This is a genomic window from Streptomyces sp. NPDC001970 (assembly GCF_053594115.1).
Genome location: NZ_JBSFDW010000009.1, coordinates 1 through 56,441, shown reverse-complemented (window position 1 = coordinate 56,441; position 56,441 = coordinate 1). Strand labels below are relative to the sequence as shown.

General features: G+C 70.5%; 49 protein-coding genes and 1 tRNA gene (1 of these 50 running past the window's edge). 25 read left to right on the top strand and 25 right to left on the bottom strand.

All coding sequences use genetic code 11. The features are described from left to right. A protein-coding gene (locus tag ACWCP0_RS13870) for a class E sortase (protein WP_451079039.1) crosses the window boundary here: on the top strand, positions 1-993 show its 3' portion. The gene continues 207 nt to the left of window position 1, outside the view; only the last 993 of its 1,200 coding nucleotides appear in the window; the start codon falls outside the window, past its left edge; the stop codon is at positions 991-993. 54 nt (positions 994-1,047) lie between these two features. Continuing rightward, positions 1,048-1,722, top strand: a complete 675-nt coding sequence (locus tag ACWCP0_RS13865; RefSeq protein ID WP_451079038.1) for a class E sortase — start codon at positions 1,048-1,050, stop codon at positions 1,720-1,722. A gap of 109 nt (positions 1,723-1,831) precedes the next feature. Here ACWCP0_RS13865 and ACWCP0_RS13860 read toward each other — a convergent pair whose 3' ends face one another. From ACWCP0_RS13860 to ACWCP0_RS13830, 7 genes are all read right to left on the bottom strand, one after another. Further along, positions 1,832-2,869: a restriction endonuclease gene (locus ACWCP0_RS13860; protein WP_451079037.1), complete on the bottom strand. Its 1,038-nt coding sequence runs from the start codon at positions 2,867-2,869 to the stop codon at positions 1,832-1,834. A 216-nt stretch (positions 2,870-3,085) separates the two neighbouring features. Next, positions 3,086-5,080: a Stk1 family PASTA domain-containing Ser/Thr kinase gene (pknB, locus tag ACWCP0_RS13855; protein WP_451079036.1), complete on the bottom strand. Its 1,995-nt coding sequence runs from the start codon at positions 5,078-5,080 to the stop codon at positions 3,086-3,088. A 181-nt stretch (positions 5,081-5,261) separates the two neighbouring features. Further along, complete coding sequence (locus ACWCP0_RS13850; protein ID WP_451079035.1) at positions 5,262-6,725, bottom strand: peptidoglycan D,D-transpeptidase FtsI family protein; 1,464 nt, start codon at positions 6,723-6,725, stop codon at positions 5,262-5,264. Further along, positions 6,722-8,131 (bottom strand): FtsW/RodA/SpoVE family cell cycle protein, encoded by a 1,410-nt coding sequence (locus tag ACWCP0_RS13845; protein ID WP_451079034.1) that lies wholly within the window; start codon positions 8,129-8,131, stop codon positions 6,722-6,724. The genes ACWCP0_RS13850 and ACWCP0_RS13845 overlap by 4 nt, the downstream gene beginning before the upstream one ends. 38 nt (positions 8,132-8,169) lie before the next feature. Next, entirely contained in the window at positions 8,170-9,666 is a 1,497-nt protein-coding gene (locus ACWCP0_RS13840) for a Stp1/IreP family PP2C-type Ser/Thr phosphatase (RefSeq protein ID WP_451079033.1), read from the bottom strand. A 156-nt stretch (positions 9,667-9,822) separates the two neighbouring features. After that, complete coding sequence (locus ACWCP0_RS13835; RefSeq protein ID WP_451079032.1) at positions 9,823-10,335, bottom strand: FHA domain-containing protein FhaB/FipA; 513 nt, start codon at positions 10,333-10,335, stop codon at positions 9,823-9,825. 10 nt (positions 10,336-10,345) lie between these two features. Then, positions 10,346-11,203 (bottom strand): FhaA domain-containing protein, encoded by an 858-nt coding sequence (locus ACWCP0_RS13830; RefSeq protein ID WP_451079031.1) that lies wholly within the window; start codon positions 11,201-11,203, stop codon positions 10,346-10,348. 322 nt (positions 11,204-11,525) lie between these two features. Between ACWCP0_RS13830 and ACWCP0_RS13825 the strand changes: the two genes are divergently transcribed. The 3 genes from ACWCP0_RS13825 (at position 11,526) to ACWCP0_RS13815 (ending at position 14,412) form a co-directional block, all read left to right on the top strand. Continuing rightward, positions 11,526-11,609, top strand: a tRNA-Leu gene (locus ACWCP0_RS13825). A gap of 303 nt (positions 11,610-11,912) precedes the next feature. Beyond that, a complete protein-coding gene (locus ACWCP0_RS13820; protein ID WP_451079176.1) occupies positions 11,913-13,598 on the top strand; it encodes a sensor histidine kinase in 1,686 nt (561 codons plus the stop codon). Between the two features lie 163 nt (positions 13,599-13,761). After that, positions 13,762-14,412, top strand: coding sequence for a response regulator transcription factor (locus ACWCP0_RS13815; protein WP_451079030.1), 651 nt, complete (start codon positions 13,762-13,764; stop codon positions 14,410-14,412). 205 nt (positions 14,413-14,617) lie between these two features. Here the strand turns inward: ACWCP0_RS13815 and ACWCP0_RS13810 are convergent, their stop codons facing one another. Next, complete coding sequence (locus ACWCP0_RS13810) at positions 14,618-15,232, bottom strand: FMN-dependent NADH-azoreductase (RefSeq protein ID WP_451079029.1); 615 nt, start codon at positions 15,230-15,232, stop codon at positions 14,618-14,620. Positions 15,233-15,377: 145 nt separating this feature from the next. On the opposite strand from ACWCP0_RS13810, the gene ACWCP0_RS13805 reads away from it, so the two are divergent. From ACWCP0_RS13805 to ACWCP0_RS13790, 4 genes are all read left to right on the top strand, one after another. Next, positions 15,378-15,737: a winged helix-turn-helix transcriptional regulator gene (locus tag ACWCP0_RS13805; RefSeq protein WP_451079028.1), complete on the top strand. Its 360-nt coding sequence runs from the start codon at positions 15,378-15,380 to the stop codon at positions 15,735-15,737. Positions 15,738-15,951: 214 nt separating this feature from the next. Next, a complete protein-coding gene (locus tag ACWCP0_RS13800; RefSeq protein WP_451079027.1) occupies positions 15,952-17,397 on the top strand; it encodes a DUF2252 domain-containing protein in 1,446 nt (481 codons plus the stop codon). Positions 17,398-17,452: 55 nt separating this feature from the next. Continuing rightward, complete coding sequence (locus ACWCP0_RS13795) at positions 17,453-18,427, top strand: hypothetical protein (RefSeq protein WP_451079026.1); 975 nt, start codon at positions 17,453-17,455, stop codon at positions 18,425-18,427. 63 nt (positions 18,428-18,490) lie between these two features. Further along, positions 18,491-18,835, top strand: a complete 345-nt coding sequence (locus tag ACWCP0_RS13790; RefSeq protein ID WP_451079025.1) for a rhodanese-like domain-containing protein — start codon at positions 18,491-18,493, stop codon at positions 18,833-18,835. 9 nt (positions 18,836-18,844) lie between these two features. Here the strand turns inward: ACWCP0_RS13790 and ACWCP0_RS13785 are convergent, their stop codons facing one another. From ACWCP0_RS13785 to paaA, 6 genes are all read right to left on the bottom strand, one after another. After that, on the bottom strand, positions 18,845-19,981 hold the full coding sequence (locus ACWCP0_RS13785) for an acyl-CoA dehydrogenase family protein (RefSeq protein WP_451079024.1): 1,137 nt from the start codon (positions 19,979-19,981) through the stop codon (positions 18,845-18,847). Between the two features lie 160 nt (positions 19,982-20,141). Next, positions 20,142-21,194 carry a 2Fe-2S iron-sulfur cluster-binding protein gene (locus ACWCP0_RS13780; RefSeq protein WP_451079023.1) on the bottom strand — a complete coding sequence of 351 codons (1,053 nt, stop codon included), beginning with the start codon at positions 21,192-21,194 and terminating at the stop codon, positions 20,142-20,144. Beyond that, positions 21,195-21,689 carry a 1,2-phenylacetyl-CoA epoxidase subunit PaaD gene (gene paaD / locus ACWCP0_RS13775; RefSeq protein WP_451079022.1) on the bottom strand — a complete coding sequence of 165 codons (495 nt, stop codon included), beginning with the start codon at positions 21,687-21,689 and terminating at the stop codon, positions 21,195-21,197. It lies immediately after the preceding gene. Further along, positions 21,683-22,384 carry a 1,2-phenylacetyl-CoA epoxidase subunit PaaC gene (paaC, locus tag ACWCP0_RS13770; RefSeq protein ID WP_451079021.1) on the bottom strand — a complete coding sequence of 234 codons (702 nt, stop codon included), beginning with the start codon at positions 22,382-22,384 and terminating at the stop codon, positions 21,683-21,685. The genes paaD and paaC overlap by 7 nt, the downstream gene beginning before the upstream one ends. Continuing rightward, positions 22,381-22,671, bottom strand: a complete 291-nt coding sequence (paaB, locus tag ACWCP0_RS13765) for a 1,2-phenylacetyl-CoA epoxidase subunit PaaB (RefSeq protein ID WP_351230298.1) — start codon at positions 22,669-22,671, stop codon at positions 22,381-22,383. The genes paaC and paaB overlap by 4 nt, the downstream gene beginning before the upstream one ends. Continuing rightward, positions 22,668-23,675, bottom strand: coding sequence for a 1,2-phenylacetyl-CoA epoxidase subunit PaaA (gene paaA, locus ACWCP0_RS13760; protein WP_451079020.1), 1,008 nt, complete (start codon positions 23,673-23,675; stop codon positions 22,668-22,670). Before paaA ends, paaB begins: the two co-directional genes overlap by 4 nt. 120 nt (positions 23,676-23,795) lie before the next feature. Between paaA and ACWCP0_RS13755 the strand changes: the two genes are divergently transcribed. From ACWCP0_RS13755 to ACWCP0_RS13745, 3 genes are all read left to right on the top strand, one after another. Then, a complete protein-coding gene (locus ACWCP0_RS13755; protein ID WP_451079019.1) occupies positions 23,796-24,530 on the top strand; it encodes a DUF5819 family protein in 735 nt (244 codons plus the stop codon). Between the two features lie 170 nt (positions 24,531-24,700). Continuing rightward, on the top strand, positions 24,701-25,903 hold the full coding sequence (locus ACWCP0_RS13750; RefSeq protein ID WP_451079175.1) for an HTTM domain-containing protein: 1,203 nt from the start codon (positions 24,701-24,703) through the stop codon (positions 25,901-25,903). Further along, a complete protein-coding gene (locus tag ACWCP0_RS13745) occupies positions 25,900-26,562 on the top strand; it encodes a TrmH family RNA methyltransferase (protein ID WP_451079018.1) in 663 nt (220 codons plus the stop codon). Before ACWCP0_RS13750 ends, ACWCP0_RS13745 begins: the two co-directional genes overlap by 4 nt. 122 nt (positions 26,563-26,684) lie before the next feature. Here the strand turns inward: ACWCP0_RS13745 and paaN are convergent, their stop codons facing one another. Further along, a complete protein-coding gene (gene paaN / locus ACWCP0_RS13740; RefSeq protein ID WP_451079017.1) occupies positions 26,685-28,346 on the bottom strand; it encodes a phenylacetic acid degradation protein PaaN in 1,662 nt (553 codons plus the stop codon). 125 nt (positions 28,347-28,471) lie between these two features. Here paaN and ACWCP0_RS13735 point away from each other — a divergent pair, with 125 nt between their 5' ends. Both ACWCP0_RS13735 and ACWCP0_RS13730 read left to right on the top strand, forming a co-directional pair. Further along, on the top strand, positions 28,472-30,004 hold the full coding sequence (locus ACWCP0_RS13735) for a 3-hydroxyacyl-CoA dehydrogenase (RefSeq protein WP_451079016.1): 1,533 nt from the start codon (positions 28,472-28,474) through the stop codon (positions 30,002-30,004). Between the two features lie 5 nt (positions 30,005-30,009). Further along, a complete protein-coding gene (locus ACWCP0_RS13730) occupies positions 30,010-30,603 on the top strand; it encodes a TetR/AcrR family transcriptional regulator (protein ID WP_351230310.1) in 594 nt (197 codons plus the stop codon). A gap of 70 nt (positions 30,604-30,673) precedes the next feature. Here ACWCP0_RS13730 and ACWCP0_RS13725 read toward each other — a convergent pair whose 3' ends face one another. Then, positions 30,674-31,189 carry an Lrp/AsnC family transcriptional regulator gene (locus ACWCP0_RS13725; RefSeq protein WP_451079174.1) on the bottom strand — a complete coding sequence of 172 codons (516 nt, stop codon included), beginning with the start codon at positions 31,187-31,189 and terminating at the stop codon, positions 30,674-30,676. A 213-nt stretch (positions 31,190-31,402) separates the two neighbouring features. Between ACWCP0_RS13725 and pdhA (ACWCP0_RS13720) the strand changes: the two genes are divergently transcribed. From pdhA (ACWCP0_RS13720) to ACWCP0_RS13690, 7 genes are all read left to right on the top strand, one after another. Beyond that, positions 31,403-32,563 carry a pyruvate dehydrogenase (acetyl-transferring) E1 component subunit alpha gene (gene pdhA, locus ACWCP0_RS13720; RefSeq protein WP_451079173.1) on the top strand — a complete coding sequence of 387 codons (1,161 nt, stop codon included), beginning with the start codon at positions 31,403-31,405 and terminating at the stop codon, positions 32,561-32,563. Next, positions 32,560-33,573, top strand: coding sequence for an alpha-ketoacid dehydrogenase subunit beta (locus tag ACWCP0_RS13715; protein ID WP_451079015.1), 1,014 nt, complete (start codon positions 32,560-32,562; stop codon positions 33,571-33,573). Before pdhA (ACWCP0_RS13720) ends, ACWCP0_RS13715 begins: the two co-directional genes overlap by 4 nt. Then, entirely contained in the window at positions 33,573-35,141 is a 1,569-nt protein-coding gene (locus ACWCP0_RS13710) for a 2-oxo acid dehydrogenase subunit E2 (RefSeq protein ID WP_451079014.1), read from the top strand. Before ACWCP0_RS13715 ends, ACWCP0_RS13710 begins: the two co-directional genes overlap by 1 nt. 113 nt (positions 35,142-35,254) lie before the next feature. Continuing rightward, a complete protein-coding gene (locus tag ACWCP0_RS13705; protein WP_451079013.1) occupies positions 35,255-36,112 on the top strand; it encodes an NTP transferase domain-containing protein in 858 nt (285 codons plus the stop codon). Continuing rightward, positions 36,112-37,551, top strand: coding sequence for a molybdopterin molybdotransferase MoeA (locus ACWCP0_RS13700; protein WP_451079012.1), 1,440 nt, complete (start codon positions 36,112-36,114; stop codon positions 37,549-37,551). Before ACWCP0_RS13705 ends, ACWCP0_RS13700 begins: the two co-directional genes overlap by 1 nt. 20 nt (positions 37,552-37,571) lie before the next feature. Continuing rightward, entirely contained in the window at positions 37,572-38,627 is a 1,056-nt protein-coding gene (locus tag ACWCP0_RS13695) for a potassium channel family protein (RefSeq protein ID WP_451079172.1), read from the top strand. Positions 38,628-38,658: 31 nt separating this feature from the next. Beyond that, positions 38,659-39,690, top strand: a complete 1,032-nt coding sequence (locus tag ACWCP0_RS13690) for an NAD(P)H-quinone oxidoreductase (protein ID WP_451079011.1) — start codon at positions 38,659-38,661, stop codon at positions 39,688-39,690. A gap of 216 nt (positions 39,691-39,906) precedes the next feature. On the opposite strand, the gene ACWCP0_RS13685 is transcribed toward ACWCP0_RS13690, so the two are convergent. The 6 genes from ACWCP0_RS13685 to ACWCP0_RS13660 all read right to left on the bottom strand — a co-directional run bounded on the left by ACWCP0_RS13685 (position 39,907) and on the right by ACWCP0_RS13660 (position 48,023). Next, on the bottom strand, positions 39,907-40,446 hold the full coding sequence (locus ACWCP0_RS13685; RefSeq protein ID WP_451079010.1) for a bacterial proteasome activator family protein: 540 nt from the start codon (positions 40,444-40,446) through the stop codon (positions 39,907-39,909). A gap of 109 nt (positions 40,447-40,555) precedes the next feature. Beyond that, entirely contained in the window at positions 40,556-43,426 is a 2,871-nt protein-coding gene (locus ACWCP0_RS13680) for an FtsX-like permease family protein (RefSeq protein WP_451079009.1), read from the bottom strand. Next, positions 43,423-44,184: an ABC transporter ATP-binding protein gene (locus tag ACWCP0_RS13675; protein ID WP_451079008.1), complete on the bottom strand. Its 762-nt coding sequence runs from the start codon at positions 44,182-44,184 to the stop codon at positions 43,423-43,425. The genes ACWCP0_RS13680 and ACWCP0_RS13675 overlap by 4 nt, the downstream gene beginning before the upstream one ends. 88 nt (positions 44,185-44,272) lie before the next feature. Next, positions 44,273-44,965, bottom strand: a complete 693-nt coding sequence (locus tag ACWCP0_RS13670) for a helix-turn-helix transcriptional regulator (RefSeq protein ID WP_451079007.1) — start codon at positions 44,963-44,965, stop codon at positions 44,273-44,275. Positions 44,966-45,074: 109 nt separating this feature from the next. Next, on the bottom strand, positions 45,075-46,157 hold the full coding sequence (locus ACWCP0_RS13665; protein ID WP_451079006.1) for a hypothetical protein: 1,083 nt from the start codon (positions 46,155-46,157) through the stop codon (positions 45,075-45,077). Positions 46,158-46,400: 243 nt separating this feature from the next. Beyond that, on the bottom strand, positions 46,401-48,023 hold the full coding sequence (locus ACWCP0_RS13660) for a protein kinase domain-containing protein (protein ID WP_451079005.1): 1,623 nt from the start codon (positions 48,021-48,023) through the stop codon (positions 46,401-46,403). Positions 48,024-48,332: 309 nt separating this feature from the next. Here ACWCP0_RS13660 and ACWCP0_RS13655 point away from each other — a divergent pair, with 309 nt between their 5' ends. Continuing rightward, the gene (locus ACWCP0_RS13655) at positions 48,333-49,982 is read left to right on the top strand and encodes a protein kinase domain-containing protein (protein ID WP_451079004.1); all 1,650 of its coding nucleotides are present in this window, start codon (positions 48,333-48,335) and stop codon (positions 49,980-49,982) included. A gap of 8 nt (positions 49,983-49,990) precedes the next feature. On the opposite strand, the gene ACWCP0_RS13650 is transcribed toward ACWCP0_RS13655, so the two are convergent. The 3 genes from ACWCP0_RS13650 to ACWCP0_RS13640 form a co-directional block, all read right to left on the bottom strand. Next, positions 49,991-51,007 (bottom strand): phosphotransferase, encoded by a 1,017-nt coding sequence (locus ACWCP0_RS13650; protein ID WP_451079003.1) that lies wholly within the window; start codon positions 51,005-51,007, stop codon positions 49,991-49,993. Between the two features lie 15 nt (positions 51,008-51,022). After that, entirely contained in the window at positions 51,023-51,475 is a 453-nt protein-coding gene (locus ACWCP0_RS13645; protein ID WP_451079002.1) for a pyridoxamine 5'-phosphate oxidase family protein, read from the bottom strand. 207 nt (positions 51,476-51,682) lie between these two features. Further along, complete coding sequence (locus ACWCP0_RS13640) at positions 51,683-52,345, bottom strand: response regulator (RefSeq protein WP_451079001.1); 663 nt, start codon at positions 52,343-52,345, stop codon at positions 51,683-51,685. A gap of 325 nt (positions 52,346-52,670) precedes the next feature. Here ACWCP0_RS13640 and pdhA (ACWCP0_RS13635) point away from each other — a divergent pair, with 325 nt between their 5' ends. From pdhA (ACWCP0_RS13635) to ACWCP0_RS13625, 3 genes are read left to right on the top strand one after another with little or no spacing between them, the layout of a single operon-like run. Further along, entirely contained in the window at positions 52,671-53,834 is a 1,164-nt protein-coding gene (gene pdhA / locus ACWCP0_RS13635; protein ID WP_451079000.1) for a pyruvate dehydrogenase (acetyl-transferring) E1 component subunit alpha, read from the top strand. A 3-nt stretch (positions 53,835-53,837) separates the two neighbouring features. Continuing rightward, positions 53,838-54,818, top strand: coding sequence for an alpha-ketoacid dehydrogenase subunit beta (locus ACWCP0_RS13630; RefSeq protein ID WP_451078999.1), 981 nt, complete (start codon positions 53,838-53,840; stop codon positions 54,816-54,818). A 10-nt stretch (positions 54,819-54,828) separates the two neighbouring features. Next, complete coding sequence (locus tag ACWCP0_RS13625; protein WP_451078998.1) at positions 54,829-56,262, top strand: dihydrolipoamide acetyltransferase family protein; 1,434 nt, start codon at positions 54,829-54,831, stop codon at positions 56,260-56,262. The last annotated feature ends 179 nt before the right edge of the window (positions 56,263-56,441 follow it).

Sequence of the window (56,441 nt, the reverse complement as noted above, 5' to 3'; positions counted from 1 at the left end):
GGGCGCGCGTACGCACATCCGTCCTCGTCCTCGACCTCGACCTCGTACGAGCCGCCCTCGCCGCCGGCGCCCGGGCCTGCGCCCATGTCTGCGCCTGACGACGAGACCGTCGCGCTTCGGAGCGCCGACACCCGCCAGGCCGACCCGGGCGCGCCCGAGCGGCCCACCGGAGGCCGTGCGGAGCGCCGCAAGGCGGCCAAGGCCCGCGGCCGGCGGCGCCGAGGGGCGACGGCACCGGTGGCGGCAGCGTCGTCGGCGAAGGCCGCTGAGGGCGGCGCACCGCTCTCCCGTGTCGAGGCGCGCCGGGCGGCCCGCGCACAGAAGGACAGCCCGGCCGTCGTCGCCAGCCGGGCCTTCGGCGAGCTCTTCATCAGCATCGGTGTGCTGATGCTGCTCTTCGTCACCTATCAGCTGTGGTGGACGAACGTCCGCGCCGGACAGGAGAGGAACGAGGTCGCCAACAAGATCCAGGACGACTGGGCGAACGGCCGGGCTCCTGGCGCCTTCGAGCCGGGCCAGGGCTTCGCCATCATGCACATCCCCAAGCTCGATGTCGTCGTCCCCGTCGCCGAGGGCATCGACAAGCACCAGGTGCTCGACCGCGGAATGGTGGGCCACTACGCCGACGGGAAGCTCAAGACCGCCATGCCGTCGGAGGAGCAGGGCAACTTCGCGGTCGCCGGCCACCGCAACACCCACGGCGAACCGTTCCGCTACATCAACCGCCTCACGCCCGGCGACCCCATCGTGGTGGAGACGCAGGACGCGTACTACACGTACGAGATGGCCAACATCCTCCCCCAGACCTCGCCGTCCAACGTCGGAGTGATCGGCCCCGTACCGCCCGGCTCGGGCTTCACCAAGCCCGGTCGGTACATCACACTGACAACTTGCACCCCGGAGTTCACGAGTACGTACCGAATGATCGTGTGGGGCAAAATGGTCGAGGAACGGCCGCGCAGCAAGGGCAAGCCGGACGCGCTCGTCGACTGACGGAGCTCGTACTTCAGACGAAAGTAAACAGGGACAGGGACAGGGACAGGTGCAGTGGCACGTGCGCGCAGCCGGATTGCCGGCGTCATCAGTGTCTTCGGCGAGCTGCTGATCACCGCAGGGGTGCTGCTGGCCCTCTTCGTCGTCTACTCGCTGTGGTGGACGAACGTCCTCGCGGACCGCGAGGCGGCCAAGGACGGCGACCTGGTCCGTGACCGCTGGGCGGGCGGACCGGGCGCGCTGGACACCAAGGACGGCATCGGCTTCCTCCACGTACCCGCCATGAAGAACGGCGAGGTCCTGGTCAAGAAGGGCACCGACCCGAAGACCCTCAACGACGGCGTCGCGGGTTACTACACCGACCCCATCAAGTCGGCTCTCCCGTCCGACAAGCAGGGCAACTTCACGCTGGCTGCGCACCGCGACGGCCACGGTGCCAAGTTCCACGACATCCACAAGCTGAGGGAAGGCGACTCGATCGTCTTCGAGACGAAGGACACCTGGTACGTCTACAAGGTCTTCAAGGACCTCAAGGAGACGTCCAAGTACAACGTGGATGTGCTGCAGCCGGTCCCGAAGGGGTCGGGCAGGGCCAAGCCCGGCCGCTACATCACGCTGACGACCTGCACGCCCGTCTACACGTCCGACTACCGGTACATCGTGTGGGGCGAGCTCGAGCGTACGGAGAAGGTCGACAGCGACCGTACGCCACCGGAGGAGCTGCGCTGACTCCGACTGAGCTCCTTGAAGGAGCTCAGTCGCCCTAGAATGGCCGAGGCCCGAAGCCGCAACCTCAACGTGCGGCTTCGGGCCTCTCCGTTAATGGGGGTGCGGTGGGCTACCGCAGGATCGGGAGCGGCACCCCGGTGCTCCACTTTTCGAGGTGGGCGCGGTCGACGAGGGTGATGCCGTAGGTCTCGGCGATGGCGCGCGCGTCGGGTGCGAAGGAGGTCGTGGCGACGAAGAGAGCCACGTCGGCCCCATGCTGGACGAAGGATGCGCCGAGGAACTTCTGCAGCTCGCCGCTCCACACCGGACGGTAGGGCGCGAAGCTCTTGCACTGCACGACGACACTGCGGCCGTCCGCGGTCAGCGCGGTGACATCGACGCCTCGGTCGCCCGGGCCGCCGTGAACCACGACGTCCGTGCAGCCGTCGCGGCGGAGCAGGACGGCGACGTGGTGCTCGAACTCCCGCCAGTTCATGGCGTCGATGGAGGCCATGACTCCGGTGTACGGGCGCGGGCCCTGGGCGTGTTCCACGTGCCTGAGCCGGCGGTGGTGGTCGCAGAGCTTCCGCTCGATCTTCTCTACGTCGTCACGGAGGGAAATCAGCTCCTTCCGATGCTCGCCGGAGGTCTCGATGAGGGCGTTGAACATAGGGACGACGGTCTTGCCGAGGATGTGGGTGATGCGGCGGTCGATGCGGGCGTCGAGGGACTCGGGATCCCTGTGGGCAAAGTTATCCACAGGCTGAGTGCGTGCCACGTGCTCTGTGTCGAGCAAGTAAGTACGCACCTGACGTGCGACTTCGCTGTCGCGGAGCAGCATGGCGACGTTGAGCACTGTCCGTCGGGAGTAGAGAGCCAGCGCTCTCGAACGCGACTGAATGCCACTGACCTCCTTGAAGGAGGTCAGTTCTGTACCTGACAGAACTCGATACCCGCTGGCCTCCAGTTCGTCTCTGTGGTCCACAACCACAGACTCGATGGCTTTGACCCCGACCTGGAAGTACGCCGCCACCATTGCCGTCGTCACATGCATGCCGTCCGGCAGCAGCGACAGCACCTTGACCCTGTCCAGCACTTCCGTTCGCTCCACGATGCCCGCTCGCAGCGACCTCGACTCCAGCAGTACCGCATCGTTGATCACGTTCATGTCCTCTCGGGTCGCCCGGTGCTGGCACGGGTGAGGTGAGGGCTCATCCCCCACTTTCCCCCACCCGATCAACGAATCAGGACATATGAAGACACGATCGATATTCGCTGCTGTGTACGTGTCGGAGTGCTGCACGGAGAAGATCGACAACGCAGGAGCCCCCGGCGTCCGTGTGGACGCCGGGGGCTCCTGTGGTGGTCGCGGAGACGTCAGCCGTCAGCCGCCGCCACCGATGAATCCGTTCCCGCCGTCGTTGCCGCCCCTGCCGTCGATGGTCTGCACGTTGACCGCCTGGCCCAGGGTGGCCGGCTGATTCGGCTGCGGGTCCTGGAAGATGACCCGGGCGTTGTCGTCGTTCGGACCGTTGATGTTGCCGATCTGCAAGTTCCGCGAGGCGAGCTCCTGCTTGGCCTGGCCGAGGGTCTTCCCGCGCAGGTCGGGCACCTGTGTCTGTGGCGTCTGCTGCGGGCCCTTGGAGACCGTCAGCGTGACCGTGGTGTTCTTCGGCCGCTTGGAGTTGGGCTGCGGGTCCTGGGCGACGACCTGGCCCGCGGGCTTGTCGGAGTCGACGTCCGCCCGGGCGACGACGAATCCGAGTGTCTCCAGCTGGGCTTTGGCGGCGTCGAACTGCGAGTCCACCACGGGCGGAACGGTTTCCATCTCCTGCTTGGCGATCTGCAGGGTGACCTCGGCCCCCTTCTCCGCCTTGCTGCCGCCCTTGGGGTCCTGCTCGATCACCGTGTCGGGGGTCTCCTCGGACTCGACCGCCTTGGTCTTGACGACGAAGCCCGCCTTCTCCAGCGCCCTGGTGGCGTTCTCTTCCTTCAGGTCCGTGACGTCCGGCACCTCGATGAGTGGCGCGCCCTCCGAGACGATGACATTGATGGTCTCGCCCTCGTTCATCTTGGCGCCCTCGGTGGCTTCCGGGGTCTGGCTGCAGACGTTGCCCTTGGGCTCGTCGCAGCGGTCTTTCCCGGCCTGGACGACGTTGACCTTGGCGTTGACCCCGAGCCGCTTGGCTTCGTCGAACGGCTGTCCGACGAGGTTCGGGACGTCGATCTTGCCGCTTCCGCCGCCGTCCCCGCCGAACACCGACTTGCCGATGAGGATCGCGCCGACGAGCACCAGGATGCCCGCGAGCACGAGGAGGATCGTCGAGGTGTTGGACTTCTTCTGGCGTCGCCGGTCCGGGCGGTCGTCGTAGCCGTATCCGCCGTCGTCCGGGTTCATGGGCGGCAGCATCGACGTCTGGCCGGCCGGGTCGGCCTGGCGCAGTGCCGTCGTCTGCTGGTCGTCGCCGTGGCCGTGGTGCTGGGCACCGTATCCGCCGCCGTAGCCGACCGAGCCCATGGCCGCGGTCGCCGCGACCGGCTGGCCGTCGAGGCAGGCCTCGATGTCGGCGCGCATCTCGTCGGCGGACTGGTAGCGGTAGTCGGGGTCCTTGACCAGTGCCTTGAGGACGATGGCGTCCATCGAGGGCGTGATCTCGGGGTCGAAGACGCTGGGAGGCTGAGGCTCTTCCCGTACGTGCTGGTAGGCAACCGCGACCGGGGAGTCCCCGACGAACGGCGGCCGAACCGTCAGCAGCTCGTAGAGCAGGCAACCGGTGGAGTAGAGGTCGGACCGGGCGTCGACCTGTTCGCCCTTGGCCTGCTCCGGGGAGAGGTACTGGGCGGTGCCGATCACGGCAGCGGTCTGGGTCATGGTCATGCCCGCGTCGCCCATGGCGCGCGCGATGCCGAAGTCCATGACCTTGACCTGGCCGGTGCGCGTCAGCATGACGTTCGCCGGCTTGATGTCGCGGTGGACGATGCCGTTGCGGTGCGAGTACTCGAGTGCCTGGAGGATGCCGATGGTCATCTCCAGCGTGCGCTCGGGCAGCAGCTTGCGCCCGGAGTGCAGCAGCTCTCTGAGCGTGGAGCCATCGACGTACTCCATCACGATGTACGGGATGGAGACACCCTCTACGTAGTCCTCGCCCGTGTCGTACACCGCGACGATCGCGGGATGATTCAGCGAGGCGGCCGACTGGGCCTCACGGCGGAACCGGGCCTGGAAGGACGGGTCGCGGGCGAGGTCGGCCCGCAGCGTCTTCACGGCAACGGTGCGGCCGAGCCGGGTGTCGTGGGCGAGGTACACCTCGGCCATGCCACCGCGGCCGAGCACCGAGCCCAGCTCGTACCGGCCGCCGAGGCGACGCGGCTCTTCCATAACTGTTCCAGCCCTCTCCGTCAGTCCCGACCGCACCCGTGTGTGTGGTCCGGCGGTGTGCTGTTCGCGCATACGCTACCGGCCACACCGGGCCTGTTCCGCCCTTGGCCGGGACCTGATATGCGACCGGTATCGCATTGTGCGGTTATGCGGCAGGAAGACACCAGGACAGTGACGTGCGTCACTCCTTGCTGTCGAGCACCGCCTGCATCACCTTCTTGGCGATGGGCGCGGCGAGTCCGCCACCGCTGATGTCGTCACGAGCCGTGCCCGCGGAGTCCTCGACGACGACGGCGACGGCGACGGGCGAGCCGTTGTCGGTCTTGGCGTACGCGATGAACCAGGCGTACGGGCGCTTGCTGTTGCCGACGCCGTGCTGGGCGGTGCCGGTCTTGCCGCCGACCGTCGCGTCCTCGATCTGCGCCGAGGTGCCGGTGCCGGTGTCGACGACCTTCTCCATCATCTGCTGGAGGAGCTGCGCGTTCTTCTCCGAGAGCGGGCGGCTCATCTCCTCGGGCTCGGTCCTGCTGAGCTCGTCCAGGTTGGGCGCCTCGAGGCGGTCGATCATGTACGGCTTCATCAGCTTGCCGTCGTTGGCGATCGCGGCGGTGACCATGGCCATCTGGAGCGGGGTGGCCGCGGTGTTGAACTGGCCGATGGAGGAGAGGGCGTTGCCGCCGCGGTCCATGTTCTTGTCGTAGACGGAGCCGGAGGCGCGGACCGGCGTGTCGATCTCGGGGTTGTTGAAGCCGAACTTCTCCGCGGTCTCGACCATCTTGTCCCGCGTGACCTCGTCGCCGAGCTTGGCGAAGACCGAGTTGCAGGAGACTTCCATGGCCCGGTTCAGGCTGGCGTTCTCGCATCCGCCGGCGTGGTTGACCATGTTCTTCGTGGACAGCGGGATCTTGTACGGCTCGGGAGTGTCGGTCGGCGCGTCGATGTCCGTGACGACGCCGTGCTCGAGGGCCGCTGCGGCCGTGACGACCTTGAAGGTGGAGCCGGGCGGGTAGGTCTCGCGCAGCGCGCGATTCAGTTTCGGCTTGTCCTTGTCCTTCTCCAGCGCCACCCAGGCCTTCTCGTCCTTGGTGGAGTATCCGGCGAAGGTGGACGGGTCGTACGACGGCGTGGAGGCGAGCGCGAGGATCCTGCCGGTGCGCGGGTCGATGGCGGCGACCGCGCCCTTCTTGTCGCCGAGGCCCTCGAACGCGGCCTTCTGGGCCTTGCCGTTGAGGGTGGTGACGACGTTGCCGCCCTTCTTCTTGTCGCCGGTGAACAACGCCATCGTGCGGTCGAAGAAGAGCCGGTCGTCGTTGCCGCTGAGGATGCCGTCCTCGAGCTTCTCGATCTGGTTGGCGTCGTAGGCCTGCGACGCGTACCCGGTGACGGGGGCCCACATGGGGCCGTCGACGTAGGTGCGCTTGTACTTGAAGTCGGTGTCGTCCGTCAGGACGGAGCCGGTGATGGGCTTGCCGTCGACGATGATGTTGCCGCGCTCGTAGGCGTAGCGCTCGATCTGGACACGGCGGTTGTACTTGTGGGTGTTCAGCTCGTCGGCGCGGACGTACTGGAGCCAGTTGTCGCGGATGAGCAGGGCGAGGACCAGGAGTCCGCAGAAGATCGCGATTCGGCGCAGGGGCTTGTTCACGGTCGGACCACCTGGGTCATCTCGGCGTCGGGATTCGGTGCGGGTGCGGGTGCGGGGCGTCGCGCGGTGTCGCTGATCCGGATCAGGATGCCGATCAGGGCCCAGTTGGCGATCACGGACGAGCCACCGGCCGCGAGGAAGGGCATGGTCATGCCGGTCAGCGGGATGAGGCCCATGACGCCGCCGGCGACGACGAAGACCTGGAGGGCGAAGGCGCCGGAGAGGCCGATGGCGAAGAGCTTGCCGAAGGGGTCGCGGGCTGCGAGGGCGGTGCGGACACCGCGCTCGATGATCAGGCCGTAGAGCAGCAGGAACGCCATCACTCCGGCAAGTCCGAGCTCCTCGCCGACGGTGGCGAAGATGAAGTCGGAGTTGGCGGCGAACTGGATGAGGTCGGAGTTGCCCTGGCCGAGGCCGGTGCCGAGGGTGCCACCCGCACCGAAGGACATCAGCACCTGCGCCATCTGCTGGCAGGCGGCCGAGCCCTCGTAACAGGCTCCGAAGGGATCCATCCAGGCGGTGACACGGGCCTGGACGTGACCGGCGAAGGACGCGACGGCGACGGCGCCGACCGCCGACATCAGCAGACCGATCACGATCCAGCTGGTCCGCTCGGTGGCGACGTACAGCATGATCACGAACATGCCGAAGAAGAGGAGTGACGTTCCGAGGTCGTTCTCGAAGACCAGGACGAGCAGGCTCATCGCCCAGATCGTGAGGATGGGACCGAGGTCGCGGCCGCGCGGCAGATAGAGCCCCATGAAGCGGCGGCTGGCGAGCGCCAGTGCGTCGCGCTTCACCATCAGATAGCCGGAGAAGAAGACCGCGATGACGATCTTGGCGAACTCACCGGGCTGGATGGAGAAGCCGCCGACGCGGATCCAGATCTTGGCACCGAAGACATTGGCCCCGAGGCCGGGGACGAGCGGCAGGAGCAGCAGGACCAGCGACGCCGCCATCGAGATGTACGTGAAGCGCTGGAGGACGCGGTGGTCCTTCAGGACGAGCAGTACGCCGACGAAGAGCGCGATGCCGAGCGCCGAGTACATCAGCTGGTTCGTGGCCTGCGGCGCGAAGTCGTCGCGCGCCAGCAGTCGCGGTGACTGGTCCAGCCGCCAGATCAGGACCAGGCCCAGCCCGTTGAGCAGCGTCGCGAGCGGCAGCAGCAGCGGGTCGGCGTACATCGCGAACTTCCGCACCACGAGATGGGCGATGCCTGCCATGAGGCCGAGCCCGAGCCCGTAGCCGAGCATGCCGGGCGGCACCTCGCCGTCGAGCGCGAGGCCGACGTTGAGGTACGCGAACACCGGGATGACGACGGCGAAGACGAGCAGCGCCAGCTCGGTGTTGCGGCGGCTCGGCAGTTCGATCGCGCCGATGGTGGTCGTGTTGGTGACAACGCTCATGGTGGAGAAAGGCCCCCTACGGGTTTACCGCTTACCGCTTACTGCTTGCCGCAGTTCGAGGCCAGCTTCTGTTCCTCCTCCGAGAGGGTGGGGCCCGGAGAGGGAGTTGCTGCGGTCGGCTTGGTCTTGGCGGACTGGGTGGTGGGCTGGGTGCCGGTGGTACCGCCGGCCTGGCCCTCACCGGTCGGCGCCCCGGCTGCGCGGTCGGCGGCGCGGCGCTGCTCGTCCTTCTTGCAGGCGGAGGCCTGGGTGGCGAGCTCCTTGATCTTGTCGCGTGCGTCGCCGAGGCTGCCCTCGGTGATCGTCTCCTCGACCTGCTTCTGCTGGTAGGGCGGCAGGTACTTGAGTTCGATCTCGGGGTGGTCCTTCTCGACCTTCGAGAGCGAGACCCAGGCCAGGTCCTGGCTGATGCCCCGGTAGAGCGCGATGTGCTTGTCGTTGGCGCCGACGTAGTACTGGGTCTGGGTCCAGCGCCAGGCGCCGTACAGGCCGCCGCCGACGACGGCGAGTGCGAGCACGGTGAAGAAGGATCTCTTCAGCCACTTGCGGCCGGAGCGCGGCTTGATGAAGTCGTCGTCGGTGTACGCCCCGAAGCCGCCCTGGGGCGGCATTCCGCCGTAGCCCATGTCGTCGCCGCTCCCGGGCGGGCCGAAGCCGCCGCCGGGGGCCGGCGGGGCGGGGCGGCCGAGGCCGGAGGCGCGTCCCGCGGGGGTCTGCATGGCCCCGCCGTCGTTGTGCTGGGCCTGGTTCTCGGCGACCGCGCCGACGATGACGGGGGTGTCGCTGAGCTGTCCGGCGAGGGTGTCGCCGCCGTCGACGTCGAGGACGTCCGCGACGATCACCGTGATGTTGTCGGGGCCGCCGCCGCGCAGTGCGAGCTGGATCAGCTCCTGCACGGTCTCCTGCGGGCCCTGGTAGCTGGCGAGGGTGTCCTCCATCGTCTGGTGGGAGACGACGCCGGACAGTCCGTCGGAGCAGATGAGGTAGCGGTCGCCGGCCCTGACCTCGCGGATGGAGAGGTCGGGCTCGACGTGGTCGCCGCTGCCCAGCGCGCGCATCAGCAGGGAGCGCTGCGGGTGGGTGGTGGCCTCTTCCTCGGTGATCCGGCCCTCGTCGACGAGGCGCTGCACCCAGGTGTGGTCCTGGGTGATCTGCGTGAGCACGCCGTCGCGGAGCAGGTAGGCGCGGGAGTCGCCGACGTGGACGAGGCCGAGCCGCTGGCCGGTCCACAGCAGTGCGGTCAGGGTGGTCCCCATGCCCTCGAGCTGGGGGTCCTCCTCGACCATCGCGCGCAGCTGGTCGTTGGCCCGCTGCACGGCCGTGCCGAGCGAGGTGAGGATGTCCGACCCCGGTACGTCGTCGTCGAGCTGGACGAGCGTGGAGATGACCTCGGAGGAGGCGACCTCACCGGCGGCCTGGCCGCCCATGCCGTCGGCGATCGCGAGAAGGCGGGGGCCGGCGTAGCCGGAGTCCTCGTTGCCCTCCCGGATCATGCCCTTGTGCGATCCGGCGGCGAAGCGCAGTGACAGACTCATGCGCACCTCGCCCGTCGGCTCGGGGTACAGCCGGTCTCGAGCCACACTGCCCACCCTCCGGTCGGGAGCCGCCCGTCCCGGCCCGCTGCCGGGACTGCTGCGGGGTCCGTCGTGCGGACCTCCGCGGCTCGCTCGCTCCGCTCGCTCATTGTCGTACTACTTCCGCAGCTCGATGACGGTCTTGCCGATGCGGATCGGCGCGCCCAGCGGAATCGGTGTCGGGGTGGTGAGCCGGGTCCGGTCGAGATACGTGCCGTTGGTGGACCCGAGATCCTCGACGATCCACTGGCCGTCACGGTCGGGGTAGATCCTGGCATGACGGCTGGACGCATAGTCGTCGTCCAGCACGATCGTGGAGTCGTGCGCGCGGCCCAGCGTGATCGTCTGGCCCTGCAGGGCGACCGTGGTGCCGGTGAGGCTGCCCTCGGAGACGACGAGCTTGGTGGGCGCCCCCCTGCGCTGCCGCGCGGACTGCTGGCGCTGCTGCGGTGGCGCCGCGGTCTGGCGGGCGGCCTGCTGGGGCCGTGCGCCGTCGCCTCGGCGCGAGCCGCGCTGTGTGACGCGCGTACCGAACAGGTCGCTACGGATGACCTGGACGGCCACGATGACGAACAGCCACAGTACGGCCAGGAAACCCAGCCGCATGACCGTCAGGGTCAGCTCTGACATTGCCCCCGCTTCACCCTTCGGCTTGCCGGTAAACGATGGTGGTGCTGCCCACGACGATCCGCGAGCCGTCGCGGAGCGTAGCGCGGGTGGTGTGCTGCCCGTCCACCACGATGCCGTTGGTGGACCCGAGATCCTGGATCGTGGAGGGCGTTCCGGTCCGGATCTCACAGTGGCGGCGCGAAACGCCGGGGTCGTCGATCCGCACGTCGGCTTCGGTGCTGCGGCCCAGCACCAACGTCGGGCGGGAGATCTGGTGGCGGGTGCCGTTGATCTCGATCCAGCGGCGCACCTGGGCGCCCGGCATGGCGCCGGGCGCCGTGGTTGCGGGGCGGCCGACGGTGGACGCGGGGGCCGGCCGGTTCATCCCGGGCGGCGGTGCGGACGGCATGGGAGGCGCGCCGGCAGGAGGGTAGCCGTAGCCACCGCCCGCGGGGGGACCCTGCGGTGCGGCTCCGGGGCCGGCGGGCGCGGCGCGGTCCGGCGACTGTGACGTACTCGACGCGAGCGTGCGGCTGCGGACCCGGTACAGACCGGTGTCGAGGTCGTCGGCCTTCTCCAGATGAACCTTGATCGGGCCCATGAAGGTGTACCGCTGCTGCTTGGCGTAGTCCCGGACCAGGCCCGAGAGCTCGTCGCCGAGCTGGCCCGAGTAGGGGCTGAGGCGCTCGTAGTCCGGCGTGCTGAGCTCCACGATGAAGTCGTTGGGGACGACGGTCCGCTCGCGGTTCCAGATCGTCGCGTTGTTGTCGCACTCACGCTGGAGGGCGCCCGCGATCTCGACGGGCTGGACCTCGGACTTGAACACCTTGGCGAAGGTGCCGTTGACCAGACCTTCGAGCCGCTGTTCGAAACGCTTCAGGACTCCCATGGGGCACCTCCTCCGTCATTGCCGTCCTGGTACTGCTTACTGATCGTATCCACGCGTCGGGAAATCGGCTGGTTCCCCTTGTCTGCCCCGTCGATGAGTGTCACCTCTCACACGGATCTCCACACGGATCGTAGAGGCGGCTTCCTGACAGTGTCCCGCACCCGGGGAGTACCCCGGGTGCGCGGGGGGAGATGCCTGCCTCCGTGAGGTGCTTGCTCCGCCGACCAAACGGATGTGAATCGACCCTCGGCAGCGTGCTAATGTTCTGCATGTCGCGAGGCGCTCGCACCAGGCAGGTGAGGGACCGGCGGCAACACCCAATGCGCGGGTGGCGGAATAGGCAGACGCGCTGGATTCAGGTTCCAGTGCCCGCAAGGGCGTGGGGGTTCAACTCCCCCCTCGCGCACAACAAGTGAGACGGGTCTCCGTCAGGACGAAAGTCCTGGTGGGGGCCCGTTTTTCATTGTCCGGTGCCGCCCGGCGCTGTCCCGACCGTTGCGCGGCTGTTGTGCGACCGTTGTGCGGACTCATTGCCCTGGGCTCGTCAGGCCCTACTCGTCGGACCCTTCGCGTCGGCCCTTCTCGTCGACCAGCCGTTGGCCGGACTCCACTTTCGTCGCGTGCGCGTGCGACGAAAGTGGGCCGCGGACGGTTTCAGGCGCTGAATAGGGTGCCTGCCGTGGACGCGACTTCGAACATACGGGCCTGGGTGCGGGCAGGCTGGCACTGGCTCGCGGCGCCGGAGCTGTGGTCCCGGCGCAGGCTCGCGGGCGAGGCCGTCCTCGCGCTCGTGCTGGGACTGATGAGCGCCGGGCTGGCCGAGCTGCTGGGGGCGTCGGGGCCGGCCGTCGCCGCTGAGGGGGCCGCGACCGTGGTGTTGTCCCTGATGCGACGGAGACTGCCCGTGAGCGTCCTTGTGGTGACGTCCGGACTGGCACCCGTGGTCGACGGGTTCGCTCCGCTGACGATGGTCGTGGGCTGGTCGGCGGGGCGGCGGATTCCCGGGGCCGGCAGGGCGCTGGCCGCATTCTCCGGTGCCTATGCCGTCTGCGTCGGCGCCACACTGATCGACGTCGGGCCGCAGGACGTCGGCGTGGCCGTCGTGCTGCTCACGACGCTGTTCTTCCTGGCGACGACGGTCGTGCCCGGCCTTGCCAGCCGCTACTGGACCCAGCGCCGGACCCTGCTGCACACCCTCCAGGAGCGCAACGTCCAGCTGCTTCGGGAACGCGCGATGATCGCCGGGCAGGCGAGGTTGCGCGAGCGGCAGCGGATCGCTCAGGACATGCACGACAGCCTCGGTCATCAGCTGGCGCTCATCGCCGTGCACACCGGCGCGCTGGAGGTGGATCGCGAGCTGACCAGCCGGCAGCGGGAGGCCGTCGGAGTCCTGCGGGAGGCGTCGGTGACCGCGATGCACGAGCTGCGCGAGGTCGTGGGGATCCTCCGGGACGGGGTGGAGGGGCCGCAGCCCGCCGTGGACGAGTCCGGACGGGCGGCACGGGGGACGGCAGGTGTTGCGGGGCTGGTCGAGGCGGCCAGGGCCGCGGGCAACAGCGTGGAGCTGCGGTGCACGGGAGAGGCCAGGCCACTGGCGGCGGCCGCCGACCACGCGGCCTTCCGTATCGCTCAGGAGGCACTGACCAACGCCTTCAAGCACGCACCGGGCGCGCCGATCGTCGTGGAGCTGCGCTACGAGCCCGATTCCTTCGTCGTGGAGATCGTCAACGAGACGGCGGCCGCCGGTGCCGTGGAGGCCGTGGGCGAGGCCGTCAGTGGCGGTCAGGGGCTGACCGGGCTGCACGAACGCGCCCGGCTCGTCGGGGGCATGGTGCACGCCGGGCCCGTCGGCGGCGGCTTCCGGGTGGCCGGCGTACTGCCGTACGGCGTCGTCGAAGCCGCGCCCATCGTCGATGCGGTGGACGACTTCCGGCAGCAGTCGCCGTCCGTCCCGCTCAGGAACGGTGTTCCGGTCATGGACTGGACCGTCTCGGAGAGGGAGTTGGCAATGGGCGGCGGGAGCAGGAGCAGGAGCGGCGGTTGGGCTCTGGGGTGCGGGATCGCGGTGGCCGCCGTGGTGCTGCTCGTGGTGGCGAGCCTTTTCGGGCTCTTCTTCCTGATGGGCTCGCTGAGCAAGGGGATGATCGACCAGGAGCAGTACGACGCCGTCGAGGTCGGCATGGCGGAGAAGGACGTACGCGACCGGCTGCCGGACGGCGACACCGTCGCGACGACGGGTCTCCGCGGGAAGGGCCCGAAGGAGCCGGAGGGGTCGTCCTGCCTGGTGCTGATGTCCTCCGAGATGGGGGACAGCCTGGAGACCGAACCGGTGTTCCGGTTCTGCTTCAAGGGCGGCAAGCTGGTCGAGAAGAAGGCGTACGACGTCAAGCTGTAGGGAAGCAGGGGGAGTTTCTGTGACCGGTTCTCCGGGGGCTGCGGGGGGTGCGGGTTTGCCGGGGTCTTCGGGGTCTCCTGGGGCGGCGGGTCCGCCGGGGGCATCGGGGGTGTCGGGGCCGGCAGGTTCGCCGGCGTTGCCGGAATCGCCGGGTTCGCCGGGTTTGCCGATCAGGGTGGTGATCGCCGACGACGAGCCGCTGATTCGCGCCGGGATCCGCATGATCCTCATCTCCGACCAGGAGATCGAAGTCGTGGCGGAGGGGGCGAACGGCCGCGAGGCCGTCGACCTGGCCCGCGCCCACAGCGCGGACGTGGTGCTGCTCGACATACAGATGCCGGTCATGGACGGCCTCACGGCCCTGTCCGAGCTGCGGAGGACGGTTCCGGAGACCCGGGTGGTCGTGCTCACGACTTTCGGCGAGCGGGAGAACGTCCTGCGGGCGCTGGAGCACGGCGGTGCCGGTTTCCTGCTGAAGGACACCGCCCCCGCGGAACTGATCCGCGCCGTGCGGGCCGCGGCCGCCGGTGACGCTTATCTCTCGCCCGGAGCGACGCGGCATGTGGTGGACCAGCTGGCCTCGGGGCGTGCCGCGGCGCGCAGCGAGCAGGCCCGGGCGCGGGTGACCGCGTTGAGCGCGCGCGAACGTGAGGTGCTGGCCTTGCTCGGCGAAGGGCTGTCCAATGCGGACGCCGGGCGCCGGTTGCATATGAGCGAGGCGACCGTGAAGACGTACGTCAGCAGGATCCTGGCCAAGCTGGAGTGCGACAACCGGGTGCAGGCGGCGCTGCTGGCGCGTGACGCGGGGCTCTGAGGGCGGGGGCCGAGCGGGCTGCGAGCGCTGCGGGGCTGCGAGGGTTGTGGAGCTGTGAGGCAGAAGCGGAGGGCTACGGGCGGCCGTGGCCATCGCGCCGTGGGATGTTTCACGTGGAACACATGCGGCTGCGTGGGCCGTCGGCGGGAGCGGCAGATCCGCCCCGCCGACGTTGTGCCGATCCCGCCGATGGGCTGGCCGCCGGTTACGCGGCCAGGCGCGCAGCCAGCTCCTTCGCCTTCTGCGTGGCCTGGTCGAACGCCTTGGCGCGGGAGGCTTCGGCGAGCGGGACGAGCTCGGCCATCTCGGGCTTGGCGGGTGCCAGCGTCAGCTCAGGAACGATGAAGTCGACCTCCGCGCCGAGCATCGCGGTGAGGACCTTCTCCATGTAGTTCTGGACGAACTCGAAGTCCTCGCGCGGAGTGCCGGGGGCGTACGAGCCGCCGCGGCTGGCCACGATGGTGACCGGCGTGCCCGCCACAGGGCCGTCGGGGCTGCCTGCGTTGTGACCCACGATGATCACCTGGTCCAGCCATGCCTTGAGTGTGGACGGGATCGTGAAGTTGTACATAGGGGCGCCGATCAGTACGGCGTCAGCCGCCGCGAGCTCGTCCGCGAGCTCGGCGCGCAGCGCGTCGTCCGCGCCCGCGGAGACGGCGCCCATGTCGAGGTGCGGCAGAGGGTTGGCGGCCAGATCGCGGTAGACGACCTTGCCTTCGGGGTGCTCCTCCAGCCAGGACTTCACAAACGTGGCGGTGACATCGCGCGATGCGGAGCCCTGAGGGAAGACGGCGGAATCGATGTGCAGCAGCGTGGCCATGTGGTTCTCCAGATATGCAGATGCGCAGGAGCGCAGAGGGTGGGCGCGACGGCAGAGCGAGCGCCAAGAGTTTCGTGCGTAACTATGAATAGCACAGTAGCTTACTTTTCTTCACCTACCCACGGGAGGGCAGTACGCTGGGGTCATGGCGGATCACGGCGAGCACGGGTGCAAGCAGGTCGATCGGTCGATCACGCACGTCTTCGAACTGCTCGGCAAGCGCTGGACCGGCCCGATCGTGTCCGTGCTGATGCAGCAGCCGGTGTACTTCGCCGAGCTGCGCAGGGCGATCCCGGGCATCAGTGAGCGCATGCTGTCCGACCGTCTGACCGAGCTGGCAGCGGCCGGGCTGGTCGTGCGTGACGTCGACGAAGGACCGCCGCTGCGCGTCTCGTACCGGTTGACGGAGGCCGGTTCGGCGCTGGAGCCCGCGCTCGAGGAGCTGGGGCGGTGGGCCAAGTCCTATCTGCCGGGCGGTGTGCGAGGCGAGGGTCGGCCCTGTTGACGTCTGTCTGCCGACTGCTGACTGTGGACGTGTCGACCGCCGACGTGCCGACCGCAGACCTGCCGTGATGACTGTGCCGGCGGGCGGGACAGCCCGCGGACGGCCCGCGGGGTGGCTGTTCGCGAGGTTGTCCACAGGGGGAGACGGCTGCCTGACGTGGCTGTACCGTCTTGGGCAGTTGATGTTGTACGACGTCGGGGGAGGCGGTCCCGCCATGGGTGAGGTCGAAGCGGTCGTGCCGGTCCAGCGGTCTGCTTCCGGGGACGTACGGGTTCCGGACGTTGCCGGATTCGCCCGGCGAGGGGCGACGGGGAGTGAGCCGGAGTCTCCCAGGGAGGCGGGCAAAGCGCTGCGGGGCCGGGTGCCGCGCTCGTCGCACGACACTCTGCTCATCGGCGCGAAGCGGCCGGGCGCCGTGCAGGCCGTCGAGGAGTCCAGCCGTGGCCGGGTGCCGGAGCTCGCTCCGATCCGGGTCGGGCGGATGGCCGCGTCTCCCTTCGCGTTCCTGCGTGGTGCAGCGGGGCTGATGGCCCATGATCTGGTCGCCACTCCCGTCACCGGCATCGCGGCGCAGATCTGCGGCGACGCGCATGCGGCGAACTTCGGGCTGTACGGGGACGCGCGCGGGCGTCTGGTCATCGATCTGAACGACTTCGACGAGACCGTCGTCGGCCCCTGGGAGTGGGACCTCAAGCGGCTCGCCGCCTCGATCGTCCTGGCCGGCCGTGAGGCCGGTGCCGACGAGGACACCTGCCGCAAGGCGGCCTTCGACGTGGTCGGTGCGTACCGCCGGACGATGCGGCTGCTGGCCAAGCTCCCGGTGCTCGACGCGTGGAACGCGATCGCGGACGAGGAACTCGTCTCGCACACGGACGCGCGGGACCTGCTCGGCACGCTCGAGCGCGTCTCGGAGAAGGCCCGGAGCAACACCAGTGCACGGTTCGCCGCCAGGTCGACGGAGGCCGGGCCCGACGGTGGCCGCCTCTTCGTGGATGCCCCGCCTGTGCTGCGCCGGGTTCCCGACGAGGAGGCCGCCGCCGTCGCCGCATCGCTCGGGGAATACCTGGAGACGCTCTCCGAGGACCGGCTGCCGCTGCTTGCGCGGTATGCCATCCACGACGTCGCGTTCCGGGTCGTGGGCACCGGAAGCGTCGGGACCAGGTCGTACGTGGTGCTGCTGATAGACCACCGTGGCGAGCCGCTGGTGCTCCAGGTGAAGGAGGCGCGGGCCTCGGCACTGCTGCCGCATCTGCCGGCCGCGGGCTTCGACAGGGCCGAGCCGATGCACGAGGGCCGCCGGGTCGTGCTGGGGCAGAAGCGGATGCAGGTCGTCAGCGACATTCTGCTGGGCTGGACGACGGTCGACGGCAGGCCCTTCCAGGTGCGGCAGTTCAGGAACCGCAAGGGCAGCGTGGACCCGGCTGCACTCGCGGCCGACCAGGTGGACGACTACGCCCGGATGACGGGCGCTCTGCTGGCCAGGGCGCATGCGCACAGCGCCGACCCTCGGCTCGTCGCGGGGTACTGCGGCAAGAACGAGGAGCTCGACGAGGCCGTGGCCGGCTTCGCGGCGCTTTATGCGGACCGGACGGAGGCGGACCACGCCGAGCTGGTGGCCGCCGTGCGGAGCGGGCGGATAGCCGCCGAGCTCGGCGTGTGACGGGCCAGGGGCCCGGCCACCCGGGGTGGACGGTGCTCTGCCATACGCTGGGCGGGTGACCCAGGATCCTCCCGGGGCGCCGACGACCCGGACCGACGACGAGCAGGACGACCACCGCGTGGACGAACAGAGCAGCGTGGACGAGCAGGGCGTGCAGGGTGCGCACGACGCGTCCGAGGTGAAGGACGCGCAGGGCGACCCGGATGCCGGGGACAGCCGGGGTGCGCAGGGGAGCCAGGCTGCTCGGGCAGCGGGCGGTGAGCGGCCCGAGGCACGGCTGGAGCGAGCCGTGCGCGCGGCCGAGCAGGCGCTGATCGAGTTCGAGATCGCGGTGGAGACCTTCCGCGTCGAGGTGGAGAACTTCTCGCGGCTGCACCACCAGAAGCTCGGCCCGATGTACTCGCGGCTGGACGAACTCGACGCCCTGATCGCGGAGGCCCGCGCCGCCCGTACCGGCGACCCCGAGGATCTGCGCAGGGCACAGGAGGCGCGGGCCATGGTGATGCCGATGCCCGGCGTCGACGAGCTCTTCCACGACTGGCTGGACTCGGACGGTCTCTCGCCCGAGGCCGCGGCGATGCTGACAGACCAGTCCGTGCGGCCGCCCAAGCGCGTGCGGCCCAGCGACGAGGCGCGCAAGCTGTACCGGGAGCTCGCCCGCAAGGCGCACCCGGATCTGGCCCAGGAGGAGAAGGAACGGGCACGTCGGGAGGAGTTCATCACGCGTGTGAACGCCGCCTACGGGCGCGGGGACGAAGCCCTGCTGCGCGAGCTGTCGCAGGAGTGGGACGCCGGACCGGTGCCTGAGGCTTCCCGGCTCAGCGAGAGCGAGGAGCTCTACGCCCGCCTGGAGTGGCTGGCGCAGCGCAAGGAGCTGCTGACCGCGATCGCCAAGGAACTGGAGGACAGTGCGATCGGTGCGATGCTGAGGATGGCCCCCGATGACCCCGACCGGCTGCTGGACGAGATTGCCGAGCAGCTGCTGGCACAGGTCGCACAGCGTGAGGCCGACCTTGCCGGCCTGCAGTAGGTTTCCCATGGACGCCCGTCGTGCGCGGTGCGCGCCCTGTAGGTACGAGAGAAGGCCAACCCCATGAATTTCGCCCCGCTGCCCTCGGTGGACGTCGCGTCCGTTCCGGCCGACTGTCTGGTGCTCGATGTCCGCGAGGACGACGAGTGGGCGGCCGGTCACGTCGAGGGCGCGCTGCACATCCCGATCACCAACTTCGTGGCCCGCTTCGGTGAGGTCACCGAGGTGCTGGCCGAGGGACGCCGCGCCTATGTGATGTGCCGGGTCGGCGGTCGGTCCGCGCAGGTCACCCAGTATCTGGTCCAGCAGGGCCTCGACGCCGTGAACATCGACGGCGGGATGCAGGCCTGGGAGGCCGCCGGGCGCCCGATGGTCACCGAGGACGGCAGCCCTGCCTACGTGCTGTAGACGTCGGGGCTAAGCACCCAGGGGGTGGGCGGCGAGCAGGTCGCCCAGGGCCTCCTCATGGGCTGCCGCCGGGCCGAGCGAGAGCTCGAGCTGCTTGGCCCAGGCGTGATAGCGGTGAAGCGGATAGTCGGTGTCGGCGCCGAAGCCGCCGTGCAGATGCTGCGCGGTCTGGACGATGCGGCGCACGCCCTCGGACGCCCAGATCTTCGCCACCGCGATGTCCCCGGCGGGGGGCAGCGCCCCGCCCGCTCCGGTGCCGATGCGCCAGGCGGCCTGCCAGAGGGTCGCCTCCATCGCGCGCAGATCGATGTAGCGGTCGGCCGCCTGTACGGCCACGGCCTGGAACGTCGCGACGGGGAACCCGAACTGCTCGCGCTTGCCGGTGTATTCACTCGTCATCGACAGCACTCGCTCACCGAGGCCGAGCGCCAGCGCACAGGTTCCGGTGGCCAGCAGCCCCCGCAGCCACTCCCAGGCTCCTTCGGCATCGATGAGCGCGGCACGTTCGATCCGTACGGAGTCCAGCCGGGCCTCGGCGAAGAGCTCGCCACTGGTGGAGAACTGCTCGGCGAGGGTCAGACCCTCGTGGCCGCTGGGCACGAGAGCGAGGACCGCTCGCCCGTCACTGGTGTGCGCGGGGACGGCGAGCAGATCGGCGCACTGAGCCCAGGGCACGCCTGTCTGCATCCCGTCGAGCACCCAGAAGTCGCCGTCCTGGCGGGCGGTGACGGCGAGCTCGGCAGCGTCATGGCCGGTGCGGCCGTTGGCCGCGGCAGTCAGCACCAGCTCGCCCGCGCCGACGCGGGGCAGGATCCCGCTGCCGAGCGCTTCGCCGCCGAAGCGCTGCACGGCCATGGCGACCGCGCTGGTCTCCAGTAGCGGCACACGGGCCAGGACCTTTGCCGATTCCCGCAGCACAAGGCAGAGCGCGATCGGGTCCAGGCCCGCCCCACCGTGCCGCGGGGCGATCACGAGGCTCAGCAGGTCGGCGCCCGCGAGCCTTGCCCACAGCGGCCGGTCGAACTCCTCGGCCACCGCACCCGGGCTGAGCGCGGGGCTCGGCACCCCGTCGGGCGCGACGCCCGAGAAGACCGCCCTCGCCGCTTCGACGGCCGCCTGCTGCTCCTCGGTGAAGGTGAAGTCCACTGCCCTGTCCTTCCGCGCACCGGCTCTGCCCCTGTCCGTCGGATCGGAGAATCCGACCGGCCCGACAGATCTGACGGATCGTCAAGATAGAACAGGTTCTAGCGGAAGGGAATGGTGCCGGCAGTGCCGGCCGGTATGCCGGGAAGCGACCTCCTCCGCGTCAGCGGTCGAAGTCCAGCTCCACCTCGGACGTCATTGGATGCGACTGGCAGGCCAGCACATAGCCCGCCTCCGTCTCCTCCTGCTCCAGTGCGAAGTTGCGGTCCATCCGCACCTCTCCCGAGACGAGGAACGCCCGGCAGGTACCGCACACACCGCCCTTGCAGGCGTACGGCGCGTCGGAACGGGCCCGCAGCACCGTCTCCAGCAGCGACTCCCCTTCCTGCACCGGCCAAGTGCCCGAGCGGCCGTCCAGCGTCGCACTCAGCGTGCTGTGCGCGGGCGCGGCGACCGGCGCCGGGGCAGGCGCCTCGTCCACATGGAAGATCTCCTCGTGGATACGGCTGCGGTCCACACCCAGGCCGCGAAGCGCCCGCTCCGCGCCCTGGACCAGTCCGAACGGTCCGCAAAGGAACCATCCGTCCACGTCCGGCACGGGAAGCAACGCGGGCAGCAGCCCGGTCAGCCGCTCCCGGTCGAGCCGCCCGGACGGCAGACCGGCCTGCTGCTCCTCCCGGGAGAGCACGGTGACCAGCTGAAAGCGGTCCGGATAGCGGTCCTTGAGGTCGGCGACGTCCTCCAGGAACATCGTCGACGCCGCCGTGCGGTCACTGCGGATCAGACAGAAGCGGGCTTCCGGCTCCCGCGCCAGCAGCGTCGCCGCGATCGACAGCACGGGGGTGATTCCGCTGCCCCCGACGATCCCCGCGAAGTGCCCGGGACGCGGCTCCAGGACGAACCGGCCTATCGGCTGCATGACCTCGACCGTGTCCCCGACGGAGAGCTCCTTCAGGGCGTACGTCGAGAACTCGCCACCGTCGACCAGCCGGATCCCCACGCGGAGCAGGGGATCCTCGCCGGCGGGGGCGGCGGGAGTGCAGATCGAGTACGTACGCCGGATCTCCTCGCCGTTCGCCCCCGTACGGCGGAGGGCGATGTGCTGGCCGGGGGTGTGGCGGAAGGCGTCGCGCAGCTCGGAGGGGACCGCGAGAGTGACGGCCACCGAGTCGTCCGTGAGCCGCTCGACCTCGCTGACCCGGAGCGGATGGAACATCTACAACTCCTTGAAGTGGTCGAACGGTTCGCGACAGGCCGTGCAGCGGCGAAGTGCCTTGCACGCCGTGGAGGAGAACCTGCTCAGCAGCTCCGTGTCCGTGGATCCGCAGTGCGGGCAGCGCACGGTGAGCGTGAGGGGGACCGGGCCGTCCTTGGCGCCCGGGCGTGGCGGGGCTATGCCGAACTCCGCGAGCTTACGGCGGCCCTCCGCGCTGATGTCGTCCGTCGACCAGGCAGGGGCGAGCACCTTGACGACCGACACCTCCGGTATGCCGTGGTCATGGAGCACCTGCTCGATGTCCGAAGTCATCGCCTCGATGGCCGGGCAGCCGGTGTAGGTGGGGGTCAGCGCGACCTCGACCCTGCCGGGGCCGAGTACCTGGACGCCGCGGAGCACACCGAGCTCCTCCAGCGTCAGCACGGGCAGCTCCGGGTCGGGCACCGACCCGGCCAGCCTCCGCAGCTCGGCTTCCAGCAGCGTGTCGGTCACCATGACGCCCCCGGGTGGCTGCGATGCAGGTGCTGCATCTCGGCCAGCATCCGCCCGAAGGGCTCGGTGTGCAGGCCCTGTCGCCCTGCCCCTGCCGACCAGGCACCCCGGTCCGCCGTGCCCGGGACGGTCAGCGTGGCACGCTCCAGCACGGCCGTGACCGACTCCAGCCACCCTGTGCGCAGCGACTCCCAGTCCACGTCCAGCCCCTCCACCGGCTGGAACATCTCGCCGGTGAACCGCCACAGCGCGTCGCAGGCACGCTGCATCCGCTCATGGCTCTCGGCCGTTCCGTCGCCCAGGCGCAGGGTCCACTGCTCGGCATGGTCCTGGTGGTAGGCGACCTCCTTGACCGCCTTCGCCGCGAGACCCGCGAATTCGCCGTCGACCGCCGCCAGCTGTCCGAACAGCAGATGCTGGAACGTCGAGAAGTACAGCTGCCGGACGATGGTGTGCGCGAAGTCGCCGTTCGGCTGCTCCACCAGCTGGAGATTGCGGAAGGCACGTTCCTCACGGAGATACGCCAGCTCGTCCTCGTCGCCGACGAGGGAGAGCAGCGTCCGGGCCTGTCCCAGCAGGTCAAGGGCGATGTTGGCCAGGGCGACCTCCTCTTCCAGGACCGGGGCGTGGCCCGCCCACTCCCCCAGCCGGTGCGAGAGCACCAGAGCGTCGTCGCCCAGCGCGAGTGCGGCGGTCACAGGTGCTTCACCCCCTCCGGGATGTCGTAGAAGGTCGGGTGGCGATACGGCTTGTCGGCGGCCGGCTCGAAGAAGGGGTCCTTCTCGTCCGGGGAGGAAGCGGTGATCGCCGCGGACGGCACCACCCAGATCGAGACGCCCTCGTTGCGCCGGGTGTAGAGATCCCGGGCGTTGCGCAGCGCCATCTCGGCGTCCGGGGCGTGCAGGCTGCCCGCGTGGGTGTGGGACAGCCCGCGGCGCGAACGCACGAACACCTCCCACAGCGGCCAGTCGGTCGAGCTGCTCATGCCGTTGCCTCCACGTGCGCCTCGTCGCGCTTCTCGTTCGACTCGTCCGACCTGCCGGCGGCCGCCTTCGCGGCGTACGCCGCAGCCGCCTCGCGAACCCATGCGCCCTCCTCATGGGCCCGGCGGCGCTGGGTGATCCGCTGCTCGTTGCACGGTCCGTTGCCCTTGAGGACCTGCCGGAACTCGTCCCAGTCGATGGTCCCGAAGTCGTGGTGACCCCGCTCCTCGTTCCACCGGAGATCCGGATCGGGGAGGGTCAGGCCCAGGGCCTCCGCCTGCGGGACGCAGATGTCCACGAAGCGCTGGCGCAGCTCGTCGTTCGAGTGGCGCTTGATCTTCCAGGCCATGGACTGCGCCGAGTGCGCCGATGCGTCGTCCGGAGGGCCGAACATCATCAGGGACGGCCACCACCAGCGGTTCACCGCGTCCTGCGCCATCTCGTGCTGGGCGGGGGTGCCCTGCGAGAGCGCGAGCAGCAGCTCGTACCCCTGGCGCTGGTGGAAGGACTCCTCCTTGCAGATCCGGACCATGGCGCGCGCATACGGCCCGTAGGAGCAGCGGCACAGCGGCACCTGGTTGGTGATCGCCGCGCCGTCCACCAGCCAGCCGATCGCGCCCACGTCGGCCCAGGTCAGCGTCGGATAGTTGAAGATCGACGAGTACTTCTGGCGGCCGGAGTGGAGCTTGTCGAGGAGCTCCTCACGGCTCGTACCCAGCGTTTCCGTCGCGCTGTAGAGATACAGGCCGTGGCCCGCCTCGTCCTGCACCTTGGCCATGAGGATCGCTTTGCGGCGCAGGGAGGGCGCGCGCGTGATCCAGTTCGCCTCCGGCTGCATGCCGATGATTTCCGAATGCGCGTGCTGGGCCATCTGGCGCACCAGCGAGGCGCGGTAGTCATCGGGCATCCAGTCGCGAGGCTCGATGCGCTCGTCGGCGGCCACGGCAGCGTCGAACCGCGCCTGGTGCGTCGTAGTCGCAGTTGTCTCCGCAGTCACTGCCGTCATCGGGCCCCCTACCGACCGATCGTTCGGTTGAATGACTTCAATGGTGAGTCTGAGGGCCGTAAGGTGTCAACCCTGTGGATAACCGCGGTGGACCGAAGTGACCATGGGGATCGGGGCGGGATGGACTCGTACGGCAACGAGGGAGCGAGGCGCGAGGAGGCGCCTGCGGGCGACGAGGGCGCCCAGGGCGGCATAGTGAGCCTCTCCCTGCCCTATCAGGTCGTGGCCGCGATCGCCCTCGCGGTCATCGGTGTGCTCGGCTGCACCCATCTGGCCATGGTCTTCCTTCATGTCGCGCCGTCGAACACCGTGACCAAGCAGCACGGCAAGGCGGTCGACGGGTGGATCTACCCCGAGTTCGAGCAGAACTGGAAGCTGTTCGCCCCCAATCCCCTGCAGCAGAACATCGGGGTCCAGGTCCGGGCAGAGGTCACGGACGGTGACGGCGTCCGTAGTACGAGCAAGTGGATCGACCTCTCGGCCGAGGACGCCGAGGCGATCAGCGGGAACCTCCTCCCCAGCCATGTCGACCAGAACGAACTCCGCCGCGCCTGGGACTTCTACGCCAACTCGCACACCGACGACAACCGGCCCAACGGCCTTCGCGGCCAGCTCTCCGAGCGCTACATACGCCGCATCGTGATGATGCGCCTCGAGCACCACGACCTCGGCGGAAAGGTCGAGCGCGTCCAGCTGCGGTCGGTCACCCGCTCCGTCAAGGCCCCGGCGTGGAGCAAGGAGAAGACGGACACCCGGCCCTACTTCCGGGTGCTCCCCTGGTGGAAGGTGACCGACGCGGATCTTCCCCTGGAAACGCGGAACGACGGCGCAGCAGACACGGAGGCGGCCAAGTGACCCAGGCCCTCGACGCGGAGATCCCCGACCGTGAGAACCGTGAGAGCAGCGAATACCGCGACAGCACCGAGAACCGCGACAGCATCGCGAACCGGGACCAGACCGTGAGCCGCGAGAGCGCCGGGAGCCGTGTGGGCCCCGAAGACCGCGCGCGCCACGACCGCCGGACCATGGACCGCCGTCTGGCCCACGCCATTCAGCGCGTGACAGCGACCGCCCTCGGTCCGTACCAGAGTGCGATCGTCCGCATCGGCTTCGCGGCCACCTGGCTGCTCTTCCTGCTGCGCGAGTTCCCGAACCGCCGGGAGCTGTACGGGCCCGAGGGCCCGTGGGGCTGGGACATGGCTCAGCAGCTGATTGCCAACAATCATGCCTTCACCGCGCTGATGTGGTCCGACAGCACGGTCTGGTTCGAGGTCGTGTACATCGTCGCCGTGCTCTCCAGCGCGCTGCTGATGCTCGGCTGGCGGACCCGGGCCATGTCGGTGCTCTTCATGACAGGTGTCCTGTCGCTGCAGAACCGGTCCATCTTCATGGGCGACGGAGGCGACAACGTCATCCACCTCATGGCGATCTATCTCGTCCTCACCCGCTGCGGGCAGGTGTGGTCCCTGGACGCCCGCCGGGCCCTTCGTGCCCGGCGCGAGGCTGCGCGCGGTCAGGCCGGTCCCGTACGTGACTGGGCGGGCCCGGCGCTCTGGACGGTGCTCGGCGTGGTCCTTCTCGCAGGGACGGTCCTGGACCGGGTCGGCGGGGAGTGGTGGTTCATCAGCCTGTTCTGGGCGCTGTGGATCCTCCACGGCGTCTGGTGGTTGGTGAATCGCCGCGCACCGGGCAGCGAGCTGCGCACGCTGCTCGACGTCCTCGCCAACCTCATCCACAACGCCACCCTCGCCGTGATCATGGCCGAGGTCTGTCTGATCTACGCCACCGCCGGGTGGTACAAGATCCAGGGCTCGCGCTGGCAGGACGGCAGCGCCCTGTACTACCCGCTCAATCTCGACTACTTCACCCCCTGGGCCGGGCTCTCCGACATCCTGGCCGGCAGCGGGGTGATCGTGATGCTGGTGACATACGGCACGGTCATCGTGCAGGTCGCCTTCCCCTTCACGCTCTTCAACCGCAAGGTGAAGAACGTCCTGCTGGTGGCGATGATGCTGGAGCACGCCGGCATCGCCGTGCTGCTCGGCCTGCCGTTCTTCTCGATGGCGATGATCGCCGCGGATGCGGTGTTCCTGCCGACCGTGTTCCTGGTGTGGCTCGGCGGCCGTGTGGCGCGCGGGCGGGACAGGGTGCTCCGGCGCGGGCGGGAGCGGGTCCCCGATCAGCGCGGTGCGCCCGAGGAGCAGGCCGCACGTACCCTCGTCGGGTGAGCAGCGAGACCCAGGAACCGGTTCAGTACGACGACGGCTACAGCCCCGAGGTCGGTGTCGGGCCCCATCCGCGCCCCTGGCCGGAGGGGGGACCGTACGACCCCGAGTTGCTCGCCCACGGGGACCGGCGCAATGTCGTCGACCGTTACCGGTACTGGACGCGGGAGGCGATCGTCGCCGACCTGGACACCCGGCGTCATGACTTCCACGTGGCCGTGGAGAACTGGGGCCACGACTTCAACATCGGCTCCGTGGTCCGCACCGCCAACGCCTTCCTGGCGAAGGAGATCCACATCGTGGGGCGGCGGCGCTGGAACCGGCGCGGCGCGATGGTCACCGACCGCTACCAGCATGTGCGCCACCACGCCGACACGGAGTCACTGACGGCCTGGGCGGCGGCCGAGGAACTGCCGATCATCGGGATCGACAATCTGCCGGGCGCGGTGCCGCTCGAGCGCACCGAGCTGCCCAGGCGATGCGTGCTGCTCTTCGGCCAGGAGGGCCCGGGGCTGACCGAGGAGGCGCGCAAGCATGCCGCGATGGTGTGCTCGATCGCCCAGTTCGGCTCGACCCGCTCGATCAACGCGGGCGCGGCCGCGGCGATCGCGATGCATGCGTGGGTGCAGCGGTACGCGGAGATTCCTGATCAGGCGGGCTGAGGCCCGCCGCCTCGAGCCGCAGCGGCGTGGCGTCGGCGGTCGCGACGCCGCGTGGGCCTGTGGCCCCGCCGTGTGCGGCGCTCCGTGGCCCGCGGGCGCGGGCCACGGAACACCGTGCGCCGTCAGGCCTGGCGGCGCACCTCCACCACGCGGAAGCGGTTCGACACGAAGGCGCCGTCGCACAGCGCGGCGTTCGCCGCGGGGTTGCCGCCCGAGCCGTGGAAGTCGGAGAAGGCCGCCGTCTGGTTCACATAGACCCCGCCGGTCAGGTTGAGCGACAGCTGGGCCGACTCCTCCAGGCAGACCTCCTCGACGGCCCGCTCGGCCTCCGGCGAGGTCGTGTACGCCCCGACCGTCATCGCGCCCTTCTCGCGGACGGTGCGGCGCAGCAGCTCCACCGCGTCGGCCGTCGAGTCGACCGCGACCGCGAACGCCACCGGGCCGAAGCACTCGGCCAGATACGCGGCCTCGTCCTCGGGCTTGGCCCCGTCCAGCTTCACGATCACCGGCGTACGCACCACGGCGTCCGGGAACTCGGGGTTGGTGACCTCGCGCGAGGCCAGGGCCACCTCGCCGAGGTTGGTCGCCGCCTCCAGACGGGCCTTCACATCGGGGTTGACCAGGGCGCCCAGCAGGGCGTTCGCCCGGGCGTCGTCGCCGAGCAGGCCGGCGACGGCGGCGCCGAGGTCGGCGACCACCTCGTCGTACGACTTCCGGCCCGCGTCCGTCGTGATGCCGTCACGCGGGATCAGCAGGTTCTGCGGGGTGGTGCACATCTGGCCGCTGTACAGCGAGAGGGAGAAGGCCAGGTTGGACAGCATCCCCTTGTAGTCGTCGGTGGAGTCGACGACGACCGTGTTGACTCCGGCCTTTTCGGTGTACACCTGGGCCTGGCGGGCGTTGGCCTCCAGCCAGTCGCCGAAGGCGGTGGAGCCCGTGTAGTCAATGATCTTGATTTCGGGGCGGATGGCGAGGGTCTTCGCGATGCCCTCGCCCGGGCGCTCGGCGGCCAGCGCGACCAGGTTCGGATCGAAGCCCGCCTCGCTCAGCACCTCGCGAGCGATCCGCACCGTGAGTGCCAGAGGAAGCACGGCGCGGGGGTGCGGCTTGACCAGGACCGGGTTGCCGGTGGCGAGGGAGGCGAACAGGCCCGGGTACCCGTTCCACGTGGGGAACGTGTTGCAGCCGATCAGCAGCGAGATGCCGCGCGGGGCCGCGGTGAACGCCTTCCGCAGCTCCAGGGGGTCGCGCTTGCCCTGCGGCTTGGACCAGTCCGCGGCGGCAGGGGTGCGCATCTGCTCCTCGTACGCATACGCCACCGCCTCCAGGCCGCGGTCCTGTGCGTGCGGGCCGCCCGCCTGGAACGCCATCATGAATGCCTGACCGCTCGTGTGCATGACAGCGTGAGCGAACTCATGGGTGCGGGCACTGATGCGGGACAGGATCTCCAGGCAGACCAGGGCGCGGGTCTCGGGACCGGCCTCCCGCCACGCCGCCATGCCCGCGCGCATCGCGGGCAGCAGCACGTCGAGGTCGGGGTGGGGATACTCGATGCCCAACTCCGGGCCGTAGGGCGACACTTCGCCGCCCGTCCAGCCGTCGGTGCCGGGCTGGTCCAGCTCGAAGCGGGTGCCCAGCAGGGACTGGTAGGCCGCGAGGCCGTCGGCCGCACCCGTCTCGCCGTACGCCTTGGGGTGCTCGGGGTGCGGCGACCAGTACGCCCGGGAGCGGATCGTCTCGAGGGCCTGGTCGAGCGTGGGCCGGTGGGTCTCGGTCAGCTGCATGGAAGACCAACTCCTCGTCGAGCTGGGCAGGGAATCGCGGACAGAGTTAGAGTAACCGAACGATCGGTCGGGACAAGAGGGGTCCGTAGAAACCTGTGGGCAACTCGTAGGGGAGGATCACAGCCATGACCGCCACAGAGGCCATCCAGAGGGACGGCGCCATCGCGCCGAGCCGTGCCGTCGCGGTCGTGGGCGCCGGGACCATGGGGCAGGGCATCGCCCAGGTCGCGCTCCTCGCCGGCCATCGGGTGCGCCTCTACGACGTCGCCCCCGGTCAGGCGGAGGCGGGCGCGAGTGCCATCCTCACCCGCCTGGAGCGGCTGGTCGAGAAGGGGCGGCTGGACGAGGAGGCGCGTGGCGCCGCGGAGCTCCGGCTGGAGCGGGCGACCGACCTCAAGGAGCTCGCCGGCAGCGCACTGGTCGTCGAGGCCGTCGTCGAACAACTCTCTGTGAAGCAGGAGCTCTTCGGCGCCCTGGAAGCGATCGTCGCCGAGGACTGCATCCTCGCCACCAACACCTCCTCCCTCTCCGTCACCGCCATCGCGGGCGCCCTGCGCCTGCCCGGCAGGTTCGTCGGACTCCACTTCTTCAACCCGGCCCCCCTGCTCCCTCTCGTCGAGGTCGTCAGCGGCTTCGCCACCGACGAGGCCGCGGCGGCGCGCGCGTACGAGACCGCCAGGGCCTGGGGAAAGACGCCCGTGCGCTGCGCCGACACCCCTGGGTTCATCGTCAACCGCATCGCCCGCCCCTTCTACGCGGAGGCCTTCGCCGTCCACGAGGAGCGGGGTGCCGACCCTGCCACGATCGACGCGGTCCTGCGTGAGTGCGGCGGCTTCAGAATGGGCGCGTTCGAGCTCACGGACCTGATCGGGCAGGACGTCAACGAGGCGGTCACCCGCTCCGTGTGGGAGGCGTTCTTCCAGAACCCGAAGTTCACGCCGTCGCTCGCCCAGCGACGGCTGGTCGAATCCGGGCGCCTGGGTCGCAAGGCGGGACAGGGCTGGTTCGCGTACGCGGACGGTGCCGAGCGCCCCGCACCGCACACCGCTCCGGCGACCGAGCCGCCCTCGCACATCACCGTGGAGGGCGATCTGGGCCCGGCACGCGAGCTGCTCGAGCTGTGCCGCGAGGTCGGCATCACCGTGCGCGAGGAGGAGGAAGACCAGGGGACCCGCATCCTGCTGCCGAGCGGTGGGCAGCTGGTGCTCGCCGACGGTCAGACGTCCGCCGAGTTCCGGGACGTCGTCTACTTCGACCTGGCGCTCGACTACCGGGCGGCGACCCGGATCGCCCTGTCCGCCTCCGAGGTCACGGAATGGGAGACGCTCCGGCAGTCGATAGGCCTGTTCCAGGCTCTCGGCAAGAGCGTCAGCGTCATCGGCGACGTACCGGGCATGATCGTCGCGCGTACGGTCGCGATGCTGGTGGACCTCGCGGCGGACGCCGTCGCCAAGGGCGTCGCGTCCGCCGAGGACATCGACACGGCGATGCGGCTCGGCGTCAATTACCCGATCGGCCCGGTCGAATGGGGCCGCAGGCTCGGTCGTGCTTGGGCGCACGAGCTGCTCGACGAGCTCCACGCACGCATGCCCACCGGCCGCTATGCGCCGTCCCTGGGTCTCTACCGCCAGTCCTATGTCCAGATGAAGGGCGAGTAGGTCTCATGACGACAGCCAAGCGCGACACCTACACCCCGGAGACCCTGCTCTCCGTCGCCGTCCGCGTCTTCAACGAGCGTGGTTACGACGGCACCTCCATGGAGCACCTCTCCAAGGCCGCCGGTATCTCGAAGTCGTCGATATACCACCACGTCGCGGGCAAGGAGGAGCTGCTGCGCCGCGCGGTGAGCCGCGCGCTCGACGGGCTCTTCGGGATCCTCGACGAGCCCGGGGCGGTGCGCGGGCGTGCCATAGAGCGCGTCGAGTACGTGACCCGGCGCACGGTCGAGGTGCTCATGGCCGAGCTGCCCTACGTCACCCTGCTGCTGCGCGTGCGCGGCAACACCAGGACCGAGCGCTGGGCCATGGAGCGGCGCCGGGAGTTCGACCACAAGGTCGCCGACCTGCTCAAGGCTGCCGCGGCCGAGGGCGATCTCCGGGCCGACATGGACATGCGGCTGGCGACCAGGCTGCTCTTCGGCATGGTCAACTCCCTGGTGGAGTGGTACCGGCCGCAGGCCGGTACCGGCTACGACCGGGAGCAGGTCGCCGACGCCGTCGTACGGCTGGCGTTCGACGGGCTGCGTACAGCGCCGTAGCGCTGTGTGCGCGACCACGTAGGCGCGCGCGTCGGCCACGGGGCACGGCCGCCCTCGCCCCGTGGCGCGCTCAGCGTGCCGGATCGGGGTCCAGGTCCGTCTCCTCGAAGACCAGCAGGGTGCGGGTGGAGAGCACCTCGGGGATCGACTGGAGCTTGGTCAGGACGAGTTCGCGCAGCGTGCGGTTGTCCGGCGTGTGGACCAGCAGCAGCACGTCGAAGTCGCCGCTGACCAGGGCGATGTGTGCGGCCCCCGGCAGCGCCTGGAGCTGCTCGCGCACCGTGCGCCAGGAGTTCTGCACGATCTTGAGCGTGATGTACGCGGAGGCGCCGTGCCCGGCTCGCTCGTGGTTCACGCGGGCGCTGAAGCCCCGGATCACGCCGTCTTCGATGAGCCGGTTTATGCGCGCGTACGCATTGGCGCGGGAGACGTGCACCCGTTCGGCCACGGAGCGTATCGAGGCGCGCCCGTCCGTCTGCAGGATCCGCAGGATGTCCCGGTCGATCGCGTCCAGAGGGCGGGGCGGCGGGCCCTGGGCGGCTCCGGGCACGGCTTCGTACACCGTGCGGTCCTCGCCGTCGGCCATTTGTTCAGCTGTCACGTCCCCCCGCCTCTCTGTTGTGGACGACCTGTTCCTATCCCAAGCTGTGGAGAACCGTTTGTCCACAGGCTGAAGGTGCCTGTAGCCAAAATGCGCCCACGACCGAACAATCGGTAGGTGAGGCGCCTCACACTCCGCGCCCTCATGGGTCCTTATGCCCGCTCCCACGAGGAGGTGCTCGCGTTGAAGAAGAGCAGCATGACGGTCGAGGAGCGGCCGGGTGCCGCTGACCGGCCCACCCCGCCGCCGGCGTGGAAGCCGCGCACCGACCCTGCGCCGCTGCTTCCCGACGCCGAGCCGTACCGCGTGCTCGGTACGGACGCAGCTGCCGCGGCGGACCACCAGCTGCTGCTGCGGCTGTACGCCGAGCTGGTGCGCGGCCGCAGGTACAACGCGCAGGCGACCGCGCTCACCAAGCAGGGCAGGCTCGCCGTCTATCCGTCGAGCACCGGCCAGGAAGCGTGCGAGGTCGCGGCCGCGCTCGCCCTGGAGGAGCGCGACTGGCTCTTCCCCAGCTACCGGGACACCCTCGCTGCCGTGGCCCGTGGCCTCGACCCCGTCCAGGCGCTCACGCTGCTGCGCGGCGACTGGCACACCGGGTACGACCCGCACGAGCACCGCATAGCGCCCCTGTGCACCCCGCTCGCCACCCAGCTGCCGCACGCCGTGGGCCTGGCGCACGCCGCGCGTCTCAAGGGCGACGACGTTGTCGCGCTCGCCATGGTCGGCGACGGCGGCACCAGCGAGGGCGACTTCCACGAGGCGCTCAACTTCGCCGCCGTGTGGCAGGCCCCCGTCGTCTTCCTCGTGCAGAACAACGGCTTCGCGATCTCCGTCCCGCTCGCCAAGCAGACGGCCGCGCCCTCTCTCGCCCACAAGGCGGTGGGGTACGGAATGCCGGGCCGACTGGTCGACGGGAACGACGCGGCGGCGGTGCACGAGGTGCTGAGCGAAGCCGTCGCGCGGGCGCGGCGCGGAGAGGGCCCCACCCTCGTCGAGGCCGTCACGTACCGCATGGACGCGCACACGAACGCCGACGACGCCACCCGCTACCGGGCCGATGCCGAGGTGGAGGCCTGGCGTGAGCACGACCCGATCCGGCTGCTGGAGCGCGAGCTGACCGGGCGCGGGCTGCTCGACGAGGACACCGTACGGGCGGCCGCAGAGGCCGCGGAGACGATGGCCGCACAGCTGAGGGAGCGGATGAACGCCGACCCGGTGCTCGATCCGATGGATCTGTTCGCGCATGTCTACGCCGAGCAGACCAGCCAACTGAGGGAGCAGGCCGCACAGTTGCGCGCCGAGCTGGACGCCGAGGGCGGGGAAGGCGCGCACGGCGCGGAGGGTGACGCACGATGAGCACGGCAACTGCGGGGCGGGCCAAGCCCGCCACGATGGCGCATGCCCTCCAGCGCGCGATGCGGGACGCGATGGCCGAGGACCCGTCCGTCCATGTCATGGGCGAGGACGTGGGCACTCTGGGCGGTGTCTTCCGGGTCACCGACGGGCTCGCCAAGGAGTTCGGAGAGGACCGCTGCACGGACACGCCGCTCGCCGAGGCCGGCATCCTCGGGACGGCCGTCGGCATGGCGATGTACGGGCTGCGGCCCGTCGTGGAGATGCAGTTCGACGCCTTCGCCTATCCGGCGTTCGAGCAGTTGATCAGCCATGTCGCACGGATGCGGAACCGCACGCGGGGCACCATGCCGATGCCGATCACGGTGCGTGTTCCGTACGGCGGCGGGATCGGCGGCGTCGAGCACCACAGCGACTCCTCCGAGGCGTACTACATGGCGACTCCGGGGCTCCATGTCGTCACGCCCGCGACGGTCGACGACGCGTACGGGCTGCTGCGGGCGGCGATCGCCTCCGACGACCCGGTGATCTTCCTGGAGCCGAAGCGGCTGTACTGGTCGAAGGCTGACTGGTCGCCGGACGCCCCGGCGGCGGTGGAGCCGATCGGGCGCGCGGTGGTACGGCGCAGGGGTCGCAGTGCCACGCTCATCACGTACGGCCCGTCCGTGCCAGTCTGCATGGAGGCTGCGGAGGCGGCACAGGCGGAGGGCTGGGACCTCGAGGTTGTCGATCTGCGCTCGCTCGTGCCTTTCGACGACGAGACGGTGTGCGCCTCGGTGCGGCGCACCGGGCGGGCCGTGGTCGTCCATGAGTCGACGGGCTTCGGCGGGCCGGGTGGGGAGATAGCGGCCCGGGTCTCCGAGCGCTGCTTCCACCACCTGGAGGCGCCGGTGCTGAGGGTGGCCGGTTTCGACATTCCGTATCCGCCGCCGATGCTGGAGCGTCACCACCTGCCGGGTGTGGACCGGGTGCTGGACGCCGTGGCGCGGCTGCAGTGGGAGGCGGAGAACTGATGGCCCAGGTGCTCGAGTTCAAGTTGCCCGACCTCGGTGAAGGTCTGACCGAGGCGGAGATCGTGCGCTGGCTGGTCGACGTGGGCGACGTCGTCGCCATCGACCAGCCGGTCGTCGAGGTCGAGACGGCCAAGGCGATGGTGGAGGTGCCGTGCCCGTACGCGGGCGTGGTGACCGCGCGCTTCGGCGAGGAGGGCGCGGAGCTTCCCGTCGGGGCCCCGCTGCTGACCGTCGCGGTCGGCGCGTCGGAGTCGGCGCCCGCGGGCTCCGGGACGTCGCCCGCGTCCGGCGCCTCGGGCACTTCTGCGGCCTCCGGGGACGAGTCCTCCGGCAATGTGCTGGTCGGGTACGGCACGGGCGCCCCGGCGGCCCGCCGTCGCCGGATCCGGCCGACGGCTCTGTCGGGCGCCGCGTACGCCCCGGCGTCCGGCGGCGGGGCTGCTCCTGTGGCGGGCCGGGCAGGAAGCCGTGCTTCGTCCGGCGCTGCCCAGGCGGCCGCGTCGGGGGACCCGTCGGGTGGCGGGCACAGCTTCCCGGAACCCGTGTGGGACAGCGCTGTGGAGAGCCCGGCGCCCGACGCCGTCCTCGGCGAGGAGTTCGCTCAGGCCGCTCCCGTCGGCCCTGCCGAGCCCGGCCGCGAGGGGCCCGTGGCCGTGATCTCGCCGCTGGTGCGGAGGCTGGCCAGGGAGCACGGGGTCGATCTGCGTCTGTTGCACGGGTCCGGGCCCGACGGGCTGATCCTGCGGGCCGACGTGGAGCAGGCAGTACGGTCCCTGGCCGGCGGCGCCGCGCCGCAGCAGATCGCGCCCACTTCGGCGCCCACGCCGACATTCGCGGCGGCGCCCGTCTCCGCGCCCGCGGCCGGCCCCGTCGTCGCAGACGTCGAGCGGATCCCGCTGCGCGGGGTGCGTGGGGCCGTCGCCGAGAAGCTGTCCCGCAGCCGTCGGGAGATACCGGACGCGACCTGCTGGGTGGACGCGGACGCGACCGAGCTGATGGCCGCGCGCCGGGCGATGAATGCAGCAGGCGGGCCGAAGATCTCGCTCCTCGCCCTGTTCGCCCGGATCTGTACGGCCGCCCTTGCCCGCTACCCCGAGCTGAACGCCACGGTGGACCTGGAGGCCAGGGAGATCGTGCGTCTGCCCGGGGTGCATCTCGGCTTCGCCGCCCAGACCGAGCGCGGTCTGGTCGTCCCCGTCGTCCGGGACGCCCACCGTCGCACGGCCGAATCGCTCACCGAGGAGTTCGCCCGGCTCACCGAGACGGCCCGGCGGGGCAGCCTCACCCCGGCGGACCTCACCGGCGGCACGTTCACGCTGAACAACTACGGGGTGTTCGGGGTCGACGGGTCCACGCCGATCATCAACCACCCGGAGGCGGCCATGCTCGGAGTCGGCCGCATCGTGCCGAAGCCCTGGGTGCACGAGGGCGAGCTCGCTGTCCGACAGGTCGCGCAGCTCTCGCTCACTTTCGACCACCGGGTGTGCGACGGCGGTACGGCAGGCGGCTTCCTCCGGTATGTGGCCGACTGCGTGGAGAATCCGGCAGTGCTCCTGCGCACGCTGTAGCCCGGAGCGGCTCGGGGCAGTCCGCGTGGTCCCGAGCCGTCCCGAGCGGTTCCGAGCCGTCCTGAACCGTCCCGAGCGGTTCCGAACGGGTGATCGCGGCCCATACTGCTGGGGTGACTGCGCAAGCGGAGTACGACGCGATCGTGCTCGCCGGAGGTGCCGCCAAGCGGCTCGGCGGAGCGGACAAGCCCGGAGTCGGAATCGGCGGCCGGGCGCTGCTCGACCGCGTGCTCGCGGCGTGCCGGAGCGCGGGCCGCACCGTCGTCGTGGGCGACCGGCGGGCGACCGTGCGCCCCGTGATCTGGGCGCGTGAGTTTCCGCCCGGCGGCGGGCCGCTCGCCGCGCTCGACGCAGGGGTGCGGGAGACCGAGGCGGGCACGGTTGTCGTGCTCTCGGCGGATCTGCCGTTTCTGGGGGACACGACGGTACGACGGCTGCTCGAGGCCCTGGACCCGGGCGGGCCGGAAGCCGCGCTGCTCACCGACGCGGAGGGCCGGGACCAGCCGCTCGTCGCCGCGTACCGGACGGAGCCGCTGCGCCGAGAGCTGGGTCGCATCGCCACCGAGTGCGGGGGACTCGCCGGGCTGCCGTTGCGGCGTCTCACGCAGGAGTTGGAGCTCGACCGTGTCGCAGCGGGGCCGCTCGACGCCTTCGACTGCGACACCTGGGAGGACATTGCCGCGGCCAGGGCCCGTATCAGGGAGCATGGGAACGTGCTGGATGAATGGATCACCGCAGTCAAGACCGAACTGGGCATCGAACTCGACGTCGACACCGGCGTCCTTCTCGATCTGGCCCGGGATGCCGCGCACGGTGTCGCGCGGCCCGCAGCACCACTCACCACGTTCCTCGTCGGTTATGCGGCGGCCAAGGCGGGCGGCGACAGTGCCCAAGCCGTAGCCGAAGCGGCGCGCAAGGCTGCCGCACTCGCCGACCGCTGGGCGGCGGAAGCGGACGAGGCCGGCAGCTGATGGCCACACAGGATCGCGAATCCGACGCTCCGGGCGTGCCCGGACAGGCTCATGCAGGAGGGTCCGGTACGGGTCCGGGCGCCCGTGGTCGCGTAGCCGCCCCAGCCCCGGTCACGGCCACAGCACCGGGCACGGCCGCGGCCCGCGACCACGCCGACGACGGCGTGGAGGACGCTCTCGCCCTCGTGGGCCGGCATCCAAGCCACGGCCAGGGGCGACCGGCCACCGAGCGGCACGGCGCAGCACCCTGGGGCGAGGCGCGTGCCCTCGCGGCGCGTGTCGGCCGCGAGGCTTCTCCCTGCACCCGGCACGAGCCGCTCGACCGGGCCCTCGGGCAGGTGCTCGCGGAACCGCTCACCGCGCTCACCGATCTGCCGCCCTTCGACACCTCGGCCATGGACGGCTGGGCGGTCGCGGGACCGGGCCCCTGGGAGGTCCGGAGCAGCGGCAGCGGCATCCTCGCCGGGCACAGCGAACCGGAGGCGCTCACCGACGGCTCGGCCGTACGGATCGCCACCGGGGCCCGGATCCCGACCGGAGCCACCGCCGTCATCCGCAGTGAGCACTCCCATAGCGACGGGAGCGGCCACCTCCACGCCCAGCGACAGGTGACCCACGGTCAGGACATCAGACCCCGCGGCCAGGAATGCCGGTCCGGGGACCAACTCCTGCCGGCCGGCGTCCCGGTGACTCCGGCCGTCCTCGGGCTCGCCGCGGCCGCCGGGTACGACCAGTTGCTCACCGTCCGTCGGCCGCGCGTCGAAGTGCTGGTGCTCGGCGACGAGTTGCTCACCGAAGGGCTTCCCCGCGACGGGCTCATCCGTGACGCCCTCGGGCCGATGATCGGGCCCTGGCTGCGTGCGCTCGGCGCCGAGGTGCTCGCCACCCGACGGATCGGTGACGATGCGGAGGCGCTGCACCAGGCCGTCATCTCATCGGAGGCGGACCTCCTCGTCACCACGGGCGGCACGGCGGCCGGGCCGGTCGACCATGTCCACCCGGTGTTGAGCAAGGCGGGAGCCGAGCTGCTCGTCGACGGTGTCGCGGTGCGCCCCGGGCATCCGATGCTGATGGCCAGGCTCGCGCCAGGGCGGTACCTGGTGGGGCTTCCCGGGAATCCGCTGGCCGCCGTGTCCGGGCTGCTCACCCTTGCCGAGCCGCTGCTGCGGGGCATGTCGGGACGGGCGGCAACCGCGGCCCCCTATCGCGCCTCCCTGCGGGACGAGGTGCACGGCCATCCGCACGACACCCGGCTGGTGCCGGTGGTGCACCGTGGCGACCGGCTCGCGCCGCTGCACTACAACGGTCCGGCCATGCTGCGCGGTATCGCCGCCGCGCACGGTCTCGCGGTCGTGCCACCCGGCGGGGCGCGCCCCGGCGATGGGCTGGAGGTCCTCGAGCTGCCGTGGTCGCCGAACGGTGAGGGGCGTTTCACGTGAAACTTTCCGGCCAGGATGCCATGGCCAGGCAGGCCGACGAACAGTTGGTCACCGCACGTGTGACGATGCCGCGCAGGGTCGTCGAGCGTCCGCTGCGCCAGGTCGGAAGACGCCTGCTGATAGCGCTGGGTGTGCTGCTTCTGACGGTCTTGATCGTCTGGCTCGACCGCGGAGGCTACTACGACAACGCCGACGAAAAGGTCGACCTCCTCGACTCCGTCTACTACGCGACCGTCACCCTCTCCACCACGGGCTACGGCGATGTCGTTCCGCGCAGTGACAGTGCACGGCTGGCGAATGTGCTGCTGGTGACGCCACTGCGTGTGCTCTTTCTGATCATCCTGGTCGGCACGACTCTTGAGGTCCTCACCACCCGGACCCGGGATGAGTGGCGGCTGAACCGCTGGAGGGACACCTTGCGTGACCACACCGTTGTCGTCGGTTTCGGTACGAAGGGACGTTCCGCGGTTCAGACCCTGTGCGCGACGGGTCTGAAGAAGGAGCAGGTCGTCGTCGTGGACCCGAGTTCGAAGGTCATCGAGGCGGCGAATGCGGACGGCTTCACGGGCGTGACCGGGGACGCGACCCGCAGCGAGGTCTTGCTGAGCGCCGAGCTGCAGAGGGCGAAACAGATCGTCATCGCCACGCAGCGTGACGACACGGCCGTGCTGGTCGCGCTGACGGCGAGGCAGCTCAACCGTGGGGCGAAGATCGTCGCCGCGGTACGGGAAGAGGAGAACGCACCGCTGCTGCGGCAGTCCGGGGCGGATGTGGTGATCACCAGCGCCAGCGCGGCCGGCCGGCTGCTCGGGCTCTCCGTGCTCAGTCCGAGTGCCGGCAGAGTGATGGAGGACCTGATCCAACAGGGCGCCGGGCTCGATGTCATCGAGCGTCCTGTGACGAAGAGCGAGGTCGGCAAAGGCGTGCGGGAGACGGACGACCTGGTGGTGAGCGTGCTGCGCGGGCATCGGTTGCTCGGGTACGACGATCCTCAGGCGAGCCCGCTGCAGTTGACGGACCGTCTGATCACCATCGCGCGGGCGACGAACGCGCCGCCGCCGGGCGTCGCGCAGTAGCGGCCGGGGGCGTCGGAGTAGCCTCGCGGCCATGTATGCGATCACGATTCCCGAACCAGGTGGTCCCGAGGCGCTGGTGTGGGCGGAGGTGCCCGATGCCGTGCCCGGCGAGGGGGAGGTCCTCGTCGACGTCGTCGCGAGCGCCGTCAACCGCGCGGATCTGTTGCAGCGGCAGGGCTTTTACGACCCGCCGCCCGGAGCGTCCCCGTACCCCGGGCTGGAGTGCTCGGGGCGCATCGCCTCGCTCGGCCCCGGGGTGTCCGGGTGGCGCGTGGGAGACACGGTGTGCGCGCTGCTGGCGGGCGGCGGCTACGCGGAGAAGGTGGCGGTGCCGGTCGGGCAGTTGCTGCCGCTGCCGGAAGGGGTGGACCTGGTCACGGCGGCGGCACTGCCGGAGGTGACGTGCACGGTCTGGTCCAACGTGTTCATGGTGGCGCATCTGCGGCCGGGCGAGACCCTGCTGGTGCACGGCGGGGCGAGCGGGATCGGCACGATGGCGATCCAGCTGGCGAAGGCGGTGGGCGCGAAGGTCGCGGTCACCGCGGGTGGGCCGGAGAAGCTGGCGCGTTGCGCGGAGCTGGGCGCGGACATCCTGATCGACTACCGCGAGCAGGACTTCGTGGAGGAGCTCAGAAAGGCGACGGAGGGGGCGGGGGCGGACGTCATCCTCGACATCATCGGCGCGAAGTATCTGGACCGGAATGTGCGGGCGTTGGCCGTGAACGGCCGGCTGGCCGTGATCGGGCTGCAGGGTGGCGTGAAGGGCGAGCTGAATCTGGGCGCGCTGCTGGGGAAGCGGGCGGCGGTGACGGCGACATCTCTGCGAGGGCGGCCGCTGCACGAGAAAACGTCGATTGTGGCGGCGGTGCGCGAGCATGTGTGGCCGTTGGTCGAGGCCGGGACGGTGCGGGCGGTGGTGGACCGCACCGTCCCGATGCGCGAGGCGGCGGAAGGGCACCGCGTGCTGGAGTCGGGTGCGAACGTCGGCAAGGTGGTGCTGGTGACGGCGGGCGATGCCGCGAACGCCGCCGCGGGAGAGGACACGGGCGTGGCTACGGGCTGAGCGCCGTCGGTGGCCGCGGGCCGGTGTGCGGTGCGCCGGTCCTGAGCCCGGCCTGAGGCTCTGGCACGCACCAGCCGTGCACGTGCGTGGGTGAGTGCCGCTCTTCTCGTCCGTGCCTGCGGGTCCCTCGACCGATGCCCGCGCCGCGCGTACGGGCTTCCCCGAGAACAGCCGTGGGCCCCGTTCCCCTCCGGGAACGGGGCCCACGTGAAGCGTCTAGAGGTACGGGCCCGAGCGGATGGCGCCCGTGTGGGAGCCGTCTTCGTCGGTGGGGGCTCCGGGCGGGAGGGCCCGGCGCATCTGTTCGAGCTGGGCGCGGGCCGCCATCTGCTGGGCGAACAGCGCCGTCTGGATGCCGTGGAAGAGGCCCTCCAGCCACCCGACCAACTGAGCCTGCGCGATGCGAAGTTCCGCTTCGGAGGGAATCGCCTCGTCGGTGAACGGCAGCGAAAGACGTTCGAGTTCCTCGACGAGTTCCGGAGCGAGGCCGTCCTCGAGCTCCTTCACCGAGCCGCGGTGGATCTCCTTGAGTCTGACGCGGCTGGCCTCGTCGAGAGGTGCCGCCCGCACTTCTTCCAGCAGCTGTTTGATCATGCTTCCGATGCGCATGACCTTCGCGGGCTGCTCCACCATGTCCGTCACAGGGACCTCGCGCGATTCGTCGTCGATTTCACCTCCGCCGAGCGCCATCCCGTCCTGTCCCACTACGAGGACGTGGGGGCTCTGCGGTGAGCGTTCATTCCTCGGCATCTCCATGCCGCCATTCTCTCGCACATGTGCTTTCCCCCACGGTGTGCCCCCGTACAAGGGTGATCCACCCTCGTACGGGGGCACAGAGTGGGCTCAGAACCGCGGAATCCGCGCGTCAGGTCGCCGCGCGCCGGGCCAGGGCCCCGCGGGAGCGGGTGACCAGCGCCGCGAGGACGGCCGCGCCCACCGGGACGGCCACGAGCAGGGCCGCCAGGGTCTCCCAGGGGATGACGACCGGCACGTGCGGCGGGGCGCTCATTCCGCCGTAGCCCTCGTCGAGCGCCCGCTCGTACCACTTCATCTGCTCGCGCTGCTCGGTCAGCCGCAGCCCGACCGCGGGCAGCACACCGGCAGCGGAGCCCAGCACCACGCCCATCGCGGCGACCACGCCGCACTGGAAGCCGCTCAGCGTGCGCCGCACCCTCGGCGGGGCCCCGACGGCCGCGAGCGTCTTCAGGTCCGCCTCGGCGTCGGCCTGGGCGAGCCCGGTGGCGATACCGGCCGCACCGATGGTGATCAGCCCCGCGAAGACGGTCAGCGCCAGCAGCACGATGCTGTACTCGCTGGTGTAGCCCTCCTCGATGTGGAGCATGACGTCGGCACCCGACCTGTCGAGCTCACCGTTGAGCTTCTGGCGCTGCTCGGTGGTCGGTGTCCGGTCGGTCGTGTAGTACGCGCCGTACGGGACCGTCGTGACGCCCGCAGCGCCGGCCGCCGCCGGGGGAACGATCATGGAGATGCCGTACGCCGAGATGTTCCCGGGCACCTGGTACGCGGGGAACGTCTTGACCGTTCCCGGCGCCTCCTCGCCCTCCTCGCCCTCCTCGGCCGCCTTGTCGGCCGCCTCGTTGTCGGTGATCAGGCGGATACCGATCGTGCTGTTCTTGTCGACGTTGCGCTTGTCGAACGAGACGACCTTGCCGTCCGCCAGGGCCGTCACGGCCCCCGGGTCCTCGACGGCGAGGGCCTTCAGCAGCTTCGCGTCACCGACGATCACGCCGCCCGGGACGTACACGAAGCCGCGGTTCTCCTGGCAGCGCCAGTCCTCGGACAGCGCCCGGCGCTGGGCCACGCTGAACTTCTTCGCCGGGTCCTCGTCCGAGCGCGTGTAGCTCCACAGCGGGCACTGGTTCGGCTCCGGCACGACGACCTCGTACCGGCCGCAGCCGGGGCTGTCGCTGTACGACATCGTGCACTGCTTCTTCCCGACGGTGATGCGGTCCACGTCGGCCCGGACATCGACCGGCAGGTATTTCTGCACTGCCGCGCGGGTCTGGGCGACATCACGGCCGCCGGGCTCGTCCATCGTCAGGGACACCCCGCCGCTCGGCAGCCGTGCCTCGTACTCGGCGGCGCCCTGGGCGTCCTTGCTCGCCGCGTACGTGGCCACGGCGACCGTCCCCGCGACCGCGGCCAGCACCGCGGCCACCGCGGGAGCCGTGCGGCCCCGGTTGCGTACGGCGTCGCGCAGCGCGAGCCGGGGCGACAGCGGCAGCCAGCGGCCGATGCGGCCGAAAAGGCCCACCAGTGCGGGCGTCAGGGCCACCACGCCCAGCTCGGCGATCGCACTGCCTCCGGCGACGATGATGAACTGTTCCGAGTACACGGAGCCGTACAGCGCGATCGCCGCCCCGAGCAGCACCGCGACGAGCCCGATCGCCGGGAGAACCCGGCTGCTGCGGCGCACGCCCCGGCGGCCGGTGAGCGAGGCCAGGACGGTCTGCCGGGAGGCGGTGACGGCCGGGACGATCGCGGCCAGCAGGCCGGTCATCACGGCGAGCAGGCCGATGCCGAGCAGCTCCAGCGGCCGGATGTCGAAGCTGCCGAAGCGCGCCCCCATGGACTCCTCGAGCAGCGGGCGCAGGGCGAAGGTGAGGGCGAGACCGAGCACCGTGCCCACGACGGCCGCCACGAAGCCGATCACCAGACCGCCCGCCAGGACGATGGCCCGGATGTGACGGCGGTCGCCGCCGTTCGCACCGACCAGCCCGAGCTGGCGGCGCGAGCGCCGGGCGCCCACGGCGAAGGCGGGGCCGGCCAGCAGACAGATCTCCAGCATCGCGAGGCCGACGACGGTGCCGACGGCGGCGAGTGCCGCCGCCTGTGCGCCGGTGCTCTCCTCGTAGCGGCCGCCCCAGCCCTCCCTCTGGTAGAGCGGCACATCCGCTTCTGCGGGCGGACTCAGCTGAACGGCCCGCGAAAGGGCCACCACACCCTTGGCGTTGGCCTCTTTGACCATGTTCCACGTGAAACCACCGGGAGTGTTCACCAGGTAGGTCGTGCTCTTGCCGACACCCGGCAGGTCGTCGGCCACCAGCGCCTTGTCGAGCGGGTCGAGCAGGGCGCCGGGAAGCGCGTTGACCTGGTCGGTCTTGAGCGAATCAGGCAGCTCGTAGGAGCCGGTGATCGTGTACTCACGGTCCAGGCCGCGTGCCGCGAGCTTGGAGCCCACGCTCAGCCCGCTCGACTCGAGGAAGTGGGTCGTCACCGCCACCTCGTCGCTGCCCTTGGGGAACCGGCCGCTGACCAGCGTCATGATGCCCGCGGCCATCGGGTCGGTGGACCTGAGCTCACGGATCTCGGCGTTCAGCAGGCCGTGCGTGGTGCGCAGCTTCCCGGAACCGCTCGAGTCCTCCAGGGTCTTCGCGCCTGCCGGGAAGGCCTTGGAGACATCCCCGTCGCCCTCGGGCCACGGCTTTTCGTCGAAGTTCCCCACCGGCGAGTAGTTGGAGGCGTCGGGGGCCTGTTCGATCGGTGTCCCGCCGGTGCCGGGGTCGGACAGTCGAGCGTCGGCGGCGCCGAGCGAGCGCTCAAGGGTCTGCTCGGTGGAGAGTTCTGCGCTGCGCAGGGTCAGATCGGCGGCGCTCACACCGAGGATCGGCAGCGCGATCATCGCCAGGACGAGGAAGCTGCGTCCTTTGAAGCGCCAGGCGTCACGGCGGGCGATGCGTATCGCGGCCCGCCAGGAGTGGTACCAGTTCGTCACCGTTCGGCCGCCTGCCCGCTCAGCAGGGAGTCCGCCTCGCTGCGGAAGGTCTGGTCGACGACCGAGCCGTCGCGCAGGAAGACCACCCGGTCCGCCCAGGCCGCGAAGCGCGGTTCATGGGTGACGAGGATGCCCGCAGCGCCCGCGTCGCAGCGGGCGCGCAGCAGGGCGAGAACGGATTCACCGGTCTCGGAGTCCAACGCACCGGTCGGCTCGTCGGCGAGGACGAGACGGCGGTCGCCGACCAGGGCGCGGGCGATCGCCACCCGCTGCTGCTGGCCGCCGGACATCTCGTCGGGGAAGCGGTCGGCGAGATGGCCGAGGTCCATCTCCTCCAGCGCGGCGAGGGCTTCGGTGCGGGCCTTGCGGGCGGAGATGCCGTCGAGTTCGCGCGGCAGGGCGATGTTCTCGGCGGCGGTGAGCGCCGGGATGAGGTTGTAGTCCTGGAAGACATAACCGATGCTGCGGCGGCGCAGGGCGGCGAGCGTCTTGCGGTCGGCGGTGGTGATGTCGGTGTTCTCGACGATCACCTGGCCGGAGCTCGGGGTGTCGAGGCCGCCGGCGATGGTAAGTAGCGTCGACTTGCCGGAGCCGGACGGGCCCATGACGGCGACGAGTTCGCCCGGGAACACATCGAGGTCGACGCCACGCAGGGCGTGCACCTCGGTGGCGCCGCTGCCGTGGACGCGGGTCAGCTTCCGCAGTTGCAGCACGGGCTGCTGCTGTGACTGCTGTGGCTGGTGGGATTGGTCGGACATGAAGGGGTCCCCCCTTGGGCGTACGCGCAGGGGCGTACGCGAGCGGATGTGAAGAGAGAGGCGCGCGGAACAGGGACGGAGCCGGAGCTCAGACCCGCCGCCTCCGGCGGTCACGCACGGGCGTCGGCTCCGGTCCCGAGGTCGGCGTCGGCTCCGGTCCCGAGGTCGGCGTCGGCTCCGGTCCCGAGGTCGGCGTTGGCTCCGGAGCCTGGGCAGGCGGGGGTGCGTGCTCCGGACTCAGGGATGCCGTCGCGGAGAGCCGGATGAGCCGGGCTTCGCAGTGGTCGAGCCAGCGGGCTTCCGCCTCGGTCTGGAAGATGAGCTGTTCCAGTACGAGCAGCCAGGCGATCTCGTCGCGGTCGGCAGGATCGGCTTCCAGCGCCTGGGCCTTGAGCCGGGTGTAGTCCTGCATCGCCTTCACGGTGTGCCGGCGCTGGGCCTGGATGACCTCGCGGATGTCGATGGTCGGCGCTCCGACCGCCATGGCGAGCTTGATGGCCAGCTCGTCCCGGGCGGGGCTGGTGCGGTCGACGGGCCGTTCGAACCAGGACCTCAGTTCGCCGCGCCCGGCGTCGGTGATGGCGTAGAGCGCGTGCCCGGCCTCGTCCTCCCCGTCCTGTACGACCATGCCGTCGCGCTCCAGACGGCTGAGGGTCGTGTAGACCTGGCCGACGTTGAGCGGCCAGGTGGCTCCCGTACGGGACTCGAACTCCGTACGGAGCTGGGAGCCGTAGCGAGGACCGCGTTCCAGGAGGGCGAGAAGCCCGTGGCGGATCGACATACTCAGTATGTATACCGGGTATGCCGCTGCGGACAACCGACTTGAGACGGACGTTGCGCGTAGGCCGTACGAGGGACCAGGGGTCTCCGGGAGGGGTTCGGGAGGGGCCTCAGTACCGGCGGAGCCGCAGTCCCATGTAGCCGAGACCCAGCCCCATCAGGGCGAATCCTGCGCCGAGCGTCATGACCGGAATCTGGCGTTCCAGCGGCCGGGAGGAGGAAGGGGGCGCCGCCTTGCCGACGGGGTCGGGTGCGGTGGGTGACGGGGTCGCCGTGGGCGGCGGTACGGGGACCGCGGGCGCGGAGGTGTGTGCGTCGCGCGACTCCCGCTCGCGCTGTTCCCGCAGCAGTCGCTTCCGCATCTCCGTTTCCTTCCGCAACTCGGCCTTCATGCGCTCGCGCTCGCGTTCCCGGGCCTGTTCCCGCTCCCTCTCGCGCGCGCGTTGGAGTGTGGGTTCGCGCTGACGCCGGCTGTCGTGCCCGGCCTCGGGCGACGTGGTCGCGGTCGGGACCGGCGGGGCCGGGGCCGTACGGCCGGGTCGGTCACGGCCCTCGCCGGCCAGGCGTCCGGCCAGCGAGGGCGAAGGGGACGCGGAAGGGGAGGTCTTCGGGGAGCCCTTGGGGCGGGCGTCGGTGCTCGCCGTCGGGCCGCGTCCCGCGCCTTGGCCCGGGCGCGCGTCGTCCTTGGCGCCTGTGTCCGTGCCCATACCTGTGCCTGTGCCCGTGCCCGTGCCCCCCGTACCTGTGCCTGTGCCTGCGCCTCTGCCCGCACCCGTGGTCGTTCCTGTGCTCGTGCCGGAACTCGCATCCGGGCCGGGCCCGTGGCCCTTGTGCGCGACGCCGCCCTTGCCGGGCCGAGCCGACACCCCGGGCTCCTGCGCCCCGGGGCCCTTCGGCGCCCTCCCGTACAGCAGCCTCCCGGGACCGCCGGGCCGAACGGGTGGTGGCGCGGCCGCTGCCCTGGCCGACCGATGCCCCTGAAGTCCCTGCGGCTCCTTGGCGTCCTCGCGGTCCTGCCGGCCCTCAGGGCCACGGCCGTCCTGCTGTACGTGCCGGTCCTGCCGGTCCTGCTGCTGGTCGTCGGCGTGCCCCCGAAACGTTTCTGCGAGGTCCCAGGAGTCGTGGTCATCGGCGTACGCCCCGACCGGCATCGTCGCCAGCACGACGGCCGCGAACACTGCGATGGTCGCCACGCCGCGCGTGCGGAGCTTCGGAGCCACTGGGTGACCCCCTCCCGTGCCGAGTCGCCGAGATGCAGGAATATCGGACTAAGCGTCACATACGCGAGCTTGTCCGGCATCCCGGGCGTGAGGGCCGGGGCGGGGCGCGCAAACGGCCCGGCGCGCCATCCGCGTGCCGGGCCGTTCCGAGGTGAAGGTGACCGAGGTGAAGGTGGCCGACGGGAGGGCGGCCGAAAAGGAGGCCGGAAAAGGCGACTACTGCCCCGGGTCTCCGGTGGCGATCTTCAGCTCGAACGTCTGGCTTCCGGGAACCACGGCCGTGCCCTCTGTCGGGAACTGCTCGATGACCTGGTCCTCCGCGTACTGCGGATGGTCCACCCTGGTTTCCTTGATCTGCCAGCCCGCCGCCTGGATGCACTGCTTGACGGAGATCAGGTCCTTGTAGACGAAGCTCGGAGCCTGGACCTTCTTCGGGTCGTCGCTGTCCTCATAGGCGTCCGTGCACTCTTCCTTGTCCATCGTCCTGTTGCGCTCCGGCGGCTTGTGCTCCGCCACCGCGGTCTGGCTCGCACTCGGGTCGCTGCCGCCGCCGCCAGGGTTCTCTTTGCCGCCCAGGTTCAGCGCGGCGATCAGGCCGCCGATCGCCAGCAGCGCCACCACGGCCGAGCCCACGATCACCGGCATGTTCCGGCTGCCGCCACCACCGCCCGTCGAACCGGCCGTCGGCTGCGGGGAGATGGTGTACGGGGGTGGAGTCGGCGACTGGTACGCCGGGGCAGGGGTCGGGACCTGCTGCGGGTATCCGTAGCTCGGAGCCGGTGCGGGCGTCGGCGTCGGGTGACCGTACGGCCCGGGGACCGGACCCGGCTGGTACGGCTGGTGAACGCCAGGCGGCGCCGGCGTGGACTGGTCGACCGGCGGGAAGACCGCCGAGCCGACCCCCGCGCCGCTGCTGACGGGGCCTCCGGCGACGATGACCGGCGCACCCGTCTGCCCCGCACCGGAGACGCGCATGCACTCGTCGCGCATCGCAGCGGCGTTCGGGAAACGCTCGTTCGGGTTCTTCTTCAGCGCCCGCGCGACCAGCGCGTCCATCGCCGGGGTCACCGAGCGGTTGATGGAGGACGGGGCGACCGGCTCCTCCTGCACATGCGCGTAGGCGATCGCCAGCGGCGAGTCCGCGTCGAACGGCAGCCGGCCCGTCAGCAGCTGGAAGAGCATGATGCCGACCGAGTACAGGTCGGAGCGGGCGTCGACGCCGCGCCCCAGCGCCTGCTCGGGCGACAGGTACTGCGGCGTACCGACGACCATGCCGGTCTGCGTCATCGACGTGACGCCCGACTGCATGGCCCGTGCGATACCGAAGTCCATGACCTTGACGACGCCGCGCTTGGTCATCATCACGTTGCCGGGCTTGATGTCCCGGTGGACCAGGCCCATTTCATGGCTGGTCTCCAGCGCCGCGAGCACATCCGCGGTCACCTTGAGCGCCTTGTCGGCCGGCATCGCGCCGTACTGCTGGATGTCGGCGTTGAGGACCGAGCCGAGGGGCTTGCCCTCCACGTACTCCATGACGATGTACGGCATGAGCGAGCCGTTGAGCTCGTCCTCACCCGTGTCGAAGACCGACACGATGTTGGTGTGGGACAGCTTGGCGACGGCCTGCGCCTCGCGCCGGAAGCGCTCGCGGAAGGACTGCTCGCGGCCGAGCTCGGTGTGGAGCGTCTTGATGGCGACCTGGCGGTCCAGAGCGGAGTCGTAGGCCAGGTAGACCGAGGCCATGCCGCCCTCGCCGAGCAGGTCGCGAAGCTGGTACCGGCCGCCGGCGACCGAACCGCCCGCGTAACGGCCGCCGCCGTGTGCCCCGTCCTGACTCATGTCGTGCTTCCCCCTACGCGCGCCTGGCGGCCGCGGTGATCCGTATTTACGGGCCAAGTCTGCCCGAGGGCACGGACACGTCAAGCCGGGTGCCCGTTCCGTGACCGTACGCACGAGAAGCGTCTCGCAAGCGTTACAGGAAACGCATGGAATTTGCGTGGGTGCAGCGGCAGCGGGTTGGATGGCCGGTCCATCTCGGACCGGGCCGCCGCGCGGAGCCTGTAGCGTGACGTCGCAGAGCACCAAGGCACCCGAGGAACGCCGGCCGCGCAAGCGCTCGGCACGGCAAAGATACGACGGCGAGGACTGATGGCACCCGAACCCGAAGCAAGTGGCGGCGGAGTCTCGGATGCTGCGGACTCCTGGGGCGTCGGCGGACTCGTCGGTGACGGGCGCTACCGCCTGACGCACCGCCTCGGACGCGGCGGCATGGCCGAGGTCTTCGCGGCGGAGGACGTACGGCTCGGCCGCACCGTCGCCGTCAAGCTGCTCCGCGCCGACCTCGCCGAGGACCCCGTGTCCAAGGCCCGCTTCACGCGCGAGGCGCAGTCGGTCGCCGGGCTCAACCACCACGCCATCGTGGCCGTGTACGACTCCGGCGAGGACGTCGTGAACGGCCAGTCCGTGCCGTACATCGTCATGGAGTTGGTCGAGGGCCGCACGATCCGCGACCTCCTCATCAACGCCGAGGCCCCGCCGCCCGAGCAGGCGCTCATCATCGTCTCCGGCGTCCTCGAAGCGCTCGCGTACTCGCACCAGCACGGCATCGTGCACCGCGACATCAAGCCCGCGAACGTCATCATCACCCACGGCGGCGCCGTGAAGGTGATGGACTTCGGCATCGCCCGCGCGCTGCACGGCGCGTCGACGACGATGACCCAGACCGGCATGGTCATGGGCACGCCGCAGTACCTCTCCCCCGAGCAGGCGCTCGGCAAGGCCGTCGACCACCGCTCGGACCTGTACGCCACGGGCTGTCTGCTGTACGAGCTGCTCGCGCTGCGTCCTCCGTTCACCGGTGAGACCCCGCTCTCCGTCGTCTACCAGCACGTCCAGGACGCCCCCGTGCCGCCGTCCGAGGCCTCGGACGTGGCACCGCCGGAGCTGGACGGGCTCGTCGTCCGGGCGCTCGCGAAGGACCCGGACGACCGGTTCCAGAGCGCCGAGGAGATGCGCGGCCTGGTGCAGTACGGGCTGCAGATGCTCCAGCAGCAGGGCAGCCACACCGGTACGTGGAACACCGGCCCGGTCGAGATGCACGACGGCCTCCACACGCCGGCGATGGGCATGACCGCGACGACCGCGATGGGGCACCCGCCGCACGGGGACACCTCGAAGGGCCCGATCCTGCCGCCGCGCAACCCGGACGACGGGGCGTACACCGGCGCGTACGGCCACGGAAACGGCCCTGGCGGAAACGGCCGGGGCGGCCGCGGCAAGGTGTGGCTGTTCCTCGCCCTGGCGATGGTCGCGATCGCGGCGGGTGTGGTCTTCGCGCTGGACCGCACGGCCGACACCGGCAAGAACCCGACCGACCAGACGACCGTCTCGAACACTCCGAACACGCCGGACAAGCCGTCCTCGGCGCCGCCGGAGACGGAGGACGAGGAGTCGGAGGAGCCGGAGCAGACGTCGGGCGGCAACCAGTACCCCTGGACGCCGTCCGACACCCCGACGGACAAGGACACGCCCTCCGCGCCGGAGACCCCCACGGACGGCGGCCCGTCCGGTACGCCTTCCACGACGGAGGGCAACACCACCGAGGGCACGACGGACGGTGGTCAGACAGATGGTGGTCAGACGGACGGTGGCACCACCGACGGCGGGACCACGGACGGTGGTCAGACGGACGGCGGTACGACCGACGGTGGCACCACCGACGGCGGGACCACGGACGGTGGTCAGACGGACGGCGGCAGCACCGACGCCGGGACCACCACGAACGGCAGCGCCCGCTGACACGCCGTTCACCCCGTGAACGCCTCGCACACCGCCTCGTACTCCCGCGTCCACCACACCGCCAGGGCTGACACCGCAGGGAACTGCGGGTCGGCTCTGCGGTCGTGCAGCTGGTAGCGCCAGCGCAGTATCCAGAAGTCGTTGAGCCGCTCCCACCACACCCGGTGCACCGCCGCGGCCAGCTCCGCGCCGTCCGCCCCGGCCGCCCGCCGGTAGGCGCGCGCGTACGCCCGCACCTTCGGCAGCTCCAGTTCCCCCGCCGGCCGTACGAAGAAGATCGCCGCGGCCCGTACGGCCTCTTCGGCGCGCGGCTGCACCCCCAGCCGGTCCCAGTCGACGATCGCGGCGGGCTCGGCGCCCTGGTAGAGCAGATTCAGCGGGTGGAAGTCGCCGTGCACCCAGCCGCCGGCGGTGCCCGGTGGCGGTCGGCGGTCTGCGTGCCGCTCCAGAAGGATCCGGCGCTCCAGCAGCCGGTGCTCGGCAAGGGTGTCGAAGGTGTCGCGGGGGCGGTGGGAGCGGGCCAGGGCCAGCAGCTCGTCGATCAGCGCGAAGGTCTCGTCGGGGTCGGCGCTGAGGTGCTCGCGCTCGTGCGGGTCCGCCTCCATCACCCGTTCCAGTGCGGTGTGCACCCGGCCCAGGAGCGCCCCGAGGCGCCGGGACTCGGCGGTGGTCAGCTGGGCGCCGCCCCGGTGCCGGCCGTCCACCCAGGGGTGCAGGGCGTAGCAGCGGCCGCCGATGACGGCGACGGTGTCGCCCGCCGTGTCCTGGACGGGCGGGGCGACCGGGACGCCGAGGGACTGGAGGCGCTGGGTGGCGCGGTGCTGGCGGACGATGGTGGCGCGGTCGGCGGTCGGCGCGTCGACGTGCTGCTTGAGGAAGTAGGCGCCGCGGGTGGTGGCGAGGCGGTAGCCGCGGTTGAGGAGGCCTTGGGTGACGGGCTCGCAGGAGAGGGGCTCGCCGGGGTGCTCGTACCGGCGCAGGAGTTCACCCAGCGGAGGTGGGGCAGTAGCAGATGAGCGCGGCACCCGTCAGATGATAGATCACGCAGCGTGTCGTGCAGTTCGCTCTTCGGCACAGTCCCATGTGTGCACCGAGGCGAACCGGGGCTTGATGCGCAGGTACACCGGGTCGAACGGCTTCCCGTTCACCCGGCAGGGGCCAGTGTCGCCGAAGTCCTCCACCTCGTCCGCAGTCGGCGTGACGATCTCCGCGGTGCCGGTGAACTGGACGGACCAGAGGGCGTCCGCGTCCGAGTTGAGGTTGTCCGCGCCGTAGGCCACCACGCTGCCGCCGCAGGTCTGGTGGAATCCGAGTCCCGCGTGGACGCGCAGCAGCACGTACCCGTCGGACACGACATGGCGCGCCGGTGCGACGACGGGCATGGCGCGCAGGCTGGTCGCCAGCCTTCCGTACGACACCCGGGAGAGCAGCTCGACGGTGCGCAGTTCGTCGGTGCGCAGGCCGTCGGTGGGGCAGGGGTCGTCGGAGGGCATGAACTCCACGATCCGCCGCCGGGCGAACCGGCGAACAGGGCCGCCCGACCTGCCCGCGGTGGGACCTAGGTCACGAAACGGACCCCTCGGCCCGGCCTTCGGTGGCCCAGCTCGGCACCCGGACCTCAGTGTCCGAGCCTTCAGCGGCCCGGGCCGGCGCCCCGGCCCTCGGTGCCCCGGCCCTCAGCCGTGCACCGCCGCGCATCCTCAGCGCGGTCGCTCCGCCTGCATCCTCGCCACATACGCCGCGGCTTGCGAACGCCGCTCCATGCCGAGCTTGGCGAGCAGGCTCGAGACGTAGTTCTTGATGGTCTTCTCGGCGAGGTGCAGCCGCTCGCCGATCGCGCGGTTCGTCAGCCCCTCGCCGATCAGGTCGAGGATCCTGCGCTCCTGGTCGGTCAAGCTCGCCAGCTTCTCGTCACCCTTGGGGGTGTTGCCGTCCCGCAGCCGTTCCAGGACGCGCGCGGTGGCGACCGGGTCGAGCAGCGACCTGCCCGCCGCCACGTCCCGTACCGCCGTCAGGAGCTCGGTGCCGCGGATCGCCTTGAGGACATAGCCGGAGGCCCCGGCCATGATCGCGTCGAAAAGGGCCTCGTCGTCGGCGTACGACGTGAGCATCAGGCATTTGATGGCATCGTTGCGGGAACGGACCTCGCGGCACACCTCCACCCCGCTGCCGTCCGGAAGGCGTACGTCCAGAACGGCCACGTCGGGACGGACGGCCGGAATCCTGACCAGGGCGTCCGCCGCCGTCCCGGCCTCCCCGACGACCTCGATGTCGTCCTCGACCGAGAGGAGTTCATGCACGCCACGCCGGACGATCTCGTGGTCGTCAACCAGGAATACCGTGATTTTTCCCTCGTCCCGCACTAAATCAGTCTCACATACTCACTCTTCCCGTGCCCGGGGTGACCGGGATAACGTGCCCCTGTTCCGGCGGCCCGCAAGGCCGTGACCAGTGGTTGTTCCCGCTTTTCTCGATTTACTTGGAAATCCAAGCAAAATCGCAGGTCAAATGGGGTTTCGCAGTAATGCGGCCCACTGGGTAACGTGCCTTTGGCAGGGCGCTCGCCGGGGCACCTGTCACGCCTGTTCCCTGCCGAGCGGCACCCACCCCGTGCACGGGTACGGATACAGGCGAGCCGCACTGGTTCCCGGCGGACCCCGGGGGCCGGACAGACGGAGGAGCACGCACGTGACCGTGGAGAGCACTGCCGCGCGCAAACCGCGCCGCAGCAGTAAGCGCGCCGTTTCCGGCGCCGCGAAGAAGCCGCAGACGTCCGAGCCTCAGCTCGTACAGCTGCTCAACCCCGAAGGTGAGCGGGTCGAGCACCCGGAGTACGACATCGACCTGAGCCCCGAGGAGCTTCGCGGGCTCTACCGCGACATGGTCCTGACGCGTCGTTTCGACGCGGAGGCCACCGCTCTCCAGCGTCAGGGCGAGCTGGGTCTGTGGGCGTCGCTGCTCGGCCAGGAGGCGGCGCAGATCGGCTCGGGACGGGCCCTGCGCGACGACGACTACGTCTTCCCGACCTACCGGGAGCACGGCGTCGCCTGGTGCCGCGGGGTCGACCCGACGAATCTGCTCGGGATGTTCCGTGGCGTGAACCACGGCGGCTGGGACCCGAACAGCAACAACTTCCACCTGTACACCATCGTGATCGGCTCGCAGACGCTGCACGCGACCGGCTACGCGATGGGTGTCGCCAAGGACGGCGCGGACTCCGCGGTCATCGCGTACTTCGGTGACGGCGCCTCCAGCCAGGGCGACGTCGCCGAGTCCTTCACCTTCTCCGCGGTCTACAACGCCCCGGTCGTGTTCTTCTGCCAGAACAACCAGTGGGCGATCTCCGAGCCCACCGAGCGCCAGACCCGCGTGCCGCTCTACCAGCGCGCGCAGGGCTTCGGCTTCCCCGGCGTCCGCGTCGACGGCAACGACGTGCTGGCCTGCCTCGCCGTGACGCGGTCCGCGCTGGAGCGCGCCCGCCGCGGTGAGGGCCCGACGCTGGTCGAGGCGTTCACGTACCGGATGGGTGCCCACACCACCTCCGACGACCCCACCAAGTACCGGCACGACGACGAGCGGGCGGCCTGGGAGGCCAAGGACCCGATCCTGCGTCTGCGCACGTACCTGGAGAACGAGGGCTTCGCCGACGAGGCGTACTTCACCGCCCTCGACGAGGAGAGCGACGCCCTGGCCAAGCGCGTGCGCGAGGCCGTCCGTGCCATGCCCGACCCGGACCACATGGCGATCTTCGACAATGTCTACGCCGACGGGCACGCCCTCGTCGACGAGGAGCGCGCACAGTTCGCCGCCTACCAGGCGTCGTTCGAGGACGCGTCCGGGGAGGGCAAGTAAGCCATGGCAGTAGAGAAGATGTCCCTCGCGAAGGCGCTCAACGAGTCGCTGCGCAAGGCCCTCGACACCGACCCCAAGGTCCTGATCATGGGTGAGGACGTCGGCAAGCTCGGCGGAGTCTTCCGGATCACCGACGGGCTCCAGAAAGACTTCGGCGAGGAGCGGGTCATCGACACCCCGCTCGCCGAGTCCGGCATCGTCGGCACCGCGATCGGGCTCGCGCTGCGGGGCTACCGCCCGGTCGTCGAGATCCAGTTCGACGGCTTCGTCTTTCCCGCGTACGACCAGATCGTCACGCAGCTCGCCAAGATGCACGCCCGCGCGCTCGGCAAGATCAAGCTGCCGGTCGTCGTCCGCATCCCGTACGGCGGCGGCATCGGCGCGGTCGAGCACCACTCCGAGTCGCCCGAGGCGCTCTTCGCGCACGTGGCCGGCCTCAAGGTGGTCTCCCCGTCGAACGCCTCCGACGGCTACTGGATGCTGCAGCAGGCCATCCAGAGCGACGACCCGGTGATCTTCTTCGAGCCGAAGCGGCGCTACTGGGACAAGGGCGAGCTCGACACCGAGTCCATCCCGGACCCGCTGCACGCCGCCCGCACCGTCCGCACCGGCAGCGATGTGACGCTCGCCGCGTACGGGCCGATGGTGAAGGTCTGCCTGGAGGCCGCCGCGGCCGCCCAGGAGGAGGGCAAGTCGGTGGAGGTCCTGGACCTTCGCTCGATGTCCCCGATCGACTTCGACGCGGTCCAGAAGTCGGTCGAGAAGACCCGTCGGCTCGTCGTCGTCCACGAGGCCCCGGTCTTCTACGGCTCCGGCGCGGAGATCGCCGCCCGCATCACCGAGCGGTGCTTCTACCACCTGGAGGCGCCGGTGCTGCGTGTCGGCGGTTTCCACGCCCCGTACCCGCCGGCCCGGCTGGAGGAGGAGTACCTTCCGGGCCTTGACCGGGTGCTCGACGCCGTCGACCGCTCGCTTGCGTACTGAGGAGAGGGTCGTGACGACGATGACAGACGCTTCTGCTCGTTTCCGTGAGTTCAAGATGCCCGACGTGGGCGAGGGACTCACCGAGGCCGAGATCCTCAAGTGGTACGTCCAGCCCGGCGACACCGTGACCGACGGCCAGGTGGTGTGCGAGGTCGAGACGGCGAAGGCGGCGGTGGAGCTGCCGATTCCGTACGACGGCGTCGTGCACGAGCTGCGCTTCGACGAGGGCACCACGGTCGACGTGGGCACCGCGATCATCACGGTGGATGTGGCGCCGGGGTCGGGCGAGGCCGAGGAGCCGTCGCCGGCGGCCACCGAGCCGACGCTCGCCGCCGCCGAGCCGGAGGCCGAGGCCAAGCCCAAGGGCCGCCAGCCGGTGCTGGTCGGGTACGGGGTCGCCGAGTCCTCGACCAAGCGCCGGCCGCGCAAGGGTGCGTCCGTACCCGAGCAGGCGCAGGTCGAGCAGGCCGCGCAGGCCGCCGTACAGGCCGAGCTCAACGGGCACGGGACCGCGCCCGAGGCCCCCGTCATCGGCCGGCCGCTCGCCAAGCCGCCCGTGCGCAAGCTGGCCAAGGACCTCGGCGTGGACCTCGCCACGGTCGTGCCGAGCGGACCCGACGGGATCATCACCCGCGAGGACGTCCACGCGGCTGTCGCTCCCGCCCCGGTCGCCGCGCCCGCCCCCGCCGCCGCGCCGGCACAGACGGCCGCAGCTGCTCCGGAGCCCGTCGTCGTGGGAGGCGCCCGGGAGACCCGTGTCCCCGTCAAGGGCGTACGGAAGGCCACCGCGCAGGCGATGGTCGGCTCCGCCTTCACCGCGCCGCACGTCACCGAGTTCGTCACGGTCGACGTCACGCGCACGATGAAGCTGGTCGAGGAGCTCAAGGCCGACAAGGACATGGCCGGGCTTCGTGTGAACCCGCTGCTCCTCATCGCCAAGGCGCTGCTGGTCGCGATCAAGCGCAACCCGGAGGTCAACGCCTCCTGGGACGAGGCGAACCAGGAGATCGTGCTCAAGCACTACGTCAACCTGGGTATCGCCGCCGCCACCCCGCGCGGCCTGATCGTGCCGAACATCAAGGACGCGCACGACAAGACGCTTCCGCAGCTGGCCGAGGCCCTCGGCGAGCTGGTCGCCACGGCCCGCGAGGGGAAGACGAGCCCCGCGGCCATGCAGGGCGGGACGGTGACCATCACCAACGTCGGCGTCTTCGGCGTCGACACCGGCACGCCGATCCTCAACCCGGGCGAGGCCGCGATCCTCGCGGTCGGTGCGATCAAGCTCCAGCCGTGGGTCCACAAGGGCAAGGTCAAGCCCCGTCAGGTCACCACGCTGGCGTTGTCCTTCGACCACCGGCTGGTCGACGGCGAGCTCGGCTCCAAGGTGCTGGCGGACGTCGCGGCGGTCCTGGAGCAGCCGAAGCGGCTGATCACCTGGGCCTGACCGGGCCCGTTCAACGAGGCGGCCCCGCAGGACAGCAACTGTCCTGCGGGGCCGCCTCGTTCGTTCGCTCAGCATGATGGCGACATGAGCGGGGGTGCGGCCACGGTGTGGCCCGCAGGATCAGGTTCACCGGATCGACCATCATCTGCGCGATCAGTGCCCCCGTGGTCAGCTGCCCG

Coding starts and splice junctions, on each gene's coding strand:
- ACWCP0_RS13690 (WP_451079011.1), top strand. CDS start 38,659: ATGTATGCGATCACGATTCCCGAACCAGGTGGTCCCGAGGCGCTGGTG.
- ACWCP0_RS13675 (WP_451079008.1), bottom strand. CDS start 44,184: ATGTCCGACCAATCCCACCAGCCACAGCAGTCACAGCAGCAGCCCGTG.
- pdhA (WP_451079173.1), top strand. CDS start 31,403: ATGACGGTCGAGGAGCGGCCGGGTGCCGCTGACCGGCCCACCCCGCCG.
- ACWCP0_RS13735 (WP_451079016.1), top strand. CDS start 28,472: ATGACCGCCACAGAGGCCATCCAGAGGGACGGCGCCATCGCGCCGAGC.
- ACWCP0_RS13805 (WP_451079028.1), top strand. CDS start 15,378: ATGGCGGATCACGGCGAGCACGGGTGCAAGCAGGTCGATCGGTCGATC.
- ACWCP0_RS13800 (WP_451079027.1), top strand. CDS start 15,952: ATGGGTGAGGTCGAAGCGGTCGTGCCGGTCCAGCGGTCTGCTTCCGGG.
- ACWCP0_RS13685 (WP_451079010.1), bottom strand. CDS start 40,446: ATGGAGATGCCGAGGAATGAACGCTCACCGCAGAGCCCCCACGTCCTC.
- ACWCP0_RS13835 (WP_451079032.1), bottom strand. CDS start 10,335: ATGTCAGAGCTGACCCTGACGGTCATGCGGCTGGGTTTCCTGGCCGTA.
- ACWCP0_RS13790 (WP_451079025.1), top strand. CDS start 18,491: ATGAATTTCGCCCCGCTGCCCTCGGTGGACGTCGCGTCCGTTCCGGCC.
- paaB (WP_351230298.1), bottom strand. CDS start 22,671: ATGAGCAGCTCGACCGACTGGCCGCTGTGGGAGGTGTTCGTGCGTTCG.
- ACWCP0_RS13810 (WP_451079029.1), bottom strand. CDS start 15,232: ATGGCCACGCTGCTGCACATCGATTCCGCCGTCTTCCCTCAGGGCTCC.
- ACWCP0_RS13750 (WP_451079175.1), top strand. CDS start 24,701: ATGGACCGCCGTCTGGCCCACGCCATTCAGCGCGTGACAGCGACCGCC.
- ACWCP0_RS13860 (WP_451079037.1), bottom strand. CDS start 2,869: ATGAACGTGATCAACGATGCGGTACTGCTGGAGTCGAGGTCGCTGCGA.
- ACWCP0_RS13830 (WP_451079031.1), bottom strand. CDS start 11,203: ATGGGAGTCCTGAAGCGTTTCGAACAGCGGCTCGAAGGTCTGGTCAAC.
- ACWCP0_RS13655 (WP_451079004.1), top strand. CDS start 48,333: ATGGCACCCGAACCCGAAGCAAGTGGCGGCGGAGTCTCGGATGCTGCG.
- ACWCP0_RS13645 (WP_451079002.1), bottom strand. CDS start 51,475: ATGCCCTCCGACGACCCCTGCCCCACCGACGGCCTGCGCACCGACGAA.
- ACWCP0_RS13755 (WP_451079019.1), top strand. CDS start 23,796: ATGGACTCGTACGGCAACGAGGGAGCGAGGCGCGAGGAGGCGCCTGCG.
- ACWCP0_RS13630 (WP_451078999.1), top strand. CDS start 53,838: ATGGCAGTAGAGAAGATGTCCCTCGCGAAGGCGCTCAACGAGTCGCTG.
- pknB (WP_451079036.1), bottom strand. CDS start 5,080: ATGGAAGAGCCGCGTCGCCTCGGCGGCCGGTACGAGCTGGGCTCGGTG.
- ACWCP0_RS13845 (WP_451079034.1), bottom strand. CDS start 8,131: ATGAGCGTTGTCACCAACACGACCACCATCGGCGCGATCGAACTGCCG.
- ACWCP0_RS13730 (WP_351230310.1), top strand. CDS start 30,010: ATGACGACAGCCAAGCGCGACACCTACACCCCGGAGACCCTGCTCTCC.
- ACWCP0_RS13715 (WP_451079015.1), top strand. CDS start 32,560: ATGAGCACGGCAACTGCGGGGCGGGCCAAGCCCGCCACGATGGCGCAT.
- paaA (WP_451079020.1), bottom strand. CDS start 23,675: ATGACGGCAGTGACTGCGGAGACAACTGCGACTACGACGCACCAGGCG.
- paaD (WP_451079022.1), bottom strand. CDS start 21,689: ATGGTGACCGACACGCTGCTGGAAGCCGAGCTGCGGAGGCTGGCCGGG.
- ACWCP0_RS13780 (WP_451079023.1), bottom strand. CDS start 21,194: ATGTTCCATCCGCTCCGGGTCAGCGAGGTCGAGCGGCTCACGGACGAC.
- ACWCP0_RS13710 (WP_451079014.1), top strand. CDS start 33,573: ATGGCCCAGGTGCTCGAGTTCAAGTTGCCCGACCTCGGTGAAGGTCTG.
- ACWCP0_RS13725 (WP_451079174.1), bottom strand. CDS start 31,189: ATGGCCGACGGCGAGGACCGCACGGTGTACGAAGCCGTGCCCGGAGCC.
- ACWCP0_RS13695 (WP_451079172.1), top strand. CDS start 37,572: ATGGCCAGGCAGGCCGACGAACAGTTGGTCACCGCACGTGTGACGATG.
- paaN (WP_451079017.1), bottom strand. CDS start 28,346: ATGCAGCTGACCGAGACCCACCGGCCCACGCTCGACCAGGCCCTCGAG.
- ACWCP0_RS13700 (WP_451079012.1), top strand. CDS start 36,112: ATGGCCACACAGGATCGCGAATCCGACGCTCCGGGCGTGCCCGGACAG.
- ACWCP0_RS13840 (WP_451079033.1), bottom strand. CDS start 9,666: ATGAGTCTGTCACTGCGCTTCGCCGCCGGATCGCACAAGGGCATGATC.
- ACWCP0_RS13660 (WP_451079005.1), bottom strand. CDS start 48,023: ATGAGTCAGGACGGGGCACACGGCGGCGGCCGTTACGCGGGCGGTTCG.
- ACWCP0_RS13670 (WP_451079007.1), bottom strand. CDS start 44,965: ATGTCGATCCGCCACGGGCTTCTCGCCCTCCTGGAACGCGGTCCTCGC.